At 70.6% G+C, this 55,886-nt stretch carries 53 protein-coding genes (1 of these 53 running past the window's edge); 47 read left to right on the top strand and 6 right to left on the bottom strand.

The features are described 5' to 3' along the window. The 9 genes from J3S89_RS01390 to J3S89_RS01350 form a co-directional block, all read left to right on the top strand. Positions 1 to 287, top strand: partial view of an ABC transporter substrate-binding protein gene (locus tag J3S89_RS01390; RefSeq protein WP_217925686.1) — the final stretch only. It extends 730 nt beyond the left edge of the window; the window shows 287 of its 1,017 coding nt (coding positions 731–1,017); its start codon lies beyond the left edge, outside the window; it ends in the stop codon at positions 285 to 287. Positions 288 to 399: 112 nt separating this feature from the next. Continuing rightward, a complete protein-coding gene (locus J3S89_RS01385) occupies positions 400 to 1,479 on the top strand; it encodes an ABC transporter ATP-binding protein (protein WP_217925685.1) in 1,080 nt (359 codons plus the stop codon). After that, positions 1,479 to 2,339, top strand: coding sequence for an ABC transporter permease (locus J3S89_RS01380; RefSeq protein ID WP_217925684.1), 861 nt, complete (start codon positions 1,479 to 1,481; stop codon positions 2,337 to 2,339). Before J3S89_RS01385 ends, J3S89_RS01380 begins: the two co-directional genes overlap by 1 nt. Next, positions 2,336 to 3,151: an ABC transporter permease gene (locus J3S89_RS01375; RefSeq protein WP_217925683.1), complete on the top strand. Its 816-nt coding sequence runs from the start codon at positions 2,336 to 2,338 to the stop codon at positions 3,149 to 3,151. Before J3S89_RS01380 ends, J3S89_RS01375 begins: the two co-directional genes overlap by 4 nt. A 13-nt stretch (positions 3,152 to 3,164) precedes the next feature. After that, entirely contained in the window at positions 3,165 to 3,725 is a 561-nt protein-coding gene (locus J3S89_RS01370; RefSeq protein ID WP_217925682.1) for a flavin reductase family protein, read from the top strand. 30 nt (positions 3,726 to 3,755) lie between these two features. After that, positions 3,756 to 4,100, top strand: coding sequence for a RidA family protein (locus J3S89_RS01365; RefSeq protein WP_217925681.1), 345 nt, complete (start codon positions 3,756 to 3,758; stop codon positions 4,098 to 4,100). A gap of 20 nt (positions 4,101 to 4,120) precedes the next feature. Next, positions 4,121 to 5,440 carry an NAD(P)/FAD-dependent oxidoreductase gene (locus J3S89_RS01360; protein WP_217925680.1) on the top strand — a complete coding sequence of 440 codons (1,320 nt, stop codon included), beginning with the start codon at positions 4,121 to 4,123 and terminating at the stop codon, positions 5,438 to 5,440. A 31-nt stretch (positions 5,441 to 5,471) separates the two neighbouring features. Beyond that, positions 5,472 to 6,188 (top strand): DUF1028 domain-containing protein, encoded by a 717-nt coding sequence (locus J3S89_RS01355; RefSeq protein ID WP_217925679.1) that lies wholly within the window; start codon positions 5,472 to 5,474, stop codon positions 6,186 to 6,188. 46 nt (positions 6,189 to 6,234) lie between these two features. Next, entirely contained in the window at positions 6,235 to 7,596 is a 1,362-nt protein-coding gene (locus tag J3S89_RS01350) for an amidase (RefSeq protein ID WP_217925678.1), read from the top strand. A gap of 33 nt (positions 7,597 to 7,629) precedes the next feature. Here the strand turns inward: J3S89_RS01350 and J3S89_RS01345 are convergent, their stop codons facing one another. After that, positions 7,630 to 8,526: an MBL fold metallo-hydrolase gene (locus J3S89_RS01345; RefSeq protein WP_217925677.1), complete on the bottom strand. Its 897-nt coding sequence runs from the start codon at positions 8,524 to 8,526 to the stop codon at positions 7,630 to 7,632. A 125-nt stretch (positions 8,527 to 8,651) separates the two neighbouring features. On the opposite strand from J3S89_RS01345, the gene J3S89_RS01340 reads away from it, so the two are divergent. The 9 genes from J3S89_RS01340 (at position 8,652) to J3S89_RS01300 (ending at position 16,973) form a co-directional block, all read left to right on the top strand. Next, positions 8,652 to 9,449, top strand: a complete 798-nt coding sequence (locus tag J3S89_RS01340; protein ID WP_217925676.1) for an SDR family NAD(P)-dependent oxidoreductase — start codon at positions 8,652 to 8,654, stop codon at positions 9,447 to 9,449. Then, the gene (locus J3S89_RS01335) at positions 9,449 to 10,483 is read left to right on the top strand and encodes a LacI family DNA-binding transcriptional regulator (RefSeq protein WP_217925675.1); all 1,035 of its coding nucleotides are present in this window, start codon (positions 9,449 to 9,451) and stop codon (positions 10,481 to 10,483) included. Before J3S89_RS01340 ends, J3S89_RS01335 begins: the two co-directional genes overlap by 1 nt. Beyond that, positions 10,480 to 11,352: a branched-chain amino acid ABC transporter permease gene (locus J3S89_RS01330; protein WP_217925674.1), complete on the top strand. Its 873-nt coding sequence runs from the start codon at positions 10,480 to 10,482 to the stop codon at positions 11,350 to 11,352. The genes J3S89_RS01335 and J3S89_RS01330 overlap by 4 nt, the downstream gene beginning before the upstream one ends. Position 11,353: 1 nt before the next feature. After that, complete coding sequence (locus J3S89_RS01325) at positions 11,354 to 12,286, top strand: branched-chain amino acid ABC transporter permease (RefSeq protein ID WP_217925673.1); 933 nt, start codon at positions 11,354 to 11,356, stop codon at positions 12,284 to 12,286. Continuing rightward, positions 12,283 to 13,047 carry an ABC transporter ATP-binding protein gene (locus J3S89_RS01320; RefSeq protein ID WP_217925672.1) on the top strand — a complete coding sequence of 255 codons (765 nt, stop codon included), beginning with the start codon at positions 12,283 to 12,285 and terminating at the stop codon, positions 13,045 to 13,047. The genes J3S89_RS01325 and J3S89_RS01320 overlap by 4 nt, the downstream gene beginning before the upstream one ends. Before the next feature lie 3 nt (positions 13,048 to 13,050). Then, the gene (locus J3S89_RS01315) at positions 13,051 to 13,764 is read left to right on the top strand and encodes an ABC transporter ATP-binding protein (RefSeq protein ID WP_217925671.1); all 714 of its coding nucleotides are present in this window, start codon (positions 13,051 to 13,053) and stop codon (positions 13,762 to 13,764) included. A gap of 40 nt (positions 13,765 to 13,804) precedes the next feature. Next, positions 13,805 to 14,962 (top strand): ABC transporter substrate-binding protein, encoded by a 1,158-nt coding sequence (locus J3S89_RS01310; RefSeq protein WP_217925670.1) that lies wholly within the window; start codon positions 13,805 to 13,807, stop codon positions 14,960 to 14,962. Between the two features lie 108 nt (positions 14,963 to 15,070). Next, positions 15,071 to 16,120, top strand: a complete 1,050-nt coding sequence (locus J3S89_RS01305) for a LacI family DNA-binding transcriptional regulator (protein WP_217925669.1) — start codon at positions 15,071 to 15,073, stop codon at positions 16,118 to 16,120. A gap of 94 nt (positions 16,121 to 16,214) precedes the next feature. After that, a complete protein-coding gene (locus J3S89_RS01300; RefSeq protein WP_217925668.1) occupies positions 16,215 to 16,973 on the top strand; it encodes an SDR family NAD(P)-dependent oxidoreductase in 759 nt (252 codons plus the stop codon). Between the two features lie 2 nt (positions 16,974 to 16,975). Here J3S89_RS01300 and J3S89_RS01295 read toward each other — a convergent pair whose 3' ends face one another. After that, on the bottom strand, positions 16,976 to 17,860 hold the full coding sequence (locus J3S89_RS01295; RefSeq protein ID WP_217925667.1) for a LysR family transcriptional regulator: 885 nt from the start codon (positions 17,858 to 17,860) through the stop codon (positions 16,976 to 16,978). Positions 17,861 to 18,172: 312 nt separating this feature from the next. On the opposite strand from J3S89_RS01295, the gene J3S89_RS01290 reads away from it, so the two are divergent. Together J3S89_RS01290 and J3S89_RS01285 are read left to right on the top strand one after the other, a co-directional pair. After that, positions 18,173 to 18,754: a cupin domain-containing protein gene (locus J3S89_RS01290; protein ID WP_217925666.1), complete on the top strand. Its 582-nt coding sequence runs from the start codon at positions 18,173 to 18,175 to the stop codon at positions 18,752 to 18,754. Then, positions 18,751 to 19,662, top strand: coding sequence for an alpha/beta fold hydrolase (locus J3S89_RS01285; protein ID WP_217925665.1), 912 nt, complete (start codon positions 18,751 to 18,753; stop codon positions 19,660 to 19,662). Before J3S89_RS01290 ends, J3S89_RS01285 begins: the two co-directional genes overlap by 4 nt. An 11-nt stretch (positions 19,663 to 19,673) precedes the next feature. On the opposite strand, the gene J3S89_RS01280 is transcribed toward J3S89_RS01285, so the two are convergent. Beyond that, the gene (locus J3S89_RS01280; protein ID WP_217925664.1) at positions 19,674 to 20,597 is read right to left on the bottom strand and encodes a LysR family transcriptional regulator; all 924 of its coding nucleotides are present in this window, start codon (positions 20,595 to 20,597) and stop codon (positions 19,674 to 19,676) included. A 135-nt stretch (positions 20,598 to 20,732) separates the two neighbouring features. Here J3S89_RS01280 and J3S89_RS01275 point away from each other — a divergent pair, with 135 nt between their 5' ends. From J3S89_RS01275 to kce, 7 genes are all read left to right on the top strand, one after another. Continuing rightward, on the top strand, positions 20,733 to 21,596 hold the full coding sequence (locus tag J3S89_RS01275; protein WP_217925663.1) for a fumarylacetoacetate hydrolase family protein: 864 nt from the start codon (positions 20,733 to 20,735) through the stop codon (positions 21,594 to 21,596). 99 nt (positions 21,597 to 21,695) lie between these two features. Next, on the top strand, positions 21,696 to 22,655 hold the full coding sequence (locus J3S89_RS01270; RefSeq protein WP_230489120.1) for a VOC family protein: 960 nt from the start codon (positions 21,696 to 21,698) through the stop codon (positions 22,653 to 22,655). Between the two features lie 32 nt (positions 22,656 to 22,687). After that, entirely contained in the window at positions 22,688 to 24,370 is a 1,683-nt protein-coding gene (locus J3S89_RS01265) for an FAD-dependent oxidoreductase (protein ID WP_217925661.1), read from the top strand. A 73-nt stretch (positions 24,371 to 24,443) separates the two neighbouring features. Continuing rightward, a complete protein-coding gene (locus J3S89_RS01260) occupies positions 24,444 to 25,505 on the top strand; it encodes a TRAP transporter substrate-binding protein (RefSeq protein ID WP_217925660.1) in 1,062 nt (353 codons plus the stop codon). After that, on the top strand, positions 25,502 to 26,035 hold the full coding sequence (locus J3S89_RS01255) for a TRAP transporter small permease (protein WP_217925659.1): 534 nt from the start codon (positions 25,502 to 25,504) through the stop codon (positions 26,033 to 26,035). Before J3S89_RS01260 ends, J3S89_RS01255 begins: the two co-directional genes overlap by 4 nt. Then, positions 26,032 to 27,330, top strand: a complete 1,299-nt coding sequence (locus tag J3S89_RS01250) for a TRAP transporter large permease (protein ID WP_217925658.1) — start codon at positions 26,032 to 26,034, stop codon at positions 27,328 to 27,330. The genes J3S89_RS01255 and J3S89_RS01250 overlap by 4 nt, the downstream gene beginning before the upstream one ends. A gap of 107 nt (positions 27,331 to 27,437) precedes the next feature. Beyond that, positions 27,438 to 28,394, top strand: coding sequence for a 3,5-dioxohexanoate:acetyl-CoA acetone transferase (gene kce, locus J3S89_RS01245; protein WP_217925657.1), 957 nt, complete (start codon positions 27,438 to 27,440; stop codon positions 28,392 to 28,394). Positions 28,395 to 28,488: 94 nt separating this feature from the next. On the opposite strand, the gene J3S89_RS01240 is transcribed toward kce, so the two are convergent. Then, a complete protein-coding gene (locus tag J3S89_RS01240; RefSeq protein WP_217925656.1) occupies positions 28,489 to 28,653 on the bottom strand; it encodes a hypothetical protein in 165 nt (54 codons plus the stop codon). A 743-nt stretch (positions 28,654 to 29,396) separates the two neighbouring features. Here J3S89_RS01240 and J3S89_RS01235 point away from each other — a divergent pair. From J3S89_RS01235 to J3S89_RS01210, 6 genes are all read left to right on the top strand, one after another. Next, positions 29,397 to 30,653, top strand: coding sequence for an acetate/propionate family kinase (locus tag J3S89_RS01235; RefSeq protein WP_217925655.1), 1,257 nt, complete (start codon positions 29,397 to 29,399; stop codon positions 30,651 to 30,653). Positions 30,654 to 30,680: 27 nt separating this feature from the next. Beyond that, on the top strand, positions 30,681 to 32,807 hold the full coding sequence (gene pta / locus J3S89_RS01230) for a phosphate acetyltransferase (protein ID WP_217925654.1): 2,127 nt from the start codon (positions 30,681 to 30,683) through the stop codon (positions 32,805 to 32,807). A gap of 353 nt (positions 32,808 to 33,160) precedes the next feature. Then, positions 33,161 to 34,516 (top strand): glucarate dehydratase, encoded by a 1,356-nt coding sequence (gudD, locus tag J3S89_RS01225; protein WP_420801329.1) that lies wholly within the window; start codon positions 33,161 to 33,163, stop codon positions 34,514 to 34,516. Positions 34,517 to 34,850: 334 nt separating this feature from the next. Beyond that, positions 34,851 to 36,302: an MFS transporter gene (locus J3S89_RS01220; protein ID WP_217925652.1), complete on the top strand. Its 1,452-nt coding sequence runs from the start codon at positions 34,851 to 34,853 to the stop codon at positions 36,300 to 36,302. A 78-nt stretch (positions 36,303 to 36,380) separates the two neighbouring features. Next, on the top strand, positions 36,381 to 37,457 hold the full coding sequence (locus J3S89_RS01215; protein ID WP_217925651.1) for a mannonate dehydratase: 1,077 nt from the start codon (positions 36,381 to 36,383) through the stop codon (positions 37,455 to 37,457). A gap of 185 nt (positions 37,458 to 37,642) precedes the next feature. Continuing rightward, positions 37,643 to 38,707, top strand: coding sequence for a LacI family DNA-binding transcriptional regulator (locus J3S89_RS01210; RefSeq protein ID WP_217925650.1), 1,065 nt, complete (start codon positions 37,643 to 37,645; stop codon positions 38,705 to 38,707). Between the two features lie 27 nt (positions 38,708 to 38,734). Here J3S89_RS01210 and J3S89_RS01205 read toward each other — a convergent pair whose 3' ends face one another. Further along, positions 38,735 to 39,475 (bottom strand): FadR/GntR family transcriptional regulator, encoded by a 741-nt coding sequence (locus tag J3S89_RS01205; RefSeq protein ID WP_217925649.1) that lies wholly within the window; start codon positions 39,473 to 39,475, stop codon positions 38,735 to 38,737. 361 nt (positions 39,476 to 39,836) lie between these two features. Between J3S89_RS01205 and garL the strand changes: the two genes are divergently transcribed. From garL to pyk, 6 genes are all read left to right on the top strand, one after another. Then, positions 39,837 to 40,616 (top strand): 2-dehydro-3-deoxyglucarate aldolase, encoded by a 780-nt coding sequence (garL, locus tag J3S89_RS01200; protein ID WP_217925648.1) that lies wholly within the window; start codon positions 39,837 to 39,839, stop codon positions 40,614 to 40,616. Positions 40,617 to 40,681: 65 nt separating this feature from the next. After that, positions 40,682 to 41,578, top strand: coding sequence for a 2-hydroxy-3-oxopropionate reductase (locus J3S89_RS01195; protein WP_338019798.1), 897 nt, complete (start codon positions 40,682 to 40,684; stop codon positions 41,576 to 41,578). Positions 41,579 to 41,654: 76 nt separating this feature from the next. Beyond that, positions 41,655 to 42,956, top strand: coding sequence for a glycerate kinase type-2 family protein (locus tag J3S89_RS01190; RefSeq protein ID WP_217925646.1), 1,302 nt, complete (start codon positions 41,655 to 41,657; stop codon positions 42,954 to 42,956). Further along, on the top strand, positions 42,953 to 43,786 hold the full coding sequence (locus J3S89_RS01185; protein WP_217925645.1) for an aldo/keto reductase: 834 nt from the start codon (positions 42,953 to 42,955) through the stop codon (positions 43,784 to 43,786). Before J3S89_RS01190 ends, J3S89_RS01185 begins: the two co-directional genes overlap by 4 nt. Before the next feature lie 73 nt (positions 43,787 to 43,859). Next, positions 43,860 to 45,410: a galactarate dehydratase gene (gene garD, locus J3S89_RS01180; RefSeq protein ID WP_217925644.1), complete on the top strand. Its 1,551-nt coding sequence runs from the start codon at positions 43,860 to 43,862 to the stop codon at positions 45,408 to 45,410. A 112-nt stretch (positions 45,411 to 45,522) separates the two neighbouring features. Further along, positions 45,523 to 46,935, top strand: a complete 1,413-nt coding sequence (gene pyk, locus J3S89_RS01175) for a pyruvate kinase (protein ID WP_217925643.1) — start codon at positions 45,523 to 45,525, stop codon at positions 46,933 to 46,935. A gap of 37 nt (positions 46,936 to 46,972) precedes the next feature. Here the strand turns inward: pyk and J3S89_RS01170 are convergent, their stop codons facing one another. After that, on the bottom strand, positions 46,973 to 47,518 hold the full coding sequence (locus tag J3S89_RS01170) for a DUF2478 domain-containing protein (RefSeq protein WP_217925642.1): 546 nt from the start codon (positions 47,516 to 47,518) through the stop codon (positions 46,973 to 46,975). A 120-nt stretch (positions 47,519 to 47,638) separates the two neighbouring features. Here J3S89_RS01170 and J3S89_RS01165 point away from each other — a divergent pair, with 120 nt between their 5' ends. The 8 genes from J3S89_RS01165 (at position 47,639) to J3S89_RS01130 (ending at position 55,738) form a co-directional block, all read left to right on the top strand. Beyond that, positions 47,639 to 48,433, top strand: coding sequence for a TOBE domain-containing protein (locus J3S89_RS01165; RefSeq protein WP_217925641.1), 795 nt, complete (start codon positions 47,639 to 47,641; stop codon positions 48,431 to 48,433). Between the two features lie 264 nt (positions 48,434 to 48,697). Then, positions 48,698 to 49,585, top strand: coding sequence for a xanthine dehydrogenase (locus J3S89_RS01160; RefSeq protein WP_217925640.1), 888 nt, complete (start codon positions 48,698 to 48,700; stop codon positions 49,583 to 49,585). Next, positions 49,582 to 50,562 (top strand): ABC transporter substrate-binding protein, encoded by a 981-nt coding sequence (locus tag J3S89_RS01155; protein WP_217925639.1) that lies wholly within the window; start codon positions 49,582 to 49,584, stop codon positions 50,560 to 50,562. Before J3S89_RS01160 ends, J3S89_RS01155 begins: the two co-directional genes overlap by 4 nt. Positions 50,563 to 50,565: 3 nt before the next feature. Further along, on the top strand, positions 50,566 to 51,405 hold the full coding sequence (locus tag J3S89_RS01150) for an ABC transporter permease (RefSeq protein WP_217925638.1): 840 nt from the start codon (positions 50,566 to 50,568) through the stop codon (positions 51,403 to 51,405). Beyond that, entirely contained in the window at positions 51,405 to 52,130 is a 726-nt protein-coding gene (locus J3S89_RS01145) for an ABC transporter ATP-binding protein (RefSeq protein ID WP_217925637.1), read from the top strand. The genes J3S89_RS01150 and J3S89_RS01145 overlap by 1 nt, the downstream gene beginning before the upstream one ends. Before the next feature lie 229 nt (positions 52,131 to 52,359). Then, positions 52,360 to 53,814 carry a UbiA family prenyltransferase gene (locus tag J3S89_RS01140; RefSeq protein WP_217925636.1) on the top strand — a complete coding sequence of 485 codons (1,455 nt, stop codon included), beginning with the start codon at positions 52,360 to 52,362 and terminating at the stop codon, positions 53,812 to 53,814. A 13-nt stretch (positions 53,815 to 53,827) separates the two neighbouring features. Further along, complete coding sequence (locus tag J3S89_RS01135) at positions 53,828 to 55,315, top strand: hypothetical protein (protein ID WP_217925635.1); 1,488 nt, start codon at positions 53,828 to 53,830, stop codon at positions 55,313 to 55,315. Between the two features lie 45 nt (positions 55,316 to 55,360). Then, positions 55,361 to 55,738 carry an SMR family transporter gene (locus J3S89_RS01130; protein WP_217925634.1) on the top strand — a complete coding sequence of 126 codons (378 nt, stop codon included), beginning with the start codon at positions 55,361 to 55,363 and terminating at the stop codon, positions 55,736 to 55,738. Positions 55,739 to 55,886 lie beyond the last annotated feature (148 nt).

The raw sequence follows: 55,886 nt of genomic DNA, 5'->3' as shown, positions 1-55,886 counted from the left end.
TGGTCAGCCCCAAGCCGGCCCCGATGATGTTCGACGTGATGATGATCGTGCGCAGCGGCAACGAGGCGAACGCAGCCAAATTCATCGACTTCGTGTCGACGCCGGAGATGCAGGAGATCATCTCGATCAAGACCGGCATGGCCCCGGTCAACCCCGCCGCCAAGCCCTCGCCGGAACTGGTCGATTCGCTCCCGGCCCCGGGTGACGGCATCGCCTTCGACAACGGCAAGCTGAACGCCGCCATCGGCGGCTGGACCGAGCGCTTCAACCGCGAAATCGCCAACTGACGCTCGCATCACCGGCCGGCTCCGACGGACGGCATGACGACGCTCGACATGACGGCATCCCTCGGGGCCGGCGGGTTCCGCACGCCCCCACGACACCAGCGGCGGTCTCTCGATGGACAAGATTCAAGGAAGCTCGTTGAGCCTGCGCCGGCTCGACAAGTACTACGACAGGTTCCACGTCATCCGTGACGTGTCCCTCGACGTGCCGCCGGGGTCGCTCCTGACCCTGCTCGGCCCCTCCGGCTGCGGCAAGACGACGGTGCTGCGGATGATCGCCGGCTTCGTCGCCAGCACCTCCGGCGAGATCCTCGTCGACGGACGCGACATCGCCGGTCTGCAGCCCGAGGCGCGCGACACCGGCATGGTGTTCCAGAACTACGCGCTCTTCCCCCACATGACGGCGGCCGACAACGTCGCCTTCGGCCTGAGGATGCGCCGGCTGTCGAAGGCGGAGATCGTCGAGCGGGTGCGCGACGCCCTCGACATGGTCAAGCTCGGCGCCCTGGCCGGCCGCTATCCCTCGCAGCTCTCCGGTGGTCAACAGCAGCGCGTCGCCCTCGCCCGCGCCCTGGTCGTTCGCCCCAAGCTGCTGCTGCTCGACGAGCCCCTCGGGGCTCTCGATCGCAACCTGCGCGACGAGATGCAGGCGGAACTGCGCAATCTGCAGCGTTCGCTCGGCATCACCACCGTGGTCGTCACCCACGACCAGGACGAAGCGCTCTATCTCTCGGACTGGATCGCGGTCCTGAAGGAGGGTCGCATCGAACAGTTCGGCCAGCCGTTGGACATCTACGACCGGCCCGCCTCGCAGTTCGTCTCCCGCTTCATGGGCATCGCCAATCTGCTTCCCGCCCGGGTCGTCGGCTCGGTGGGGTCGCGGGTCGAGATCGCGATGGGCGGCGTGCGGGTCGCCGGCTGGCACCCGGAGGGGCTCGCGGCGGGGCGCGACGTGCAGATCGCGGTGCGGCCGACCCATGTCGAGGTCGCCGCCGCGATCGACCCGCGCGACGGCTTCGTCGGCACCGTCTCCGCCGTCGCCGAACTCGGCGAGAAGGTCGTCTATCAGGTCGACGCCGCCGGCACCCGCTTCGAGGCGCACGCCTCGCGCATGCGCTCGGTGCGGCGTCACGAGCCCGGGGCCACCGTGAAGGTCGTCCTCGATCCCGACCACACGATCGTATTGGAGCGGTGATGGACAAGGAGAACCGACATCACCTGTGGCTGACCGTGCCGGCGCTGCTGTCGATCGGCCTGCTGTTCTCCGCCTACGGGCTCTTCGGCTGGACCAGCTTCTATCGGGCGACGCCGGGAGGGCTCGGCGTCGGCGGTGACTTCACCTTCGACAACTACCTGCGCATCTTCGGCTCGTGGCGCGAGCTGGCTGTGATCGGCGAGACGTTGTGGATCTCCTTCGCGCTGACGATGATCTCCCTGGTGATCGCGGTGCCCATGGCCCTGGTCATCGCCCGTTCGCCGTCGCGGCTGGTGCGCAGCATCCTGCTCTTCACCCTCGCCGTCACCTTCCTGTCGGGGGGCGTGACGCGCGCCTATGCCTGGATGGTGCTGCTCGGCAACAAGGGCCTGATCAATCTGGCGCTGGTGCATCTCGGGGTGATCGAGCGGCCGATCCGGTTGGTCTTCAACTGGCTCGGCGTCTCGATCTCGCTCGTCCACTTCCTGCTGCCCTTCACCGTCTTCACCCTGGTCGGGGCGGTGAAGAACCTGCCGCTGTCGGTCGAGGAGGCCGCTCGCAATCTCGGCGCGACGCGGATGACGACCTTCTTCCGCGTCACCCTGCCGTTGCTCTCCTCGGGCCTCGTGGTGGCGGCGTCGCTCACCTATTCGCTGGCGCTCTCCTCCTTCCTCTTCCCGCTGCTGCTCGGCGGCGGCCGGGTCCGGATGGTCGCCAACCACATCTACGAGCGCCTCTTCGTCGCCTACGACATTCCCTTCGCCGCCGCGACGTCGGCCGTCTTCCTGGTCCTCTCCTTCGTAGTGATCCTCGGCTTCGCCGGTCTCGAGCGGCTGGTCCGCAAGGTGGTGGTGCGATGAACCGTCGCTCTCTCGAACGCCCCTACGGCCGTCTGGTGCCGCTCACCGCGACGCTGGCCTGTCTGTTCCTGTTGCTGCCGGTCGTCTTCGTGGTGGCGTTCTCCTTCAACGACGGCGCCTATTTCCAATGGCCGCCGCGCGGGCCGACGTTGCGCTGGTACGTCAACTTCTTCGAGTCCGAGCGGTTCATGACCGCGACGGAACACTCGTTGAAGGTCGCGCTCATCGTCACCCCCGCCTGTCTGGTCGTCGGCCTGCCGACGGCGGTGGCGATCGCGCGCGGCCGCTTCGCCGGTCGCGACCTGATCGCGACGCTGCTGCTGTCCCCGCTGATCGTTCCCGGGGTGGTGACCGGCGTGGCGCTGCTCGCGCTCTTCACCGCGGTCCACGGCGATCTCGGCCTCGGGCGCCTGCTGATCGGCATGTTCGTCTTCGGCCTGCCCTTCGCGGTCCGGACCATGGTCGCCGACCTGCTCGGCCTCGATCCCCGGCTCGAGGAGGCGGCGCGCAACCTCGGAGCGACGCGGTTGAGGACCTTCTTCCTGGTCACCCTGCCGCAGCTGAAGTCGAGCATGCTGGCCGGGGCGGTCTTCGTCTTCGTCGAGGCGATCGACAACTTCTCGATCAGCGTCTTCCTCACCGACGAGCGCAGCGCGGTTCTGCCGGTCGTCGCCTACCAGTACATCCGCGACTTCGACGATCCGACCGTGGCCGCCATGGCGACGCTGCTGATCGCGCTGTCCTGCGCCCTGGTCTTCGCCATCGAACGGCTCATCGGCTTCGAGCGGATGATGCACATCAACCGGAAATGAGAGGGTCATCGTCATGACTGCTGCGGCCTGCTCCGAGATCGAGCGTGCCGGCGGGCCGGCGACCGGCGGGGATCCCGCCGATCCGGTCTTCGATCCGCGCCTCCTGCGCCACGCCTTCGGCCGTTTCGCCACCGGCGTGACGGTGATCACCACCCGCGCCCCCGACGGCCGTTCGGTCGGGATGACCGCGAGTTCCTTCAACACGGTCTCGCTCGACCCGCCGCTGATCCTGTGGAGCATCCGCCTGACGACGCCGAGCCTCGCGGCGTTCCGCGCCAATTCCCATTTCGCGGTCAACGTGCTCGCCGCCCATCAGGAAGACGTGTGCGCCCGCTTCGCCCGTCCGGCGGAGGACAAGTTCGAGGGGCTCGCCCACCGTCCCGGCCTCGGCGGCGCGCCGATCCTGGACGGGGCGATCACCCGCCTGCAATGCCGCGTCTGGGCCCGCTATCCCGGCGGCGACCACGAGATCTTCGTCGGCCGCGTGCTCGACGTCGAGACCATCGAGGGCGATCCGCTGGTCTTCCACGGCGGCGCCCTGCATCACCTCGCCCCCACCGCCGCCTTGGCCTGAACCCTCCGATCCCGAGGAGACGCGATCCCCATGACCATCCGCCGTCTGGAACTCCTGAAGCGCACCAGCATGGTCTCCATCCACCGCGACACCGTCTATGTCGCCGGCCAGTGCGGCAGCGTCGGCGACGACATCCGCACCCAGACGCGCACCGCCCTCGCCAAGGTCGAGCGCTGGCTGGAAGCCGCCGGCAGCGACAAGTCGAAACTGCTCCAGGCGACGATCTGGCTCGCCGACATGGCCGATTTCGACGCGATGAACGAGGTCTGGGAGGCCTGGATCGATCCGGCCAACCCGCCGTGCCGGGCGACCGGCGTCGTGCGCCCGGCGGTCGCCGGCCTCGACGTCGAGGTCATCGTCGTCGCGGCCCTGTGACCCCCGAGGACCCGGCGACGATGACGCGAGATCCCGCCCCCCTTTCCGAGGTCCCGGTTCCGGCCGAGCGGCGGCGGTCCGTCGTCGTGGTCGGCGCCGGCGTCGTCGGCCTCTCCTCGGCGCTGTGGCTGCTGCGCGCGGGTCACGGCGTGACCGTCGTCGACGAGAACCCGCCGGTCGACGGCGGCGACTACCGCCGGGCCTGCACCTTCGGCAATGCCGCCACGATCGCGGTCAGCGCCTGCCTGCCGCTCGCCACCCCCGGCATCGTCCGCCGCGTCCCGGCCATGCTGGCCGATCGGCGCGGTCCGCTCGCCATCTCCTGGCGCGATCTGCCGGGGATGGCGCCCTGGCTGCTCTCCTTCCTGAAGGCGTCGCGCCCGGCCGAGTTCGACCGCATCGTTCCCGTCCTCGGCCGGCTGCTGCGCCTCGCCGAGGACGGCCACGCGTCGCTGATGACGGAGAGCGGCGTCGCCGGGCTGAAACGGTCGATCGGCTGCATGCATCTCTTCCGCGGCGAGGCGGCGTTGCGGGCGGCCGAGGCGAGCTTCGCGCTGCGCGAGCGCGAGGGGGTGCGGATGGAGCGGCTCGACGTCGCCGCGGTCCGCGACCGCGAGCCCGGGCTCGCGCCGCTCTATCGCGGCGGCATCTTCTTCCCCGACTGCTATTCCATCGACGATCCGCACCGCTACGCCGAGGGGCTGGCGCGGGCGATCGTGGCGCGCGGCGGGCGCATTCTGCGCGGCCGCGCGGCCGGGATCGAGAGCGGTCCGGACGCCGTGTCGGTCGTGATCGAGGGTGAACGCCTGTCGGTCGAGCGGATCGTCGTCGCGGGCGGCGCGTGGTCGAGGCGGCTCGCCGCGGGCCTCGGCGACGAGATCCGTCTCGGCGTCGAGCGCGGCCATCACGTGCTCTTTCCCGGCGGCGAGAAGCTGCTCGCCACGCCCACGCTCTATCCCGAGGACGGGTTCTACATGACGCCGCTCGGCGAAGGGCTGCGCTCGGCCGGCACGATCGAGCTCGGCGGTCTCGACCGGCCGCCTCGGGCGCTGCGCACGGCCGTGATCGCCGAGAAGACGCGGGCGTTTCTCCCCGGGCTCGGGGCGCCGTCGCGGGATTGGCTCGGCTTCCGCCCGTCGATGCCGGATTCGCTGCCGGTGATCGGCCGGTCGCCGACGGAACCGCGCGTGATCTACGCCTTCGGTCACGGTCACCTCGGCCTGACGCTCGGCGGCATCACCGGGCGGATCGTCGCCGATCTCGTCGGCGACCTCCCGCCGCCGATCGATCTCGCGCCGCTCCGGCCCGACCGCTTTCCCCGCAATCCGTTCCGACCGTGATCGCGGCGCGAGCCGCGCGGAGACCCGACCCATGACCTTCTCGATCGCCATCCGTTGCCCGCGCACCGGCATGTTCGGCGTCGCCGCGGCGACCTCGAGCCCGGCCGTCGGCAGCCGTTGCCTGTTCGTGCGCGCCGGCGTCGGCGCGGTGCTGAGCCAGCATCGCACCGACCCCCGGCTCGGACCGCGCGGGCTCGACTTCCTCGCCGCCGGCCTCGACGCCGCCGCGACGATCGAGGCGCTGGTCGCCTCGACGCCCGACGCGAAATGGCGTCAGCTCGCCGTCGTCGACCGGACCGGCGGCGTCGCCTTCTTCCACGGATCGGAGCACCGGCCGATCTTCGCGGCGGCGACCGGCGCCGGAACCGTGGCGATCGGCAACATCCTCGCCGACGCGAGCGTCTGCGCGGCCGAGATCGAGGCCGCCGAGCGCCTCTCGGGCGAGGAGATCGGCGAACGGCTCCTCGCCGCGCTCGAGGCGGGGCTCGCGGCCGGGGGCGAAGTCTTTCCCCTGCGCTCGGCCGCCCTGGCGATCGCCGATCGTCTGCCCTTCCCGCTCGCCGATCTGCGCGTCGACGACGACCCCGCGCCGATTGCGGCGCTGCGCCGACTGTGGGAGAGCTGGCGTCCGCAGATGGCGACGTTCACGTCGCGGGCCGAGGATCCCGACGCCGGCGGCCGGGCGACCGATTCGCTCGAGATCCTCGCCGCGCGCCGTTCCTCGCCGCGCGCCGACCCCGCCGGATGACCTCCGCCTTTCGCTCCGTCCCCTCCCTCGATCGAGGCCCCCGCCCATGACCGATGCCGCCCCCTCCCTCGCCGCTCTCGCCGCCGACCTCGCCTCGGGGGCGACCTCGAGCCGCGATCTGGTCGAAGGCTGCCTGGAGCGCATCGCCCGCTCGAGCGAGGGGGCGACGACCTTCCTCGCGGTCGCGGCGGAGGGCGCCCGCGCGGCGGCCGACGCCATGGACCTGCTGCGCCGGGCCGGGGCGGCGCCCTCGCCCTGGGCGGGGATCCCGATCTCGATCAAGGATCTCTTCGACATCGCCGGCGAGGTCACCACGGCGGGCTCGGTGGTGCTCGCCGACCGGCCGCCGGCTCGCCGCGACGCCCCCGCCGTCGCGCGCTTGCGGCGGGCCGGCTTCGTCGTGATCGGCCGCACCAACATGACCGAATTCGCCTATTCCGGCCTCGGGCTCAACCCGCACCACGGCACGCCGCGCAGCATCTGGGGACGCGACGAGGGGCGCGGCCGCGCGCCCGGCGGCTCGTCGTCCGGGGCGGCGGTCTCCGTCGCCGAGGCCATGGCGCATGCCGCCCTCGGCACCGACACCGGCGGCTCGTGCCGCATCCCCGCCGCCTTCAATCGTCTCGTCGGCTTCAAGCCGACCGCCCGCCGCGTGCCGCGCGAGGGGGCGATCCCGCTCTCGACGACGCTCGATTCGATCGGCCCGATCGCCCGCACGACCGACTGCTGCGCCGTTCTCGACGCGATCCTGGCGGGGGAGGAGCCGGTCGCCCTCGACCTCCGGCCGGTCGCCGGCCTCCGGCTGGCGGTGCCGACCACCCATGTGCTCGACGGGCTCGATCCGGCGGTCGCCGAGGCCTTCGGCGCGGCGCTGAAGCGGCTCGGCGATGCCGGCGCCGCGATCACCGAGATCGAGGCGCCGGAGTTCGCCGAGATCCCCGGCCTCGGTGCCGGGGGCGGCTTCACCGCCGCCGAGGCCTATGCCTGGCACGAGGAGACCCTGACCGCGCGGGGCGAGGCCTATGACCGGAGGGTGGCGGCGCGGCTCCGTGTCGGCGCCACCCGGTCGGCGGTCGAGTACCTGCGCCTCGAGGCGGCGCGGCGGCGGCTGATCGACGCCGTCGCCGCCCGGTTCGCCGGCTTCGACGCGGTGGTGATGCCGACGGTGGCGGTGGTGCCGCCGCGCATCGCCGATCTCGACGACGACGAGGCCTATGTCCGTACCAATCTCCAGGTGCTGCGCAACACGTCGCTGATCAACATGATCGACGGTTGCGCCGTCTCGCTGCCGATCGGCGGCGACGCGCCGGTCGGGCTGATGGTCGCCGGCACCGCCGGCAGCGATCGAACCGTGCTGACCGTCGCCCGCGCGATCGAGCAGGCGCTCGGCCGGCCGGTCCGGTCCTGATCGGCCGCGTCGGATGCCCCGGCGGCCGGCGCGTCACTCGAGATGTTCGATGTCGAACAGATCCCCGTCGCGGCGGATGTAGCCGGCGGTCGGACCGACGAAGTGGCAGGTGAGCATCAGCCGATGCTCGTCGCAGCAGCGATTGAGCAACGACAGCCGCGTGGCGCGCGCCTTCTCCGGCTCGAAGTCACCGACGTTGACGAGCTGGTGCTCGCGCAATTGGATCTGGTGATGGATCGCGTCGCCGGTGATCAGCGCCTTGTCCCGGCGGCCCTCGATGCTGACGCAGACGTGGCCGGGCGTGTGGCCGTGCGACGGCTCGAGCCGGACGTTCTCCTCGAGATCGTGGAAGAGCGCGTGGTCGTCGGCGACGAAGTCGACGAGCCCGGCCTCGACGACCGGCAGGACGCTGTCGCGGAACGAGCCGTGCCCGATCGGAACGTCGGGGGTCTCCTTCTGCCGCGCGACGTGATGCTCGTATTCGCGGCGGGAGAAGACGTGGCGCGCGTTCTTGAAGGTAGGAACCCAGCGGCCGTCCTCGAGACGAGTGTTCCAGCCGACATGGTCGGTGTGGAGATGGGTGCACATCACCACGTCGATGTCGTCGGCCGTCAGCCCGTGCGCGGCAAGGGCGCGCATGTAGGTGTCGAGCTTCAGCCGATGCTGCCAATGCATCGTCGGCCGTTCCTTGTGGTTGCCGTTGCAGGTGTCCACCAGGATGTTGAGGCCGCCCGCGCGCACCAGCCAGCTGTGGAAGCTGATCGCGAACATCCGAGCGGAGGGGTCGTAGAGCCGGGGTCCGAGCCACGCGACGTTCCGGTCGAGAGCCGCCTGATCGATGTTCTTGTAGAACCAGAAGGCGTCCACCCAGAGCGGGTCGATCTCGACGATCCGATCCACCCGCACCCCGCCCAGATCCAGCGTCCTCATGTCCATCTCCGATGAAACGTTTGCGTTCGATATGCCGAAGCCAAACATAAACACCCATTGACTGCAAGGGGTTCCGACAATATCAATCGTGAAACGTTTTATTGAAGAGACGTGTGGAGGGGGAAATGCGAGGGGATCGGCTCGACGGGCGCGTCGCGCTCGTGATCGGCGGCGGCTCGTCCGCCGCCGTCGGCGGACCGTCGAACGGCCAGGCCGCGGCGCTGACCTATGCCCGCCACGGCGCCACCGTCGTCGTCGTGGATCGGCACGCCGCCGCCGCCGAGGCGACCGCCCGCGACATCGTCGCGGAGGGCGGCCGCGCCGTCGCCGCGGTCGCCGACGTCCGCGACGGGGCGAGCATCGCCGCGCTCGTCGACACCGTCGCGCGCGATCACGGCCGCATCGACGTCCTCCACAACAACGTCGGCATCGAGGCGCCCGGCGACGTGGTCGAGACCACCGAGGAGGATTGGGATCTCGTCCACGACGTCAATCTCAAGGGTGTCTTCCTGACCTGCAAGGCGGCGGTGCCGGTGATGCGGGCCGGCGGTGGCGGCGCCATCGTCAACATCTCCTCGACCGCCTCGCTGCGCTGGTCGCCGGCGCGTTTCCTCGCCTACAACAGCTCCAAGGCGGCGCTGAACCACATGTCGCGGATCATGGCGCGCCAGCTCGCGCCGGATCGCATCCGTGTCAACGTCGTCGTGCCCGGCATGATGGACACGCCGCACATCCGCACTCTCTACCGTGACATGACGCCCGAAGAACTCGCCGCCAAGCTCGCCGAACGCGACGCGGCCTGTCCGATGGGCCGGCAGGGCACCTGCTGGGACGTGGCGGCCGCCTCCCTGTTCCTGGCGAGCGACGCGGCCTCCTACGTCACCGGCGTCCTTCTCCCCGTCGACGGAGGCTTGTCGATCTGATGGCCAAGAAACCGACCATCGTCGACGTCGCGCGTCTGGCGGAGGTGACGCCGGCCACGGTGTCGCGCGCCCTCAACGGTCAGGCCGGCGTCAGCGCGGCGGTGCGGGCGCGGATCGAGCGCGCCGTGCGCGACATCGGCTACAGCACCAGCGCCGCCGCCCGCACCATGCGCGCGGGATCGACGCACATCGTCTCCTGCCACGTCTCCGATCTCTCGAACCCGTTGCTCACGGCGATCTATCTCGGCATCGAGCGCCGCCTTCTGCGCTCGGGCCATACGCTGCTCGTGCACGGCACCGAATACGACGAGGCGCTGGAGCGCGCCGCGCTCGAGCGCGACATCGCCCGCTCGATCGACGCGATCATCACCATCGGCGGCCCGACCGACCACGTCGTCTACGAGGACGCGCTCGCCCATGCGGGGATCCCGGTGGTCTGCGTCGACCGGGTCGGCGAGGTCCACGACACGATCTACGTCGACCACGAGACCGGCGGACGGGCGGCGGTCCGTCATCTCCTCGGCCTCGGCCATCGCCGCATCGGCCTCGTCGTGCCGCCGACCAATCTCTGCGCGCCCGCCGCCCGCCTGCGCGGCTACCGCGCCGAACTCGCCGCCGCCGGCCTGCCGTTCGATCCGGCGCTGGTGCACGACGAGGCGACCGGCGCCTTCACCGCCGAGGCGCTGGGGGGGCTCCTCGACCGGGACGATCCGCCGACCGCCCTGATCGTCCTCGCCAATCGGATGCTCGCCATGGTCCTGACCCACCTGCGCGAGACCGGACGGAAGGTCGGCCGCGACCTGTCGCTGATCTCGGTCGGCCGCTCGCGCCTCGCCGAACTCTACGATCCCGGGATCACGATGATCGATTGGGACGCCGCCGCGCTCGGCGAGGTGGCGGCGGAGACCGCGCTGTCGCGGCTGACGCCGGCGGGGGCGGAACGTCCGCGCCGCGTCCGCCACTTCCCGACCCGGCTGGTGATCGGCCAATCCTGCGCGGCGCCGGCCTCCCGGCGGGAAGGAGCGCCGGCATGACCCTTCTCTCGCTCGTCGTCTCCGGCCTCGCGCTCGGCTCGATCTACGCCCTGATCGGCGTCTCCCTGGTGATCATCTCCAAGGCGACCGACGTGGTGAACTTCGGTCAGGGCGAGATGGCGATGTTCGGCGCCTTCCTGACGCTGACCCTCTTGCGCCAGACCGACATGCCGCTGTGGCTCGCGGTGCTCGCGACGCTGCCGATCGGCTTTCTCCTCGGCGCCCTGGTCCAGCTGATCGTCGTCCGGCCGATCGAGAACGCGCCCGCGCTCAACGTCCTGATCTCGACGCTCGGCCTCTTCTTCGTCTTCAACAGCGCCGCCGGCATCGTCTGGGGCTTCGATCCCCATCCCTTCCCCTCGCTCTTCGAGCTCGCGCCGATCACGGTCGGCGGGGTCGCGGTGACGCCGGCGAGCCTCGGCATCATCGCCGTCGCGCTCTCGGTGATGTTCGCCCTCTACCTCTTCTTCGAGAAGACCCGGTGGGGCACCGCGATGCGCGCGGCGAGCATGAACCGCACGGCGGCGCGCATGATGGGGATCCGCGTCGAGCACGTCGCCGTCGCCGCCTGGGGGCTCGCCGGCGGACTGTCGGTGATCTCGGCGGTGCTGATCGCGCCGCTCACCTTCCTCGATCAGCAGATGATGGTGTCGATCATCCTCAAGGGCTTCGCCGGGGCGATCCTCGGCGGCTTCTCGAGCCTGCCGGGTTCGGTGATCGGCTGCCTGATCCTCGGCGTCGCCGAGACGCTGTTCGGGGCCTACGTGTCCACCTCGATGAAGGACAGCTTCGCCTTCGTCCTCATCATTCTCGTCCTTCTCCTGCGTCCATCGGGCGTGTTCGTCACCAATCGAGCCAAGAAGGTCTGACATGGACAAGCGGATCCTCGACATCGCGGCGATCGCGGCGGCTCTCGTCGCCCCCGTGTTCTTCGGTCCCTACGGCCACTACATCATGTGCATGGCGACGATCTACGCCATGGTGTCCCTGAGCCTGAACGTCCTGGTGAGCGAGGCGGGACTGATCTCGATCGGCCATGCCGGTTTCTGGGCGGTCGGCGCCTATGGTTCGGCGGTGCTGGTCGAGCGCGTCGGGGTGCCGTTCGAGGTCTCGGTCGTCGCCGCGGCGGGGCTCGCCGGCCTGGTCGGCGTCGTCGTCGGCCTGCCGGCGCTCCGGGTGCGCGGCCATTATCTGGCGATCGCCACCCTCGGCTTCTCGCTGGTTCTCGTCCACGTCCTCTACGAATGGGACGGCCTGACCGGCGGCCGGCAGGGCATGTTCGTGCAGCGCCCCTCCCTCTTCGGCTGGAGCCTCGCCGAGGATCGGCAGGCCTATTACCTGTGTCTGGCGATCTTCGGCCTCCTGGTGCTGCTGGTCCGGAATTTCCGGCGTTCGCTCGGCGGCCTGTCGATCAACGCGCTGCGCCAGTCGGAACTCGCGGCGCAGTGCTGCGGCATCGACCTCGCCGCGTCGCGGCTCTTCGCCTTCGCCTTTTCCGCCGCGCTGACCGGGGCCTCCGGTGCGCTCTACGGCGCCGTGCTCGGCCAGCTCTCCACCGACAGTTTCACCCTGGTGGTGTCGCTGAGCTTCCTCACCATGGCGGTGGTCGGCGGCATGAGCAGCGTCTGGGGTGCGGTGCTCGGCGGCCTCTTCCTGGCGGGGGCGCCGGAGGGGCTGCGGGCCTTCGAGAAATGGCAGATGCTCATCTACGGCGTGCTGCTCATCGTCTTCATCCGGGTGCTGCCCAAGGGCCTCGCCTCGCTGCCGGAACGGTTGGCGCCGCTGATCGGAGGCCGCCGATGAGCCCGGCTCTGCGCGTCCGCGATCTCTCGGTCTATTTCGGCGGCCTCAAGGCGGTCGACGGGGTCGGCTTCTCGGTCGAGCCGGGCGTGGTGTGCGGCCTGATCGGTCCGAACGGCGCCGGCAAGACGACGCTGCTCAACTGCCTGACCCGCATCACCCGGCCGACCTCCGGTTCGATCGAGGCCTTCGGCCGCGACGTGTTGAGGCTGCCGATCCACGCGATCACCCGCATCGGCATGATGCGGACCTTCCAGAACCTCGAGCTGTTCGGCGATCTGACCACGCTCGACAACATCGCGATGGGTTGCGCCCACAGGTTCCGCACCGGGCTCCTTTCCGAGCTTCTCGCCCTGCCCTCGGCGCGCCGGGCGCGCGAGGCGGCCTATGGCGAGGCGGAGGCGATGCTCGTCGAGCTCGGCCTCGCCGAACATCGCGACCGGCGGGTCTCGGACCTCTCCTTCGGCACGCGCAAGAACGTCGAGCTGGCGCGGGCGCTGTGCTCGCGGCCGAAGCTGATGCTGATGGACGAGCCGGCCGCCGGCCTCAACGGAGCGGAATCGGCCGAGCTCGGGCGGCGCATCCGCCGCTTCGCCACCGAGCGGGGCATCACGGTTCTGCTGGTCGAACACGACATGCCGCTGGTGATGAGCGCCTGCGACAAGATCGTCGTGGTGGTGCAGGGCAGGAAGATCGCCGAGGGGAAGCCGGAGGAGATCCGGCGCAATCCCGAGGTGATCGACGCCTATCTGGGCGAGGGCTGAACCATGTTGCTCGAAGTCGAGGATCTCACCGTCGACTACGGCGGCATCCGCGCGGTCGACGGCGTCTCCTTCGCCCTCGACCAGGGCGCCGTTCTCGCCGTGCTCGGGGCGAACGGGGCCGGCAAGTCGTCGCTGCTCCATGCCCTGTTGGGGGTGAGCGAGGGCACCGTCGGCGGCCGCATCCGCTTCAAGGGCGAGGACATCCGTGGTCGCCGCCCGGACGAGATCGTCACGCGCGGCATCGCCATGTCGCCGGAGGGGCGCCGCCTCTTCGCCGATCTGACGGTCGCGGAGAACCTCGCGATCGGCGGCTTCCGCCGCCGCGACCGCGCCGCGATGCGCCGCGACCGCGAGGAGATCCTCGATCTCTTCCCGCGTCTGCGCGAACGGCTGAACCAGTCCGCCGGCACGCTCTCCGGCGGCGAGCAACAGATGGTCGCCGTCGGCCGCGCCCTGATGGCGGCGCCGGACCTGCTTCTCCTGGACGAGCCGACGCTCGGCCTCGCGCCCCTCTTCATCGAGGAGATCATGGCCCTGATCGCCGAGATCCGCGGCCGAGGCATCACCATCGTCGTCGTCGAGCAGAACGCGAAGAAGGCGCTGGCCCGCGCCGACTTCGCCCACGTGATGGAGAGAGGACGGATCGTCCTCTCCGGAAGCGCGGCCGAGATGGGCGCCCGCGAGGACATCGTCTCGGCCTATCTCGGCATGCACTGAAAAGAAGAAGACGAAACCGAACGATCTGAGGAGGAAGTCCATGTTCGACCGGAGAGTGTTCACCGCCGGCCTGTTGGCCGTGGGTCTCGCCACGCCGACCTTCGCCGCCGATCCCGGCGTTTCGGCCGAGGAGATCCACATCGGCTCGTTCCTGCCGCTCCAGGGAGGTCTGTCGGCCGGCGCCAACCAGTATCGCGACGGGTTGGAGTCCTACATCAAGTGGGTCAACAAGAACGGCGGCGTGAAGGGCCGGATGATCCGCCTCACCGTCGAGAACGACAACTACAATCCCCAGCAGGCGGTGGCGGCGGCCAAGAAGCTCGTCGACCGCGACGGCGTCTTCGCCATCGTCGGCACGCTCGGCACCTCCAACAATCTCGCCGCCATCCCCTATCTCGTCTCGCGCGGCGTGCCGCTGATCGGCCCGCTCGGCAGCCATCCGAGCATCAACACGCCGACCGAACGGATCGTCTTCCCGATCTCGCCGCTCGGCTCGTCGCACGGCATCTCGCTCGCCGCCTTCGCCCACGAGGAACTCGGGGCGAAGAGGATCGCGGTGTTCTACCAGGACGACCAGTACGGCGCCGAGCTGCTCGGCGGCGTGAAGAGCTACGCGACCGAGAAGGGGCTCGAGATCGTCGCCACCGCGACCTATCTGCCGAGCGACGTCGACTTCTCCGGTCAGGTCGCCGCGCTCTCGAAGGCGCAACCGGACGCGGTGGTGATGGCGGTCGTGCCGAAGCCGGGGGCGCTGTTCCTGCGCGAGGCCAAGAAGGTCGGCTGGAAGACCAGTTTCCTCGCCCCGCAGCTGATGGCCGACAAGATCACCCGCGACCTCGGCGGCGACGCGCTCGACGGCATGTACGTCAATCTCTATTCGGCGGTCCGCACCATGGACACGCCGGTGGTGAAGACCGGCGTCGCCGCGCTCGCCGAATTCGCGCCGTCGACGCCGCCCGACTATTGGGCCTTCATCGGCATGTCGGGCGCGCATCTCTTCGTCACCGCGCTTTCGAGGATCGAGGGCGAACCGACCCGCGAGAAGCTGATGACCGCGCTCGAGAGCCTCGGCACCTACGATCCGCAGCTGATCCCGCCGGTGACCTACAAGCCCGGCGAACATCGCGGCCCCACGGTGTTCGGCTTCGCCCGCGTCGTCGGCGGTGACGTCCGGTTGATCAAGTCCTGGGCGAAGTGAGAGGGTTCGGGAGGCCCGCCGGCCTCCCGCCCCATCCTCTCCGGTCCGGCTTCCCACCGGGCATTCGACCTCCTTCCCCTCCCACCCCGAGATCGGACGACGACGCCCTTGTCCTCCCCCACCCGTCCCCGCGCCCGCGTGACCATCCGCCACGTCGCCGAAAAGGCCGGCGTCGCGGTCGGCACCGTGTCGCGTGTCCTCAAGGGCGCCGACACCGTGGCCCCGGCGATCGCCGAACGCGTGCGCGCGGCGATCGCCGAGTTGCGCTACGTGCCGAGCCTCGCGGCGCAGTCGTTGCGCGGCCAGGGCTCGCGAACCATCGGCTGCATCGTCCCCGACGTCTCCAACCGGCTCTACGCCCAGGTGGTCGACGCGGTGAAGGACGCCGTCCGAGCCCGCGGCTATTCGATCATCGTCATGAACACCGGACACGTGGTCGACCGCGAGGTCCGCTCGATCGAGACGGCGATGCGCTGGGACGTCGAGGGGCTGATCCTCGTCGGCGGGTTCGAGGACCGGCCCGAGGTCGAGGCGTTGCTCGGTCGGCTCGGCTTCCCCCTGGTCCAGATCGACCGCGCCCGCGCCGACACGACGACGGTGCGGGTCGACCACGGCAAGGGTCTGCGCGAGGCGATCGGATATCTGCTCGCCGCCGGCCATCGCCGGATCGGGCTCGTCACGCCGGACGGCTCCAGCCTGCAGTCACGCGAGCGCATGCGCGCCTTCGAGGAGATCTGCCGCGCCGAGGGCGCCGAAGACAATCTGGCGCTGGTCCGCTGCGTCGAGGTGAACGAGAATGCCGGCTACGACGCCGCCTATGATCTCCTCACCGCCGAGGCGCCGCCGACGGCGGTGGTGACGCTCGGCGGCGACGTCCTCGCCGGGGTACTGCGCTTCGTGCGCATGCGCGGGATCGAGCTTCCCCGCGACCTGTCGCTGGTGGCGATCGGCGACAACGAGCTGACGCGGTCGCTCGATCCCCCCCTGACGGCGGTCTCCTGGAACTTCCGCGCGCTCGGCGCGAGCGCCGTCGACGCGCTCTTCGCCCGCATTCTCGGCCGGGAGAGTGACGAGGGCCGGATCACCACCATCGATTGCCGTCTGATCGAGCGGGAGTCCGTGCGCCGGCTCGACCCTTCCGCCGCGGGCGACGGCTGACGCACCGGCCGCCGCCGCGCCCCGCGCTCCCTGTCTCCGCGCCGCCGCCGCCTCGCCGGCGCCGGCCTCCGTCACCCGTTTTCGAGGAAGATTCATGACGCCCCTGTTGCAAGGCAAGATCTCTATCGTCACCGGCGGGGCCCGCCGTCGCGGCATCGGCCGCGCCACCGCCCGACTCTTCCACGACCATGGCGCCAAGGTCGCGATCCTCGATCTCGAGACCGAGGAGCTCGAGAGGACCGTCGCCGAGATCGGCGGCGAGACCCTCGGCATCCCCTGCGACCTGCGCGATCGCGACGCCTCGGCGGCGGCTGTGGCGCGGGTGGTCGAGCGCTGGGGGCGGATCGATTGCCTCGTCAACAACGCCGGCCTCACCCAACGCCGCCGCCTGCTCGACGTCACCGCCGAGGACTACGACCTCGTCACCGACGTCTCGCTCGGCGCGACGCTGCGGATGTCGCAACTCGTCATCCCCCACATGCCGCACGATGCCGGCGCTTCGATCGTCTGCGTCGCCTCGCTGTCGGCGCTCCAGGGCGGCGGCGTCTTCGGCGGGCCGCACTATTGCGCCGCCAAGGCCGGCGTGCTCGGGCTGATGCGGGCGATGGCGCGCGAACTGGGCCCGGACGGCATCCGCGCCAACGCGGTCGCCCCCGGCCTGACGCTCACCGACTTCTCGCGCGGCGCCAATCCGGACGAGAACAAGCACGAGGCGGCGAAGAGCTTTCCGCTGCGCCGGGTCGGCCGGCCGGAGGACATCGCCAACGCCTGCCTCTTCCTCGCCTCCGATATGGCGGCCTGGATCACCGGCGTCACCCTCGACGTCAACGGCGGCCAGTTCATCCACGCCTGATCTCAGAGCAGGCGGACGAGCAGGCGCCGCAGCGTGTTGCGCACGAAGGAGACCGAGGGGTGCGCCCAGCGCCCCTTGGCCGAGGCGAGGACGCGCGGCAGGCGCAGGCCGACGACGCGGGCGACCTCGACGGCGCCGCGCCCGGTCGCCTTGCCGACGCCGGACGCCGGCATCACCGCCGAGCCGAGGCCTCGGGCGACGAGATCGAGCGCGACCTGCGGGCTCTCGACGCGCCAACGGACGTCGAAGACGAGACCCGATCGACGCGTCACCTCCTCGAACCACGATCGGCCGCTCGTCGCCCGGGTGGTGACGACCAGCGGACGGCCGAGGAGATCCTCGAGACGGTCGATCTCGGCGGGAAGCCCGGTTCCGCCCGGCGCGATCAGATGGACGCTCTCGTGGCCGACGAGATCGGTCACGATCCGGTCGGAGCCGACCGTCGAGCCGATCACGGCGAGGTCGAGCCGCTCGGCGTGGAGATCGTCCCAGAGTTCGTGGCCGACCCCCTCGTGCAGGGCGAGCCGCACGCGCGGATGGACGGCGGCGACCTCGGCGCAGAGATCGCCGTAGAGGCAGGGGGCGAGCGTCGGTGGAACCCCGACGGCGATGTCGGCGGCCGGCTCGCTCGCCTGTTCGCGCACCTCCGCCTCGACGACGCGGCAGAGTGCGAGAATGTCGCCGGCATGGCGCAGCAGCATCGCCCCCGCCTCGGTCACGTCGACGCCCTTGGAATGGCGGACGAGCAGCGTCACGCCGAGCGATCGCTCCAGCGCCTGCACGCTCTTGCTCAGCGCCGGCTGTGCCGTCCGCAACCTCTCGGAGGCGCGCCCGAAACTGCCGGCGGTCGCCACCTCGTGGAAATGGGCGAGTTTCCTCAAATCCATGAACGCCTCCCTGGGCGGGCGGGCCTCATCCGACGCGATCACCGTCCGGCATGAGGCGGAAGGCTCGTGACGGCGATCGTCCTCCGCGACCGTTTCGCCGTCCGCTGCGGTCCGATCGACCGTAGGCGGTCATCTCCGACGGTTTTTCACCCCGTCTCGCCTTCGGCCTCCGATCGCCGGAGAGACGGACGTCGCCCGCGTCGTCCCCTCGAAGTCATAACAGAGAGGAATGGCATCCGCGAGCATTCGGTATTGGTCGGCGGGCGCCGAAGACGGGATGCTCCCTCGAACCACGAACAGGGAGCCCGACCGATGAAGACCAACACGCCGACGCCCGAGGAGATGAGCCGGCGGATCGCCCGTTTCGGCGATCTGAAGCCCTACGGCCGCGACTATGCCGAGTCGATCGGCGTGCCCGAGGCGGCGTTCCAACGGCTCACCGCCCACCGCGTCTACACCCTCATGGTGCCGACCGACTACGAGGGGCGCAGCCGGAACGCGCCGATCGAGAGCGTGCGCGGTTGCGTCGTCAACATCGCGGAATGCCCTCCCGACAACGGCCCCGGCCTGCACGTCCACGAGCAGACCGTGGAGAACTTCTTCTGCCTGTCGAGCCGCTTCGACATCATCTGGGGCGACGAGGAGCAACATCGGGTGACGCTCGAGCCGCTCGACTTCATCTCGGTGCCGCCGGGCGTCGCCCGCCGCTTCCACAACGTCGGCGACGAGGTCGGCCGGCTCCTGGTCATCATCCAGCCGGCGAGCGAGGAGCAGAAGGATCGCGTCGCCTACGCGCCGAGTGTCGCCGAGACGATGAAGGCGAGCTTCGGCGAGGACATCGTCGACAAGCTGAAGACCGTCGGCTTCGCCTTCGACGCGGGCGTCGAGGCATGAGCGTGCGGTCGGCCGATCCCGAGCGGCACGACGTCCCGGCGGCGACCGGGTCGGCCGGCGACACGCTGCATCTGGTCCGGGTCCGAGGGGAGGGGCCGCCGCTCCTCTTCCTCCACGGCTCGACCGTGCCGGCGAGCGTCGCCTTCGCGACCCGTCTCGACGGCGCCTCGATGCTCGATCTGGCGGCGGCGGCCGGGTTCGACGCCTGGTGCCTCGATTTTCGCGGCTTCGGCCGCTCGTATCGGCCGCCGCGCGACGGCGGGCCGGTCACCTTCACCAAGGACGCGACCGAGGACGTCCGCCGGGCGATCGACCACCTGCGGCGGGTGACCGGCGCCGCACGCGTCCATCTCGTCGGGTGGTCCTGGGGCGCGACGGTGGCCGGTCGCTACGCGGTCGAGAACGCCGCCGATCTCGACCGCCTCGTCCTGGTCGCCCCGCAGTGGCTGCGCGACACGCCCTCGCCGCTGCTGCGCGATCCCTCGGTGCTGGACGAGGCCTATCGCGTGGTGCGCCCCGACGCGCTGGTGGAGCGGTGGACCGCCACCCTGCCGCCGCCGACGCGCGCGGCGCTGATCGCGGACGGATGGGTGGAGACCTTTCGCGCCGCCCTCGCCGATCCGGCCTCCGGCGCCCACGAATCCCCGAACGGGTCCCTGGTGGAAATCGCGCGGAACTGGTCGTCGGGCATCCCCGTCTGGGATCCCGCCCGCCTGACGACCCCGGTCACGGTCGTGGTCGGCGATGCCGACGTGGAGACGCCGCCCCGGACGGTGCGCGGCCTCCTCGCCGCGCTCGCGGGCCACCCCGACATGCGATACGTCGAAGTGGCGGGAGCGACGCATTTCCTGCCCGTCGAACCGGCGCGGCGCGTGCTGCTCGCCGCCGTCGTCGATCGCCTGCGCTGAGGCTCGGGGCGTCAGACCGCCCCGCCGCCCTCGACCGGGCTCACCGCCGATCGGATCGTCGCCAGACAACAATCGGCGAACCACTGCGCCGCCGGCGTCAGCGTCAGGCCGGAGCGACGCACCATGACGATGGTCGGCGCCGGCAGAACCTCGCGGATCGGAATGTGCGTCAGCATGCCCGACGTCACGGCGAAATCGGGGAACTGGATCGGCAGCATCCCGAGTGCGTCCGAGCAGGTGATCGCCATGATCATGCTGAGCGCCGAGCGCGTCTGCATGACGAGACGCGGCGGCGGCAGTCCGTGCGCGGCGAAGAGAACCCCGAGTTCCTCCGCCGCCCGGTGGGTGATCGACGTCGTCACCCATTCCGCGCCCGCGAGTTCGGCGAGCGAGGTCGCCCCCGCGAGCGGATGGCCGGTGCGCCCGACCACGGCGCGGGTGTTGTCGAAGAGCTTTTCGACGACGAGATCCTTGCCGACGCCGCGTTCCGGCATCGGTCCGACCCAGAAATCCATGCGGCCGGTCTTCAGCTCCGGCTCGTGCGCGGGAAAGAACCCCTCGACCAGACTGAGGCGCACGTCGGGATAGCGCGCGCGAAAGCGCGGCAGCGCCCGCGGCAGCAGCGCCATGTGGGCGGCGACCGACAGGCCCGCGACCACGCTGCCGCCCGTCCCGCCCCGCAACTGTTCCGCCTCCTCCCGCGCCCGATCGACGTCGGCGAGAATGGCCTGGGCGCGCCGGACGAGAGCCTCCCCCATGACCGTCGGCACGACCCCGCGCGCGTGGCGCTCGAAGAGCGCGGCGCCCAATTCGTGCTCCAGTTCGTGGACGCTGCGGGTCAACGCCGGCTGCGCCAGACCGAGATGGCGGGCGGCGGCGCGCACGCTGCCGAGTTCGGCGATGGCGGCGATGTCGCGGAGCTGGGTGAGCTTCATGGGAGGGCTCCGGTGGCGGGGCTCGAATGATACCGATTTGGTATCAATCCGATCAATCTGTCGACTGTCGATCATCGGAATGCTCGGTAAATTGCGTATGAGAACGAGACGCGATCCAAGACGAGGAAACGAACGATGCGAGTGGGAGAATTCCGGGACGCGGCCGGGCGCGGCATGGCGATCGTCGATGCGAACGGCGTTCATCGCGGACTGCGCGAGAGCGATGCCGGCTACCCCGGCGGTGTCGCGGCCCTGATCGGGCTCGACGCCGAGGCGCTGGACGCGGCCGCCGCCGCCCTTCGCGCCGGCGCGCCGATCGATCCGGCCGCGGTCGAGTGGCTGCCGCCCCTGGCGCGCCCCGGCAAGATCCTCTGCGTCGGTCTGAACTACGCCGACCACACCGCCGAGAGCGGTTTCAAGCAGCCCGATTATCCGACCCTCTTCGCGCGGTTCTCGACCTCGCTCGTCGGTCACGGCGCGCCGGTCGTCCGGCCCCGGGTCTCCGAGCAGTTCGACTACGAGGGCGAACTGGTGGCGATCATCGGCAAGGGTGGCCGCCACATTCCGCGCGAGACCGCGCTCGACCACGTCTTCGGCTGGTCGATCTTCAACGACGTCTCGGTGCGCGACTATCAGCTCAAGGCGCCGCAGTGGACGATGGGCAAGAACTTCGACGGCACCGGCGCCTTCGGGCCGCTCGTCGTCACCGCCGACGAACTGCCGGCCGGCGCGCGCGGGCTCACGATCGAGACGCGGCTCAACGGCGCGGTGGTCCAGCACGCCACCACCGACCAGTTGATCTTCGACGTCGCCGCGCTGATCGCGATCGTCAGCGAGGGCATCACGCTCGAACCGGGCGACGTCGTCGTGACGGGGACGCCCTCCGGCGTCGGCGCGGCGCGCAAGCCGCCGCTGTGGATGAAGGCCGGCGACGTCTGCGAGGTCGAGATCGAGGGCATCGGCGTGCTGGTCAACCCCGTCGTCGACGAGGGCGCCTGACGCCCACGCCCGGGCGCGGAGAGGCCCGGGACGGAATCCGACCGGCGAAGCCGGCGTGAGAGAAGCCCGCACGACGGGCCGATGATCAGGGAGGCCGATGTGACCGAGATCCGCGGACGATTCGTCGCGCCCGAGCGCCCGGGCGAATTGGGGGTGCATTCGATCGACGGGTTCCGTCTGGCGGTTCCCGACCTCGGCGTCGCCGGGCGTTTCTATTCCGCCTTCGGCCTCGACGTCCGGGCCGAGGCGGGCGGGCTCGCCCTCCACACCTTCGGCCACGATCATCGCTGGGGCGAAGTGGTCGAGGGGTCGAGGAAACGTCTCGCCCATCTCTCCTTCGGCGTCTGGGAGCACGACTTCGACGGCTTCCGCCGCCGTCTCGAGACGATCGGCGTGAAGCGGATCGATCCGCCGCCGGGCGAGACGTCGGACGGCCTGTGGTTCCGCAATCCCGACGGAATGGCGATGGAGATCCGCGTCGCCGGCAAGTCCTCGCCGGACGAGAAGTCGGCCTTCGCGGCGCCGAGCGTCACGGCCGGGCGGCAGGGCGCCGAATCGCGGCGCAACGCCCCCCGGGTCCACCCGCGCCGGCTGTCGCACATCCTGATCTTCACCTCCGACGTCCTCGGCTCGATCGCCTTCTACGAGCGGGTCCTGGGCCTGCGCCTGTCCGATCGCTCCGGCGAGGGCGTCGCCTTCATGCACGGCATCCACGGCTCCGACCATCACATGCTGGCGCTCGCCAAGTCGGCCGGACCGGGCCTGCATCACCTCAGTTGGGACGTCGGCTCGATCCACGACATCGGCCTCGGCGCCATGCACATGGCCGATCGCGGCTACCACGAGGGATGGGGCCTCGGCCGCCACGTCCTCGGGTCGAACTATTTCCACTACGTTCGCGATCCCTGGGGGAGCCTCTGCGAGTACTCCGCCGACATCGACTACATCCCGGCGAACTTCGACTGGCAGGCCGAGGACAATCCGCCCGAGGACAGTTTCTACATCTGGGGACCGGCGCCGCCGCCCTGGCTGATCGACAATTCCGAACTCGACGCCTGAACGACGACCTCTCGCCGGGAGCGCCTCCTGTGATGATCGAAGAGAAGACCGAAGTCCTCGTCGTCGGCGGCGGGCCCTGCGGCCTGATGCTGGCGAACGAGCTCGGCCGGCGCGGCGTCGCCGTGATCCTGGTGGATCGGAAGCCGACCACCGCCTTCAACCCGCAGGCCAACGCCACCCAGGCTCGCACCATGGAGCACTTCCGGCGGCTCGGCTTCGTCGAGGAGATCCGCGCCCAGGGCCTGCCCGGCGACCACCCGACCGACGTCGCCTATTTCACCCGTTTCGCGACCCATGAACTGGCGCGTCACGAGATGCCCGGCTCGACCGAGGCCGCGCGCGCCGCCCGCCGCCGCGACCGCTCCTTCAGCGCCGCCGAGCCGGCCCATCGGGTGTCGCAGAAATTCGTCGAGGCGGTGATGCGCCGCCACGCCGACGCCCTGCCGTCGGTGTCGATCCGCTACGGCCACCGCCTCGTCGGCTTCGAGGAGACCGCGACCGGCGTCGAGGCCGAGGTCGAGACGGTCGACGGCGGGACGATCCGCCGGATCTCCGCGCTCTACATGGTCGGCGCCGACGGCCCGCACAGCTTCGTGCGCCGCCGTCTCGGCTTCGCCTACGAGGGTGAGGGCGCGGCCGAACGCGACTTCATGGGCGGCAGTATGCTCGCCGTCTATGTCCGCGCGCCGAATTTCTACGAGGCCTGCCCCCACCGCCCGGCCTGGCAATATTGGGCCTTCAACAACCAGCGCCGCGCCGTGATGGGCGCCGTCGACGGCAAGGGCGAATTCGCCTTCCACACTCAGCTCCGTCCCGGCGAGACGGCGGAAGGCATGAGCGACGCGGAGGCGGTCTCGCTCTTTCACGAATGCATGGGGCGGGAGATCCCGGTCGAGATCCTCTCGCGCGACGCCTGGATCGCCGGGCGCATGCTGGTCGCCGATCGCTATCGGCAGGGCCGCGTCTTCCTCGGCGGCGACGCGGTCCATCTCTTCACCCCGACCGGCGGCATGGGCTACAACACCGCCATCGAGGACGCCGTCAATCTCGGCTGGAAACTCGCCGCGGTGGTGCGTCACGGCGCGCCGGTCGCCCTTCTCGACACCTACGAGGTCGAGCGGCGGCCGATCGGCCTGCGCAACACCGGCTTCGCGCGCCGCTTCGCCGAATCGATCGGTCTCTATCGGCCGAGCCCGGCGATCGAGGACGAGGGGCCGGCCGGCGAGGCGGCGCGCCGACGCGCCGGCGCCTATCTCCTCGGCCATGCCCGCGCCGAGTTCGACATCCCCGGCTTCACGCTCGGCGCGCGCTACGACGGCTCACCGATCGTCGCGCCGGAGACGACGCCGCTGCCACCCGATTCGCCCACCGCCTACGCCCCCTCGGGCCGGCCCGGCGGCCGTGCGCCGCACGTCTGGCTCGACGAGGAACGTTCGCTCTACGATGCGTTCGGCTTCGACTGGACGCTGTTGCGGCTCGGCCCCAACCCGCCCGGCGGCGAGGCCTTCGTGGCGGCGGCCCATCGCCTGGGTCTGCCGTTGACGGTCGTCGACTGTGCCGACCCCGAGGCGCACGATCTCTACGAGACGGATCTCGCGCTGATCCGGCCGGACCAGATCGTCGCGTGGCGGCGGCGCGAGGGGACGGGCGGCGACGCCGAGGCGATCCTGGCCCGCGCGATCGGACACGGGATACCCGCGCGGCGGGCCGCCTGACCGGCCCACCGTCGACGGACACGACGAGAAGAACGGCGAAGACCGAGAACGGCGCCGAACCGGGGAGAGGACGATGAACCATTCAGGGATGACGCGGCGAGGCTTCGCGGCGACGGCGGGCGGTGCCATGGCCGCGATGCTGACGGGCGCCGCTCCGGCGCGCGCCGAGACCATCGAGCTCAAGGTCTCGCACTATCTGCCGCCCAACCATACGATCCAGAAGGAACTCGTCCGCTGGGCCGAGGAGCTCGGCCGGAAGTCGGGCGGGCGGCTTCGGCTGACGGTCTATCCGGCCGGACAGATGGGCCCGCTGCCGCGCCAGTTCGATCTCGCCCGGACCGGCGTCGCCGACATCTCCTTCTTCCTCCACGGCGCGCTGCCGGGCCGCTTCCCCCTCACGGAAGTGGCGCAACTGCCCTATGTCTTCGATCGCGAGACCGATCAGGGCCGGCGCGCCCTGTCGGTCTCGGAGGCGTCGGGCGTGATGACCTCGCTCGCCGGCCGCCTCGCCGAGGAACACGCGGGCACGCGCATCCTCTACGTGCTGGCCTCGCCGACGGTCGGCGTCTTCCTGCACAAGCCCGCGGTGCGCGCACCCGAGGCCCTCGCCGGCCTGCGCCTGCGCCACAACGGGCCGATCACCTCCGCGATGGTCTCCGCCTGGGGCGCGAGCCCGGTGGCGATGCCGCCGTCGGAGGTCGCCGACGCCCTCGACAAGGGCACGCTCGACGGCATGATGTTCAACTTCGAGGCCGCCCAGGCCTTCCAGCTCGCGCGCAGTCTGCGCTCGGTGACGGTCCTGAACGCCACCGCCGCGACCTTCGGCCTCGTCATGAACGAGAAGAAGTACGCGTCGCTGCCGTCCGACCTCGCCGAGCTGATCGACGAGTCGACCGGCGTCGCCGCCGCCCGCCGCGTCGGCAAGGCCTATGACGACGCCGAGGCGTCCGGCCGCGCCCATGTCGCGACGGGTGGCGTGGCGATCGTCGATCCGACGGCGGCGGAGGCCGACGCCTTCCGCAAGCCCACGGCCGGGGTCGCCGAGAAGGTTCTCGCCGGCGCCGGCGGCCGCGCCGGCGAGCTGCGCGCCTTCCGCGACGAACTCGTGGCCCGCGTCGCGGCGGGCGTGCCATGAACCGTCCCTCGCGCACCGGCTACGGGGGGCTCCCCCGTGCCCTCACGCTGGTCGGCGCCCTCGCCCTTGCGATGATGATGCTCTGGACGATCGCCGACGTGGTGCTCCGCGCCGTCGCCCATCGCGCCCTCGACGGGACGGTGGCGCTGGTCGAGACGCTGCTCGTCCTCGTCGCCTTCTTCGCCCTCGCCGACTGCATGGCCCGCGACGAGATGATCCGCGTCGACATTCTCGACGACCGCGTCGGCAAGCGCAGCGTGGCCTGGCTCGCGATCTTCGGCGACTTCGCGACCGCGTGCTTTCTCGGCCTCCTGGTCGTGACCCTGGCGACCCCGCTCGCCGACGCCTGGCGCTTCGGCGACGTCAAACCGGATCTGCCGATCCCGATCTGGACGCTGGTCGCGGCGATCGAGGTGGCGCTGGTGGCGGCCACCGTCGTCGTCGCGCTGAAGGTGCTGCGCGGCCTGCGCGCGCGCCTCTTCGGCGCGTCCGGCACCCCGGCGTCGGCGGAAGGGGAGGGGCCGCGATGACGGGCTCGACCATCGGCCTCCTCGGCATGGCCTCGCTCCTCGGCCTCATCCTCGCCCGCGTGCCGGTCGGGGTGGCGCTCGGCCTCGTCGGCTTCTTCGGTTACGTGGCGCTCGAGGGGACGACCAAGGCGATGTTCGTCTTCGGCGCGGTGCCGCTCGAGCTCGCCTCGGCCTATTCCCTGTCGGTCCTGCCGCTCTTCACCCTGATGGGGGCGCTCGCCACCTTCGCCGGTCTGTCGAGCGATCTCTTTCGCGCCGCCAATGCCGTCTTCGCCTCGACGCGCGGCTCGCTCGCCATGGCGGCGATCGGCGCGTCCGCCGCCTTCGGCGCGGTCTGCGGCTCCTCGGTCGCGACCGCCGCGACGATGGGGCGGATCTCGATCCCGGAAATGCTGCGCAACGGCTATTCGCCCGGCCTCGCCGCCGGCGCGGTCGCGGCGGGCGGAACGCTCGGCATCCTCATCCCGCCGTCGCTGATCCTGATGATCTACGCGATCATCGCCCAGCTGTCGGTGATCCGCCTCTTCATGGCGGCGGTGGTGCCGGGCGTGCTCCTCACCCTCTTCTACGTGGCGATCGTCTTCGTCTGGACGCGCCTCGCCCCGAAGGCGGCGCCGGCGATCCCGGCAGGCGGTCTCAGCGAGACCGCGCGTCTCCTCGTCCGCGTCTGGGACGTGTCGATCCTCTTCGCCGTCACCTTCGGCGGCATCTGGTTCGGCTGGTTCTCGCCGACCGAGGCGGCGGCGGTCGGCGCCTTCGGCGCTCTGCTCCTCGGTCTGTGGCGGCGGACGCTGAGCACGCGCGGCATCCTCGACGGTCTCGGCGAGACGGCGCGCATCACGGCGAACATCGTCCTCATCGTGATCGGCTCGACGATCTTCTCCTATTTCGTGGTGCAGACCTCGATCGCCCAGAGCCTCGTCGGCTGGATCGGCGGCACCGGCCTCTCGCCGACGGCGGTGATGGTGCTCCTGGTGGTGGTCTACGTCCTGCTCGGCTGCTTCCTCGAGGGTATCGGCATGGTGCTGGTGACCGTGCCGGTCTTCCTGCCGCTCGTCGTCGCCAACGGATACGATCCGATCTGGTTCGGCGTCGTCCTGGTGATCGTCGTGGAGATCGGCCTGATCCATCCACCGATCGGCATGAATCTCTTCGTGATCCGCGCCCAGTCGCCGGAGATCCCGCTGCGCGACATGTATTCCGGCGTGCTGCCGTTCCTGCTCGCGCCGATCCTGCTGATCGTCCTGCTGATCCTCTTCCCCGACCTCGCGCTGTGGCTGGCTCGGGCGATCTGAGACCGAGCTCACGATGTTTCGACCCATTCGAAACGTCGTGAGCCGGTAGGAGCCCTCTGCGCGATCTTCACCCCCCGCGCCGCAACGGCCGCATCCGGAGGTCACCCATGACCAGTCCCGCGAAGAAGTCCTCCGCCCCCGGCAAGGTGATCGTCACCTGCGCCGTCACCGGCGGGATCCACACCCCGACCATGTCCGAGGCGCTGCCCTGGCGTCCCGAGGACATCGCCGCCCAGGCGATCGAGGCGGCCGAGGCCGGCGCCGCCATCCTCCACCTCCACGCCCGTGATCCCGAGACGGGCCGGCCGACGCCCGATCCGGACGTCTTCATGCGCTTCCTGCCGCAGATCAAACAGGCGAGCGACGCCGTCCTCAACATCACCACCGGCGGCAGTCTCGACATGACCGTCGAACAGCGCCTGGCCGCGCCCTTGCGCGCCGCGCCGGAGATGTGCTCGCTCAACATGGGCTCGATGAACTTCGGCATCTTCCCGCTGGCCGATCGCTACACGAAGTGGAAGTTCCCCTGGGAAGAGCCTTACTTACGCGGCACCGACGACTTCATCTTCCGCAACACGTTCCGCGACATCGAGCGCATCCTGAAGATGCTCGGCGAGGATCACGGCACCCGTTTCGAACACGAGTGCTACGACGTCGGTCACCTCTACACGCTCGCTCATTTCGTCGATCGGGGCTTGGTGAAGCCGCCGTTCTTCGTGCAGATGATCTTCGGCATTCTCGGCGGCATCGGCGCCGAGCCGGACAATCTCCTCTTCATGAAGCGCACCGCCGACCGGCTCTTCGGCGACGATTACCGTTGGTCGGTCCTCGCCGCCGGGCGCCATCAGATCCCCTTCTGCACCCAGGCGGCGATGCTCGGCGGCTCGGTCCGGGTCGGGCTCGAGGACAGTCTCCACATCGGACGCGGGCGCCTCGCCGCCTCCAACGCCGAGCAGGTGACGAAGATCCGCCGCATCGTCGAGGAACTCGGCCTGGAGATCGCCACCCCGGCCGAGGCGCGGGAGATGCTCGCTCTCAAGGGCGGCGACCGCGTCGCCTTCTGAAGGCGGCCGAAGAGGGCCGCGCCATGCGTCCGCCCACGACGAAAGAGGGGCCGCGCCGAGGCGCGCCCCCTCTTCCTTCGGTCGGATCGATCGGTCAGTGCGTCGCGCCGCTGGCGCCGTAGAAGGTCGCGGTCGCATCCGTCACCATCTGCGCGGAGCGATCCCCCACGGTGAGGGCGCCGGTGGCGGCGAGGACCATCAGGGCCAGCGCGATGCCGGTGGTCGCAAGAAGGCGAGAGGCGGGGGACGAAGGCGTCATCGGGATCTCCGGGGTCGGTCGGGGGAGGCGGAAAGGATGGCGTCATAGTCATATGATGACTTGATACGTACAACTCCCAAGGTGGTATGTCTGTACGAATAAAAACGCATATCGACCACATCGAGAAATGCGATTTCGGCATGACGGTTTGTCGGCGCGAAGGGCGCCTCGCCACCGGCACACGCGACCGTCGCGGCGGTGCTCGCGCCGCCGCTCGGCACGCACGGCCGTTCGGAACACGAACGCGCCTCGGGGTCACGCGCCTCGCGTCCCATCTCGGGTGAGGACCCCGGGGTCCGGAACAGGACGTAGGATTTCCGGCGAGCGAGCGCTTGAACTCATCATATGATAGCGCTAACATATCTCGTGAAAGGACGATCTCCCGGCACGTCGGGTCGCCGGGCAGCCCAGTGAGGGGAGATCGCTCCGCCCGGTGAGGTCGATCGGCGGCGTCTTCGCCCATGTCGTCGATCGACGTCACCGCCTCGGCCGTTCGCGGACGCCGCCGAGGGCGCGAAGGCCGGCGCGACGCGGGCCTGTCCCGGCGAAACGGCCACGGCCGGCGTTGCCGCCTCGACGGATCGACCGATCCGCCCCGAACCCCCGGTGTGGCGCGCCCGGGCGCGCCGTCCGGCTCACGATCCTTCGCCCGATCCCCGCGAGCCGGGATCGAAACCGCGCGCCGGCGGCGCGCGGACCGCCGTCGCTCGACCTCTCGCTCCCTCTTTCGAAGGCGCCGTCTCATGTCTCATTCGCCCCGTCTGGTCCTCGTGGTGAACTCCGGTTCGTCCTCCCTGAAGTTCACCGTCCTGCCGGCCGGCGGCGGCGCGGCGATCCTGTCGGGCGTCGCGGAATGTCTCGGGCTCGCCGAGGCGCGGCTGATCGTCAAGGAGAACGGCGTCAAGACGATCGTCGACCTCGTCCGTGGCGATCACGCGGAGGCGCTGGCGACGCTCTTCGCCCATCTCGACGAGGACGCCCTGCTCGACCGGGTCGCCGTGATCGGCCACCGCGTCGTCCACGGCGGCGAACGCTTCACCGAATCGGTTCTGGTGACGCCGCGCGTGATCGCCGACATCGAGGCGGTGTCGGCTCTGGCGCCCCTGCACAATCCCGCCGCGCTGATCGGCCTTTGCGCCTGCCTCGAGGCCCTGCCGGGCGTGCCCCAGGTGGCGGTCTTCGACACCGCCTTCCACCAGACCATGCCCAGGGCCGCCTGGACCTACGCGCTGCCGCAGGCGCTCTATCGCGACCACGGCATCCGCCGCTACGGCTTCCACGGAACCTCGCATCGCTGCGTCTCCGCCCGGGCGGTCGATCTGTTGGGGCTCGATCCCGACGATCACGGCATCGTCGTCGCCCACCTCGGCAACGGCGCCTCGGCGACCGCCGTCCTCGACGGCCGCAGCGTCGACACCACCATGGGCCTGACCCCGCTCGAGGGTCTGGTCATGGGCACCCGCTCCGGCGACCTCGACGTCGGCGTCGTCGCTCACCTCGCCCGGGTCGGCGGCCGCTCGCTCGCCGAGATCGAGACCCTGCTCAACAAGGAGAGCGGCCTGCTCGGCCTCTCGGGCCTCTCCAGCGACTGCCGCACGCTGGAAGCCGCCGCCGACGAGGGCCATCCCGGCGCGATCCTCGCGCTCGAGGTCTTCGTCCACCGCCTCGCCCGCCACATCGGCGGCCTCGCCACCTCGCTGCCGCGCCTCGACGCGGTGGTCTTCACCGGCGGGATCGGTGAGAACTCCTCGCGCATCCGCGCCATGACCCTCGCGCGTCTCGCCGCTTTCGGCTTCGACCTCGACGAGACCTCGAATGTCACTTGCGTCGGAGGTCGTGAGGGACGTATCTCGCGGGGCGGTCCCCCGGTCGCGGTCGTCGTTCCGACCGACGAGGAGGGCCTGATCGCCGCGGACGCGGCGCGCCTCGCCGGGATCGGCGGCGCGGAGGGCATGGTGGTCGAGGAGATCGCCGACGTCCCCGTTCGCCTCGCCGTCTGACACGGACACGGGACAAGGACTGCCGGCATGAACGTTGCCCCCACCCACCACACCTTCTTTCTCGTGCCGGTCTCGCGCGAGACCGGGCTCACCTCGATGGCGCTCGGCCTCGTCCGCGCCCTCCAGCACGCCGGCGTGAAGGTCGGTTTCGTCAAGCCGATCGTCCAGCCCGAGGCGATCCGCGACGATCGCGATCTCGCCGGCCACTTCGCCCGGACCCTGTGCGGCACCACCACCCCCGATCCCATCCCCTTCGATCACGCCGCGGATCTGGTGCGGACCGGCCGCCTCTCCGACCTCATGGAGGAGGTCGTGGCGATGATCGAGACGATCCGCGTCACCCATGACGTCGTGGTGGTCGAGGGCCTCATTCCCGACGCCGACATCCAGATCGCGACCCGCCTCAACAGCGAGCTGATTCGCTCGCTCGGCGCCGATCTCGTGCCGGTGCTCGCCGGCGGCGCGCTCGATCTCGACGCGCTCGCCGCCAAGACCTCGGGCGGCATCGAGCAATACGGCGACGACGGCCGCCGCCCCGTCGCCGGCGTGCTGATCAACCTGTGCGACCGCGACACCGCCGCCGCGCTCGCCGAGGCCGGCGTGCTCGAGGTCGAGGGTCAGCCGGTGCCCGTGCCGGTGCTGGCCGCGATCCCGACCGAGCCGCGCCTGACGGCGCCGCGCGTCATCGACGTCGCCGAGGGGCTCGATCTCGAGATCTTCCATCGCGGCGACATCGAGACGGCGCGGGTCGAGACCCTGCTCGTCGCCGCCCGTTCGCCGGAGAAGCTGCTCGGCCACCTGCGTCCGGGCACCCTGGTGGTGACCCCGGCGGACCGCGCCGACGCGATCCTCGCCACCGCCCTGGTGGCCCAGCGCGGCATGCCGCTCTCCGGCTTCGTCTTCACCTGCGGCGGCCGGCCGGCGCCCGAGATCGAGGCGCTCTTGACCGCGCCGCCGCTCGATCGTCTGCCGCTCCTCGGCACCACCGACGACACCTTCACGACGGCGACCCGCCTCGCCAATCTCTCCCGCCACGTCGGCGGCGACGACGTCGAGCGGATGGAGAGCGTCGTCGCCTTCGTCGCCGACAAGATGGACGTCTCGCCGCTGCTGTCGCGGCTGAACGTGCCGCTCGAGCCGCTGATGCCGCCGCCGGTGTTCCGCCACCGTCTGGTCGAGGCGGCGCGCGCCGCCGACCGCCGGATCGTGCTGCCGGAGGGCGACGAACCCCGCACCATTCGCGCCGCCGCGATCTGCGCCGAGAAGGGGATCGCCCGCTGCGTCCTGCTCGGCCGACCGGAGACGATCCGCGCCGTCGCCGGCGCCCACGGCATCGATCTGCCCGACACCGTCGAGATCCTCGATCCGGAGACGACCCGGGCGGCCTATGTCGGCCCGATGGTCGAGCGCCGCAAGGCCAAGGGTCTGACCACCGTCCAGGCCGAGAAGGGCCTCGAGGACACGGTCGTCCTCGGCACGATGATGCTGGCGGAGGGCGACGTCGACGGTCTGGTCTCCGGCGCCGTCCACACCACCGCCAACACGGTGCGGCCCGCGCTGCAGCTGATTAAGACGGCGCCCGGCTCGTCGATCGTGTCGAGCGTGTTCTTCATGCTGATGCCCGATCAGGTGCTGGTCTACGGCGACTGCGCCATCAACCCCGATCCGACCGCCGAGGAGCTGGCCGAGATCGCCGTTCAGTCGGCCGATTCGGCCGCCGCCTTCGGCATCGAGCCGCGCGTCGCGATGATCTCCTATTCGACCGGCGCCTCCGGCACCGGCGCCGACGTCGACAAGGTGCGCCGGGCGACCGAACTGGTCCGCGCTCGCCGTCCCGACCTCGCCGTCGACGGCCCGATCCAATACGACGCCGCCTCCGTCGAGAGCGTCGGCCGCCAGAAGGCCCCCGACAGTCTCGTCGCCGGCCACGCCAACGTCTTCGTGTTTCCGGACCTCAATACCGGAAACACCACCTACAAGGCGGTCCAACGCTCGGCCAACGTCGTCTCGGTCGGCCCGATGCTCCAGGGCCTGCGCAAGCCCGTCAACGATCTCTCGCGCGGCGCCCTCGTCGACGACATCGTCTATACGATCGCCCTGACCGCCATCCAGGCGCAGGCCGGCGCCGAAGAGACCCGCCGCGCCGCCGAGTGAGGATCACCTCCCTTCGATGCAACCCCGACCGCCGCGTCCTCGCCGAGGGCGCGGCGGTCTCGTCTCGTCGCGACCTTCGCATGGGCCTCGGGCGCTCCCTCGGGCCGGGGGGCTTCCGCTCCGGCGACCGTCGCCCGCGATCCGTAGTGGTACGAGATCGGCGATTTCCTCTGGGCAAACCCGGCGTTCGGCGCTATTTATCATCATTGATAGCGCTAACATAGAAATGCGCCGACGACGACCCCGGCCCCGCCCGGCGCCGTCGTCCCCAGGAGGTCGCGAACCCGTCCCCATCCGGTTCGACGCCTCACGACGAGACCGGGCGACGCGGAAGAACGTCGCCGGAGGAGACGATGATGAATCACGTATCGCAGACGAGCCTCGCGATCACGCCGACCGTTCGCGACATGCGCGTCGTGCCCGTCGCCGGGCAGGATTCGATGCTGCTCAATCTCTCGGGCGCCCACGCGCCCTATTTCACCCGCAACCTCGTCATCCTGACCGACACCGCCGGCAACGTCGGCGTCGGCGAGGTCCCCGGCGGCGAGAAGATCCGCAAGGCGCTCGAGGATTCCGTGCCGCTGGTCGTCGGCGCCTCGCTCGGCCGCTGGAACGACACGCTGAACGCCATGCGCCGGACGCTCGCCGACCGCGACAGCGGCGGCCGGGGTCTCCAGACCTTCGATCTGCGCGTGACCATCCACGCGCTGACCGCGATCGAGGCGGCGATGCTCGACCTGCTCGGCCAATATCTCGGCGTGCCCGTCGCCGCCCTGCTCGGCGACGGCGTCCAGCGCGAGGAGGTTCCGGTCCTCGGTTATCTCTTCTACGTCGGCGATCGGACCAGGACGGACCTCGGCTACCGCGCCGAACCGGACGGCGCCCACGACTGGTTCCGCCTGCGCGACGAGGTGGCGCTGACGCCCGAGGCGATCGTCCGTCTCGCCGAGGCGACCCATGATCTCTACGGCTTCCAGGACTTCAAGCTGAAGGGCGGCGTGCTCTCCGGCGACGAGGAGATGGAGGCGATCGTCGCCCTCCACGAGCGCTTCCCCGAGGCGCGCATCACCCTCGATCCGAACGGTGCCTGGTCGTTGCGGGAGGCGGTGCGCCTGTGTCGCGACAAGCACGGCATCCTCGCCTATGCCGAGGATCCCTGCGGCGCCGAGAACGGCTTCTCCGGCCGCGAGGTGATGGCCGAGTTCCGCCGCGCCACCGGCCTGCCGACCGCCACCAACATGATCGCCACCGACTGGCGCCAGATGGCCCATTCGATCCTGCTCCAGTCCGTCTCGATCCCGCTCGCCGATCCGCATTTCTGGACCATGGCCGGATCGGTGCGCGTCGGCCAGCTCTGCCACGCCTTCGGCCTGACCTGGGGCTCGCATTCCAACAACCACTTCGACGTTTCGCTCGCCATGTTCACCCACGTCGCCGCCGCCGTTCCCGGCGACATGACGGCGATCGACACCCATTGGATCTGGCAGGACGGCACGCGCCTGACCAAGGAGCCGCTGAAGATCCGCGGCGGGAAACTCGCTCTGCCGCGCAAGGGCGGTCTCGGCATCGAGATCGATCCGGACGAGGTGGCCCGCGCCAACGAACTCTACGTGAAGCACTGCCTCGGCGCCCGCGACGACGCGATGGCCATGCAATATCTCATCCCCGGATGGACCTTCGACAACAAGCGACCCTGTCTGGTGCGCTGACCCCGCATCCGGCCGAGGCCGGCTCCGCGCGCGGGGCCGGAACCAAGAGCGCCCGGCGTCGTCGACGTCGGGCGTTCGTGCGTTCGGTGGGCGCCGTCGACGGCTTCGCCCGCCCTCCGGCGGCGCCCGGACGCGGATCCGAGTGGTTCCGAGCGGATCCGTGTCGCGCCGGACGTGCCGACCCAACGCGAGAGTGCGTTGCAGTATTTCGTCTTCGCATATGCGGAACGACTTCGCTCGTGCGAGAGAAAGATTGCATAGGGACTCGTGCTTACTCGAATTTTTGAGACGCCGACTTGTCTCGGGCAATAGTTAGCGCTAACAGAAAGGGGCGATGGGAGCGCTACCAAAAATAGACGCGCGCCGTTTTCTCCAGAGGGGGCAGACGGCAGACGCCTCTTCCCTCATCATGCCTGGAGGAGCCCGCATGACCAGTCTATCCCTCGACCAGACGGCCTCGGCGGCCGTCGGTGCGATCAAGAGAACCAATTTCCGTTGGTGGATCGTCGTGATGCTGTTCGTCGTCACGTCGGTCAACTATGCCGACCGTGCCGTTCTCGCCATCACCGGCCCGGTGTTGTCGAAGGAACTCGGCATCAATGCCGCCCAGATGGGCTTCATCTTCTCCGCCTTCGGTTGGTCCTACGTCCTCGGTCAGTTGCCGGGCGGCTGGCTGCTCGACCGTTTCGGCACCCGCGTCGTCTATGCGCTGTCGATCTTCGTCTGGTCGCTCGTCACCATCCTCCAGGGCTTCGTCGGCTTCTTCGCCGGTGCCACCGCCGTCGCCGTGCTGTTCGCGCTGCGCTTCGCCGTGGGCTTCGCCGAGGCGCCGTCCTTCCCCGGCAACAGCCGCACCGTCGCCGCCTGGTTCCCGCGTCAGGAACGCGCCACCGCCGCCGCGATCTTCAACTCGGCCCAGTATTTCGCGACCGTGATCTTCGCCCCCATCATGGGCTGGATCACCCAGTCGGCCGGCTGGCCCTGGGCCTTCGGCTTCATGGGTGGTCTCGGCATCGTCGTCTCCGCGATCTGGCTCAAGGTCGTCCGCGCCCCCGCGATCCATCCCTTGGTCAACGACGCCGAGCGCGAGTACATCGCCGAAGGCGGCGGTCTGGTGAACATGGACAGCCCCGCGCCGGCCGCCGCGTCCGCCAAGGACGGCGCCAAGTGGGACTACATCCGGCAGATGTTCGCCAACCGCATGATGGTCGGCATCTTCATCGGCCAGTTCTGCATCAACGCCCTGACCTACTTCTTCATCACCTGGTTCCCGGTCTATCTCGTCAAGGAACGCGGACTGTCGATCCTCAAGGCGGGCTTCATCGCCTCGGTCCCCGCCATCTGCGGCTTCGCCGGCGGCATTCTCGGCGGCCTCATCTCCGACTGGCTGTTGAAGCGCGGCTATTCCCTGTCGGTCGCCCGCAAGACCCCGATCGTCATGGGCATGCTGCTGTCGATGTCGATGGTCGCCTGCAACTACACCGATCAGGTTCCGGTCGTGGTGTTCTTCATGGCGCTCGCCTTCTTCGGCAAGGGCATCGGCGCGCTCGGTTGGGCGGTCATGTCGGACTGCGCGCCGAAGGAGATCACCGGCCTCGCCGGCGGCGTCTTCAACATGTGCGGCAACATCTCCTCGATCACGACCCCGATCATCATCGGCTACATCGTCCAGACCACCGGCTCCTTCAACGGCGCGCTGGTCTTCGTGGCGGCGAACGGCCTGATCGCGGCGATCAGCTACCTGCTGGTGGTCGGCGAGATCAAGCGCATGGAACTCAGGAAATGACCCCCGCGGCGGCGGGGTCCCCGGCCCCGCCGCGCCCTTCGGTCCGCCCCCGGACCCATCCCATCCGAGAGGATCGCCATGTACATCGGCGAACAATTGATCGATCCGAGCGACGATCGCCTCCGCCTGTCCGCCCAGCTCGGCGCGCGCGGCATCGTCATCGACACCCGTCCCAATCGCGACGTGTGCAACCCCGACGGCACCTGGGACGTCGAGCGTCTGAAGGCGCAGAAGGCCCGCATCGAGAGCTTCGGCATGAAACTCGAGGGTCTCGCCCTCGACGTCGGCTCGATCCTGCTCGACAGCCTGCGCGACCGGCCCGAGGCGGAAGCGACCGCCGAACGCCTGCGCCAGAACATCCGCGCCGCCGGCGCGGCCGGCATCCCCATGGTGAAATACACCGTCGCCATGGTCGGCATCACCCGCACCGGCGTCACCGACGGCCGTGGCGGCATGAAGTGCTCGACCTTCAAGGCCGAGGCCTATCGTCCGGAGGCGGACGCCGCCTTCTCCTATTGGGGCACCGTGCTGCCTGAGGACGGCCACGGCGGCGCCCACACGCCGAAGGCCCTCATGAAGACCGCCGAGGCCGGTGGTCAAGTGCTCGCCTCGGAAGCCGGCGGCATCTCCGAGGCGGAAGGCTGGGAGGCGATTCGCTTCCTGGTCGAGGCGATCCTGCCGGCCGCCACCGAGGCGAAGGTCCGCCTCGCCTGCCACCCCCATGATCCCGCCTATCCTGTCGGGGGCCTGAACGGCGTCCACCACGTCCTCGGCTCGCTGGACGGCCTGCGCCGCTTCCTCGACCTCGCTCCGGAGAACCCGTATCACGGCTTCAACTTCTGCCAGGGGACGATCGCCGAGATGTCGACCGACCCGAACGCGGTGGTGCTCGAGGCGATCCGGGAATTCGGACCGCGGAAGAAGATCTTCATGGTCCATTTCCGCAACATCGTCGGCGGCTTCTGCGACTTCCGCGAGGCCATGCCCGACGAGGGCACGGTCGACATGGCGGCGGCGATCCGCGCCTATCGCGAGGTCGGTTACGACGGGGTGCTCTGCCCCGACCACGTGCCGCTCTCCGACGTCGATCCGGGACGGGAGCGCTTCTTCTCCTTCTGCCTCGGCTACACGCGCGGTCTGCTCCAGGCCGCCTGAACGCCCGGCACGCGTGCCCTCACGGCGGCGCGGCCCGAGGCCGTCGCCGCCGTCGCCGTCTTCCCCGGGGCGCGAGGGGGCCGGCGAAAGTCGTTGTGTCCCTCGCCCGGGGGATGCATCTAGTGTCGCAACACCGTCTCGGGCCGACCTGCGTCGGAGCTTCCGAGCCCGGTTCGAGGCCGACCTTGCACGATCAGATGCCGCCCGACGAAGACGATCCCTCCGCCGCCCCGCGGCCGCGCCGCAGTGCGCGGGCGGGCAGCGGTCGCGTCACGCTCTCGGACGTGGCGCGCCGCGTCGGCGTCTCGGCGATGACCGTGAGCCGGGTGATGAACCAGCCCGACACCGTCTCGCCGGAGGTCCGCGAGAAGGTCCGCGCCGCCGTCGACGAGCTCGGCTATGTCCCCGACATGCTGGCCGGCGGTCTCGCCTCCTCGCGGACGCGGCTGGTCGCGGCGATCGTCCCGACCCTCGCCCACATGATGTTCGCCTCCACGGTGCAGATCGTCGCCGACCGGCTCGCGGTCGAGGGCTATCAGGTCCTGCTCGGCCTCTCCGGCTATCCCGAGACCGTGCGCGAGGAGGAACTGATCCGCGCGGTGCTCTCCCGCCGCCCCGACGCGCTCTATCTGACCGGCACCCTCCACTCCGCCGCGACCCGCCGCCAGCTCCGCGCCGCGCGGATCCCGGTCGTCGAGACCTGGGATCTCTCGCGCCGGCCGATCGACATGGCGGTCGGCTTCTCGCATCGCGCGGTCGGCGAGGCGGTGGCGCGCCGGCTTCTCCCCAAGGGCTTCCCGGCCCACGCCGTCGTCACCGCCGGCGACGAGCGCGCCCTGCTGCGCGCCGAAGGTTTCATCGACACCGTCGTGAAGGCGGGCGAGGCGGCCCCGATCCGGCGGGTGACGCCGGCGCCCACCAATGTCCAGATGGGACGCGAGACCATCGCCGAGCTGCTCGATGCCGGCTTCCGCGGCGCCGTCTCCTGCTCCTCCGACGCGCTCGCCCTCGGCATCGTCACCGAGGTCACCGCCCGAGGGCTGAAGGTGCCCGACGACGTGGCGGTGATCGGCTTCGGCGATTTCGACTATGCCGCCCACACCGCGCCGCGCCTCTCGTCGGTCCGGGTCGACCGGCAGCTCGTCGCCGACACCGCCGCCGCCATGCTGCTCGCCCGCCTCGCCGGCCGCGATGTCGCCGAGCCGATCGTCGACGTCGGGTTCGAGATCATCGAGCGCGAGACGACCTGACGCGCCGGGCGACCGCCCCGGCGCGGCTCACACCGGCCCGACGGCGGTCGCCGCGACCGCGTCGCCGATCCGCCGCAGCCGTTCCCGGCTCTGGGTGAGATGCATCCGCATCGCCGCCCGCGCGCCCTCCGCGTCGCCGCGCTCGATCGCCTCGAGGATCGCCTCGTGCTCGCGATTGACGCGCGAGAGATAGTCGGCGCCCATCTCGGTCGCGTAGTTGGAGAGATCGAGCCGGGTGCGCGGCAGCGTCGAGGTGCCGAGATCGTGGAACACGGTCTCGAACCAGCGATTGCGGGTCGCCTTGGCGATCTCCATGTGGAAGCGGAAGTCGGCCTCCACCCCGTTGCGCCCCTCGGTGATCTCGCGGTTGAAGTCGGCGAGGGCCCGCGTCATCCGCTCGAGATCGGCGCCGTCGCGACGCTGCGAGGCGAGGGCGGCCGCCTCCGTCTCGAGGCTGATCCGCAGTTCGAGCATCGCGATCACGTCGCGGATCGTCAGGACCACGCCGGTGTCGAGACCGCCGCGCGGCGGCGGATCGAGGACGAAGGTGCCGATGCCGTGCCGCGTCTCGACGAGCCCGGCCGCCTGCAGCCGCGAGATCGCCTCGCGCACCACCGTGCGGCTGACCCCGAATTCGGCCGTCATCTCCGGCTCGGTCGGCAGACGGCTGCCCGGCGGAAGCGCCCCGGATCGGATCCGCGCCGTCACGCTTTCCACGAGCCCCTCGGTGAGGGAACGGCGGCGGGTCGGTGCGGAGGCGGTCGTCATGGACGGAGATCCGATGGAACGGGGGCGGCGAGAGGCGCGGGCGGCACAGCCTAGCATCGAAACGCCGGGGCGATCGACACCACCCGTCGTGAACTAAGACATCATATCATATGAAGGCAAGAGCGTTCCCGTCGTACGTGGCGATGCAGCATCAGGAAAAGTGCGGAAAATCAAAGTGATGATGCGGATTCACACGGATCGCTTCTTGCGCGCTGCAGCGACGAATTCGGCTTGCGCCGGGGTCGAACTCGACTATAGTCCCCTCAAGTCATCATATGACTTGGTTCGAGCGAACCGTCGCCGGACGGCTCGCGAACCCTGCGACAGGCGCCTCGGGGCGCTTCCACCGAAGGCTCGACCGATGTCCGATTCGCGTCCCTATTCCGCTTTCCCCAACACGTTCCGCGCCGCGCTCCGGAAGCGCGCGCGTCTGATCGGCGTGTGGTGTTCCCTCGGCAACCCGATCTCGACCGAGGTGCTCGGCCTCGCCGGGTTCGACTGGATCCTGCTCGACGGCGAACACGCGCCCAACGACGTTCTCTCGCTGATCCCGCAGCTGATGGCGCTGAAGGACAGCGCCTCGGCCCCGGTGGTGCGTCCCGCCTGGAACGACACCGTGCTGATCAAGCGCCTGCTCGACGCCGGCTTCCACAATTTCCTGATCCCCTTCGTGCAGTCCGCCGCCGAGGCGAAGGCCGCCGTCGCCGCCACCCGCTATCCGCCGCAGGGCGTGCGCGGCGTCTCGGTCGCTCAGCGCTCCAACCGCTACGGCACCGTCCCCGGCTATTTCGAGACCGTGAACGACGAGATCGCCGTGGTCGTCCAGATCGAGAATCAGGCCGGCGTCGAGGCGGCGGCCGAGATCGCGGCGGTCGACGGCGTCGACGGCCTCTTCATCGGCCCCTCCGATCTCGCCGCCTCGCTCGGTCATCTCGGCCGGCCCTCTCATCCGGAGGTCCAGGCGGCGATGGCGCGGGTGTTCGAGGCGGCCGCGAAGGCCGGCAAGTCCTCCGGCATCCTCGCGCCCGTCGAGGCCGACGCCCGCCGGTACCTGGACGCCGGAGTGACCATGGTCGCGGTCGGCTCCGATCTCGGCGCCTTCCGCGCCGCCACCCAGGGCCTGCGCGACAAGTATCGCTGAGCAGGCCGTCCCTGGTTCCCGTTTTTCGAAAGACGACGACGGTCGCCCGCGCGCCTCCGTCGCGCATGAGGAGTTCATCCATGAGCAAGTTGGGTTTCGTCGGTCTCGGCATCATGGGCACGCCGATGGCCGGCCATCTCCTGGCCGCCGGCCACACGGTCGTCGCCTACGATCAGAAGCCGCTTCCCGCCGAACTGGTCGCGAAGGGCCTGATCGCCAAGGGATCCTCGAAGGAGGTCGCCGCCGAGGTCGACGTCTTCTTCGTGATGGTGCCGGACACCCCGCACGTCGGCGCGGTCCTCTTCGGTGAGAACGGCGCCGCCGAGGGCCTGAGGAAGGGCACGATCGTCGTCGACATGTCGTCGATCTCGCCGATCGAGACCAAGGACTACGCCGCGAGGATCGAGGCGCTCGGTTGCGATTATCTCGACGCGCCGGTCTCCGGCGGCCAGGTCGGCGCCGTGAACGCCACGCTCTCGATCATGGTCGGCGGCAAGGACGAGGTCTTCGCCAAGATCGAGCCGCTGTTCCGGTTGATGGGCAAGAACATCACGCTCGTCGGCGGCGTCGGCGCCGGTCAGACCGCCAAGGTGGCGAACCAGATGATCGTCGCGATGAACATCGAGGCGGTCGCCGAGGCGCTCCTCTTCGCCTCCAAGGCCGGTGCCGATCCGGCGCGCGTGCGGCAGGCGTTGATGGGCGGCTTCGCCTCCTCCAAGATCCTCGAGATCCACGGCGACCGCATGGTGAAGCGCACCTTCGATCCGGGCTTCCGCATCGCCCTGCACCAGAAGGACCTGAACCTCGCTCTCTCCGCGGCTCGCGCGATGGGCGTCTCGCTGCCGAACACGGCCACCTGCCGCGAGCTGTTCAACGCCTGCGAGGCGCACGGCGGCTCCGGCTGGGACCACTCGGCGATGGTGAAGGCGCTCGAGCTTCTGGCCAATCACGAAGTGGCCTGAACCGGACGCCCCGTCGGTTCGACCCGTCCCGGCGACCTTCCCCGGTCGCCGGGCAACCACCCCGAAGGTGACGACGATGACTGCGACACCCGAGAGCCCCGCCCCACGCGACCTGCTCCGCGCCATGTTCGACGCGGCGGTCGCCTCCGCCCAACCGGCCGTCTGTGTGCCGCCGGCCCTGCCCGCGCCGCCGAAGGGGCGGTTGATCGTCCTCGGCGCCGGCAAGGCGTCGGCGGCGATGGCGAAGGCGGTCGAGGACGCTTGGGCGGGCCCGCTCGAGGGTCTCGTCGTCACCCGTTACGGCTATGGCGCCCCGTGCGCCCGCATCGAGATCGTCGAGGCGGCCCATCCCGTGCCCGATGCCGCCGGCCATGCCGCCGCGCGGCGCATTCTGGCGCTCGCCGAGGCCGCCGGCCCCGACGACACCGTCCTCTTCCTGATCTCCGGCGGCGGCTCCGCGCTGCTCGCCCTGCCGATCGACGGCGTCTCGCTCGCCGACAAACAGGCGGTCAATCGCGCGCTGCTCGCCTCGGGCGCGACGATCTCCGAAATGAACTGCGTTCGCCGCCATCTCTCCGCGATCAAGGGCGGGCGCCTCGCCGCCGCCGCCCATCCGGCGAAGGTCGTGACCCTGCAGATCTCCGACGTCCCCGGCGATCGGCCCCGCGACATCGCCTCCGGCCCGACCGTCCCCGACGAGACCACCTCCGCCGACGCCCTCGCCATCGTGCGCCGCTACGGCATCGATTTGCCGGCGAACGTCCGCGCCGTGCTCGAGAGCGGGCGCGGCGAGAGCGTCGGGCCGGACGATCCGCGCCTCGCCGGCATCGACACGCGCATGGTCGCGGCGCCGCAGATGGCGCTCGAGGCCGCCGCCGAGGTCGGCCGCCGCGCCGGCTGGCCGGTCCACATTCTCGGCGACGCGATCGAGGGCGAGGCCCGCGACGTCGGCACCGTCATGGCCGGCATCGCCCGGCAGGTCGCGGCGCGCGGCCAGCCCTTCGCGGCGCCGTGCATCCTGCTCTCCGGCGGCGAGACCACGGTGACCGTTCGCGGCGAGGGCCGTGGCGGCCGCAACGTCGAATTCCTGCTGTCGCTCGGCATCGCCCTCGACGGCCTCGCCGACGTCTGGGCCATCGCCTGCGACACCGACGGCGTCGACGGGCTCGAGGACATCGCCGGCGCGCTCCTCGCCCCCGACACGCTCGCCCGCGCCTGGGCGCTCGGCATCCGCCCGAAGGACGCGCTCGCCGACAACGACGGTCACGGCTTCTTCGGCGCGCTCGGCGACGCCGTGGTGACCGGCCCGACCCTGACCAACGTCAACGATTTCCGCGCCGTCCTGATCGGCGCCACGACGACGGAGGCCGCGTCATGAAGACGGTCCGCCTGCTCGATGGAACCATCGTCCCGGCGATCGGCCAGGGCACCTGGACGACCGGCGAGGACCCGAGGCTGCGCGCCGAGGAGATCGCCACCCTCCGGGAGGGGATCGATCGCGGCGCCAGCCTGATCGACACCGCCGAGATGTACGGCGAGGGCGCCTCCGAGGATCTGGTCGGCGAGGCGATCGCCGGCCGCCGCGACGAGGTCTTCCTGGTCTCCAAGGTCTATCCCTGGAACGCCTCGCGCGCCGGCACGATCGCCGCCTGCGAGCGTTCGTTGAAGCGCCTGCGCACCGATCGGATCGATCTCTATCTCCTCCACTGGCGCGGCGAGCACCCGCTCGCCGAGACCGTCGCCGCCTTCGAGGCGTTGAAGAAGGCCGGCAAGATCCGCCGCTGGGGCGTCTCCAATTTCGATCACGGCGACATGGACGAACTGATGGACGGCAAGGTCGGCGGCGCCTGCGCCACCGATCAGGTGCTCTACAATCTCTCCCGGCGCGGCATCGAATGGGATCTGTTGCCCTGGGCGCGCTCGATCAATCTGCCGATCATGGCCTATTCGCCGCTCGAGCAGGCGCGGCTCCTGTTCGATCGCGAGTTGAAGACGATCGCCGAGGGGCGCGGCGTCACCGCCGCCCAGCTGGCGCTCGCCTGGGTGGTCGATCGCGGCGGGGTGATCGCGATCCCCAAGGCGTCGAGCCGCCGCCGCCTCGCCGAGAACCTCGGCGCCCTCGACGTGGAGATCACGCCCGAGGTGCGCGCCGCGCTCGACCTCGCCTTCCCGCCGCCGCATCGCGCGACGCCCCTGGAAATGCTCTGACCCCGACGGCGCGCCCACAGACCACGGTGCGCCCGTGAACCGAGGCGCGCGAAACGCGCCGGAGGACCGAGACATGGATGCGTTTGTTCTCCCCGCCGACCGCCCGCGCCGTATCGTTCTCGACGCCCGCGACACCGTCGCCATCGTCGTCAATTCCGGAGGCCTGAAGGCCGGCACCGTCTTCGACGACGGACTGACGCTGGTCGACGACGTGCCGCAGGGTCACAAGGTCGCCCTCGTCGACATGCGGCAGGGCGACGCGGTGGTGCGTTACGGCGAGGTGCTCGGTCATGCGGTCCGCGATCTGCCGAAGGGCTCCTGGGTCGACGAATTCTCGGTCGAACTACCCGAGCCCCCGGCGCTCGACGCCTTGCCGCTCGCCACCCGCAAGGCGCCGCCGGCCGAACCGCTCGAGGGCTTCACCTTCCAGGGCTATCGCAACGCCGACGGCTCCGTCGGCACCCGCAACGTCCTGGCGATCTCCGAGAGCGTCCAGTGCGTCGCCGGCGTCGTCGATCACGTCGTGCGGATCGCCAAGGAACGCCTGCTGCCGAATTATCCCGACGTCGACGACGTGGTCGCGCTCTCGCACGCCTACGGCTGCGGCGTCGCCATCAACGCCCCGGCGGCGATCGTGCCGATCCGCACCCTGCAGAACATCGCGCTCAACCCGAATTTCGGCGGCGAGGTGCTGGTCGTCGGCCTCGGCTGCGAGAAGCTGCGCCCCGAACGGCTGATGCCCGCGCGTGCCGAGGCGGAGGCGAGCGCCGACATGCTGTCGCTCCAGGACGAGCGTTTCGTCGGTTTCGAGGCGATGGTCGCCGGCATCCTGGAGATGGTCGAGGAACGGTTGAAGCGGCTGAACGCCCGCCGTCGCGAGACCTGCCCGGTCTCCGATCTGGTGGTCGGCGTGCAGTGCGGCGGCTCCGACGCCTTCTCCGGCGTCACCGCCAACCCGGCGGTCGGCGTCGCCGCCGACATGATCGTGCGCGCCGGCGGCACCGTGATGTTCTCGGAGGTGACCGAGGTCCGCGACGCGGTGCATCTCCTCACCCCGCGCTGCGCCGACGAGACCGTCGGCCGCGCCCTGTTGCGCGAGATGGCCTGGTACGATCGCTACCTCGCCGCCGGCGAGACCGATCGCGCCGCCAATCCCTCCCCCGGCAACAAGAAGGGCGGCCTCGCCAACGTCGTCGAGAAGGCGCTCGGCTCGATCGCCAAATCCGGCTCCTCGACCATCGCCGCCGTGCTGGCACCGGGCGAGAAGGCCACCACCAAGGGGCTGATCTACGCCGCCACGCCCGCCTCCGACTTCGTCTGCGGCACCCTCCAGCTCGCCTCCGGCATGACCCTCCAGGTCTTCACCACCGGCCGCGGCACCCCCTACGGCCTCGCCGCCGCCCCGGTGATCAAGGTCGCCACCCGCTCCGATCTGGCGCGCCGTTGGCACGACCTGATGGACATCGACGCCGGCACCATCGCCACCGGCGAGGAGACGGTGGAAGAGGTGGGCCGGCGGATCTTCCACGACATCCTGGCGGTGGCGAGCGGCAAGAAGCCGTGGTCGGACCGCTGGGGCCTGCACAACGCGCTGACCCTCTTCAATCCGGCTCCGGTGACCTGAGCCACAGGATCATCATACTTTCGTTGTAGAGAGGGGGGACCATCTTCTCGGCGTCCTCACGCGTATGAGGCTCGTCGCCGATTTCCCAAGCACCACGAAGGACGCCCCCACCATGCGCCGCCATCGACGCGCCAAGATCGTCGCCACCATCGGCCCGGCCAGTTCCTCGCCGGAGATGCTGAAGCAGCTTCACCTAGCCGGTGTCGACACCTTCCGCCTCAACTTCTCCCACGGCACCCACGAGGATCATGCGAAGGTCTTCGCCGCGATCCGCGCCCTCGAGACCGAGGTCGGCATGCCGATCGGCGTCCTTCAGGACCTCCAGGGGCCGAAGATCCGCGTCGGCAAGATCGCCGGCGGCAAGTTCCTCGCCGAGAAGGGGCAGCGGCTGCGCTTCGTCCTCTCCCGCGACGAGGGCGGCCCCGAGGCGATCCCGCTGCCGCATCCCGAGATCTTCGCCGCCGTCGCGCCCGGTCACGACCTGCTGATCGACGACGGCCGCGTCCGCGTCCGCATCGTCGCGATCGAGAGGGAGGCCCTGGTCGCCGAGGTGATCGTCGCCGGCCCGATCTCCGACCGCAAGGGCGTCAACCTGCCCGGCACCACCCTCGCCCTGTCGCCGCTGACCGAGAAGGACCGCGCCGACCTCGCCTTCGGTCTCGATCTCGGGGTCGACTGGGTCGCGCTCTCCTTCGTCCAGAAGCCGGCCGACGTGATCGAGGCCAAGGCCCTGATCGGCGGCCGCGCCGGCCTCGTCTCCAAGATCGAGAAGCCGCAGGCGCTCGAGCACATCGACGACATCATCCGCCTCTCCGACGCGATCATGGTGGCGCGCGGCGACCTCGGCGTCGAAATCCCGCACGAGGACGTCCCCGGCCGTCAGAAGGAACTGGTGCGGGCCTGTCGCCGCGCCGTCACCCCGGTGATCGTCGCCACCCAGATGCTCGACAGCATGGTCTCCTCGCCGACTCCGACCCGCGCCGAGGCCTCCGACGTCGCCACCGCGATCTACGACGGCGCCGACGCGGTCATGCTCTCGGCCGAATCGGCGACCGGCGCCTATCCGGTCGAGACCGTGGAGATGATGGATCGGATCATCGGCTCGACCGAGAGCCACAAGCTCTATCGCTCGATCGTCCAGGCGACCCAGCCGGCCGAGGAAGAGACCCCGCCGCACGCCGTCGCCGCCGCCGGCGCCGATCTCGCCGAGGCGATCCGCGCCCCGGCGATCGTCGTCTACACCTCCTCCGGCGCCACCTGCGGCCGCATCGCCCGCAAGCGGCCGGCCCTGCCGATCCTCGCGCTGACCCCGTCGCTGGCGGTGTCGCGCCGGCTGCGCCTGATGTGGGGCGTCCATTCGGTCCTGTCGCATGCGGTCGGCAGTTTCGAGGCGATGGTCGCCCAAGCGGCCGAAGTTGCCCGCAGCGAGGGCTTCGCCGCCGCCCGCGACCACATCGTCGTGGTCTCCGGCGCCCCGGCCGGCCCCTCCGGCTCGACCGACAACCTGCGCGTCGTCGAGATCTGAGCCGACGCCGCCGCCGGCTCGCTCCGGCGGCGGCGCCTCACTTCCAGGCGGCGCAGGCGCTCTCGCGGCGCGGCGGCGCGGCCGGACCGCATCCGAGCGATCGCCACCAGCGCTCCAGCGCCTCGCCGCGCGGTGGAACCCGCACGGCGAGGCCGCGCGACGAGGCGAGCCACGTCGGAAACAACGCCTCCGGCACCGCGATCACCACCGGCAACTCCTCCTCGACGGCGCGATGCAGCAGCTCGAAGAGCCCGACGCCGCGGGCCTCGCAGCGACCGAAACGGTTGAGCACCAGCGCATCCGGCCGGCGATCGATCACCCGCGCGAGCCGGTCGCCCAGCGCCGCCAGGATCTCCCCCTCGGGATGCGGCGCCGGCAGGGTCGCGGCGCCGGGATCGGCCTCCCCGGCGAGCCGTAGCCGGCAGGCGCGGCGCGGACCGTCGAGCGCCGGGAGCCGCTCCTGCAGTAGGCCGACCACGTCCCACCCCTCGCCGAGTCGCCGCTCGAAGAAGCCGCGCAACACCGGATCGGGGTCGATTTCGGGCCCATAGACCAGGGCGGCGACGTCGCAGTCGGCATGCATCGGCAGCCGGACGTCGTCCCCGTACCGATCGGGGCCGATCGACCCATCCGCGCGGAACCTCTTTGCCGGCGCGACGGGAGCGCGTACCTTCCCCCCGTTCGAGCCCTTGGATTGCCCCTCATGACCGATGGAAAGATCGACGCCTTCCTGGCCCTGCGGTCGAGCGAGGGGCGCCTCCTGGTCGGTCGCGACCGGGTGCGCCTGCTCGAGGCCGTGGCCGAGCACGGCTCGATCACCGCCGCCGCCCGCGCCACCGGCATCTCCTACAAGACCGTGTGGGAGGCCGTCGACGCGGTCAACAATCTCCTGCCGAACCCCGCCTTCGTCACCCGGGCCGGCGGCCGCGTCGGCGGCAGCGCCGAGATAACCGACGAGGGGCGCCGCCTGATCGCCGCCTTCGAGCGGCTCGAGGAACGCCTCGCGCGCATCTCCACGGCGATCGTCGAGGACGGCAGCGAGGGGCTCGAGGCGGCCCTCTCCTGGACGGCCGGCCGCAAGATCTCCGCCCGCAACGTCTTCCATACCGAGGTCGTGGCGGTCCGCCGCTGGCCCGTCGACGTCGAGGTGACGCTGCGCCTCTCCGAACAGTCGATGATCCATGCGATCGTCACCAACGCCTCGGTCGAGGATCTCGGCCTCGTCCCCGGCCGGCGCGTGCTGGCGCTGGTCAAGGCCTCCTTCGTCCGCCTCGTCGATGCCGCGGCCGGCGCGCGCATCCGCCGCAATCGCTTCGTCGGGCGGGTGCGCTCGCGCACCGACGCCGAACTCAACAGCGAGGTGTCGATCGACGTCGGCGAGGGCAAGACCCTCGTCGCCGTGCAGTCGCGCCGCGAGATCGAGGACCTCGGCATCGTCGAGGGCGGCGAGGCGATCGCCACCTTCGAGGCCGATCACGTCATCCTCGCCGTCGACTGAGCCGCCGCGCCACCGCGCGAGATCGCTGTCGGTCATCTGCGTCTCCCGATCGTCGTTTCGATTACCTACATGACGATGTCGGATTCCCGACAGTCGCCATCGCCGGCCGGCCCTCGGTCCGGATCGATCGAAATTCGGCAGTTTTCCGCGATATCATCGATCGGATGATGGACGCCTCCGGCCGCCATGATGCTCCGACTCGGTTGGTATGGCCATTGCTTTTCGACTCGTCGTGTAATTCAATTACATGAAACGAGGCCGGTCATGCAGCTGTCTCACTCCAGGGCTTCCGTCGCCTTCCGGCCGCGCCTCGCCGTCGTCCTCGGGACGAACGAGATCGCCTCGGCGGTGGCGGTCCATCTCCGGCGCGCCGGCCGGGGCGTCGTCCTCGCCCACGACCCGCTGCCGCCGGTGTTGCGGCGCGGCATGGCCTTCCACGATGCGCTCTGGGGCGACGAGACGGTGCTCGAGGGGATCGGCGCCGCCGCCGCCGAGGGGCTTCTCGCCGTGCTCGAGGCGAGCGCCGCGCCGGAGCGCGTGGCCGTCACCCGCCTCGGCCTGATCGATCTGATGCCGCTCGGCCGGTTCGATCTCCTGGTCGACGCGCGTCTCCAGAAATACGCGGTCACCCCCGATCTCCGCCCCTTCGCGATCGCCTCGATCGGCCTCGGCCCCGGTTTCACCGCCGACCTCGATTGCGACGTGGCGATCGAGACCCGGCCCGACCGCGCCGGTCTCCTCGTGACGCGTGGGTCGACCGAGGCGCCGGACGGTTCGCCGCCGCCGCTCGGCGGTCACGGCGAGGACCGTTTCGTCCGCGCCGGCGACGCCGGCGTCTGGCGCACCGCCTTTCCCGTCGGCGCCCGGGTCTTCCGGGGGCAGCCGATCGGCCGGCTCGATCGAACCACGGTCGCCGCCCCGCTGGACGGGATCCTGCGCGGCCTCGTCCGCGACGGCACCGAGGTGCCGGCCGGGGCGAAACTGATCGAGATCGATCCGCGCGGCCGCTGGCGCGTCGCCTGGACCGGCATCGACGAGCGCGGCCGCGCCATCGCCGAGGCGGTCGTCCGCGCCGCCGACCGGCTCGCTCGATCGGCCCGCGATCACGCCCTTTCCCTCACCACGCCCTTCCCGAACAGGAGCCCGCGATGACCCCGTTTCTCGATCGCCGATCCTTCCTCGCCGCCGCCGCCGCCGTGGCCCTGCCGAAACCCGCCTTCGCCGCGCCGGCCACCGGCCTCGAGGTGCTGCTCGCGCCCAACGGATCCTCGGTGGTGCTGGTCGATCTGATCGAGAACGGCGGCCTCTCGGCGGTCGCGCCCGGGGTGACCCACCGGCTGTGGCGGACCACCGACGATCTGCGCGCCGGCATCGTCTCCGGCCGGGTGAAGCTCTTCACCACCCCGAGCCACGTCCCCGCCAATCTCGTCGCGCGCGGCATGCCCTTGAAGCTGCTCTGTCTGGTCGGCATGGGCCATCTCTCGGTGGTCACGGCGGACGAGACGATCCGCTCCTTCACCGATCTCGCCGGCAAGCCGATTCTCGGCTTCTTCAGACACGACATGCCCGATCTCACCTTCCGCGCCATCGCGAAGATGGAGGGCATGGATCCGGACAAGGATCTCGTCCTCTCCTACGTCCAGACGCCGATGGAGGCGGCGCAGATGCTCGCCGCCGGAAAGGCCGAGACGGCGATCCTCTCCGAGCCGCCTGCGACCGCCGCGATCCTGATGGCGGGAAGCCAGGGCCGGGCGCTCCGCCGCGCCTTCGATCTCAACGAGGTCTGGGGCCGGCACCAAGGCCATGCCCGCATCCCCATGGCCGGCATCGCCCTCCATCAGAGCCTGATCGACGAGAGCCCCGAGCTTCTCGCCGCGCTCCGCGCCGGTCTGGTGCCGGCCAAGGACCGCGTCCTCGCCGATCCGCCCGCCGCCGCCAAGCTCGCCGAACGCACCATGCAGATGCGGGCGCCGATCTTCGAGAAGGCCTTTCCGCATCTGAAGATCGACGTGGTCTCGGCGCGCGCGGCGAAGGAGGAGCTGATCGCCTTCTATTCCGCCCTGCTCGATCTCGAACCCGAGGCGGTCGGCGGCAAGCTGCCGCCCGACGACTACTATCTGGATCTGTGAGCCATGGCGGGACGTCGTCGCTCCCTCCTCGACGCGGTCTGGCCGGCCCTCGGCCTCGGCCTCCTCGCCGCCGGTTGGGCGTTGGTCCACGCCCGCTCCGGCCCCTTCGTGCTGCCCTCGCTCGCCGACACAGGAGCGGCGGTCCTGCGCGTCGTCGCCGACGGCTCGGCCGCCGGTGCCCTCGGCGTGACGCTGGTCCATGCCCTCGGCGGGGCCGGTCTCGGCGCGACGCTCGGCTTCGCCCTCGGGCTCGCCGGGGGCGCGGCGCGGCCGGTCGGCGGCCTCCTGGCGGCGCCGGTCACGGCGGTTCTCGGGGTGCCGCCGGTCGCCTGGATCGTGCTCGCCTTCCTCTGGTTCGGCACCGGCCTCCTGGCGCCGCTCTTCACCGTGACGATCACCGCCTTCCCGATCGTCTTCGCCGCGACGCTCCAGGGCATGCGCGCCCGCGATCCCGGCTTGAGGGACATGGCGGCGGTGTTCCGGCTGCCGCCGCACGCCCGTTTCTTCCGGCTGCTGCTGCCGGAACTCGCGGTCCACGTCGCCCCCGCCCTCTCCACCGCCTTCGCCATCTCCTGGAAGGTGGCGCTGACGGCGGAGGTCCTCGGCGACGGCAGCGGCATCGGCGGCGCCTTCGCCACCGCCCGCGCCCATCTCGACCTCGCCGAGGCGATGGCCTGGATCGTCCTCGTCGTCGTCTTCCTGCTGGTCTCCGACGGCCTCCTCCTCGGCCCCTTGCGGCGCTGGATCGCCGGCCATCGCGAGACGGTCTCGGCCTCGGCCTCGGCGAGGCCCGCTCCCGCCCCGACCTGCGTCGGCATCGGCGCGATCCGAGAGGAGATCTGATGCTCGCCTTCGTGGACGTCTCCTACGCGGTCGATGCCGGACCGATCCTGACCCGCGTCGATCTCACCATCGGCCGCGGCGAACTCGTCGTCCTGCTCGGCCCCTCCGGCGCCGGCAAGACGACCATGCTGCGGCTCGCCGCCGGTCTGGCGCAGCCGACCCGGGGCCGGGTCACCAATGCCGGTTGGCGCACCGCCATGGTGTTCCAGGAACCGCGTCTCCTGCCCTGGGAGAGCGCCGTCGACAATGCCGCCCTGCCGCTCGAGGCCGATGGTCGCTCCCGCGCCGAGGCCCGAGACGTGGCGCGCCGATGGCTTGGCCGCCTCGGCTTTCGCCGCGAGGATCTCGACAAGCGCCCGGCGCAACTCTCCGGCGGCATGCAGGCGCGGGTGGCGATCGCCCGAGCCTTCGTGACCGCGCCTGATCTCGTCCTGCTCGACGAGCCCTTCGCCGCGCTCGACCCGGCCCGTCGGCGTGCCTTGCAGGGCCTCCTGCGCGATCTCGTCGAGGAATCCGGCGTTTCCGCGCTCTTCGTCACGCACGATCCCTCGGAAGCCGTCCGTCTCGCCGACCGCATCGCGGTTCTCTCCGGCTCACCCGCCCGGATCGTCGCGCGGATCCCCTCGACGCCGATCGCCGATCCCGCCGGAATCTGGGCGAAGGTCGCCGATCTGGCGGCCCTGCCAGCCCTGACCGGGCTCTGGAGCGAGACGGCGCCACTCTGAGGCGCGGCCGGCCTTGGCCGGCCTCTGGAACGAGACGGCGCCGCTCTGAAGCGCGCCGGCCGCCGTCTCCGGCCGTTCGGGCGGCGCTATAGGAAATCGTCACCATGCCGGCGATTTCCGCCGGCCGGCAACGAAATGTCAGCATCCATCCCTGATTGTATCTCCCGTCTCGATGGCCGTCCGCAGCAGACGCTTCGGAGGGACCGGGTGCAGTCGGAGTGAAGGACAGATGACCATCGATCCTCCCGCAGCTTCCTTCGCCGACGCGGGGATTCCCCTCGTCGTCGATCTGGATGGTACGCTGGTACGTTCCGATCTCCTGGTGGAATCGGCCTTCGCCTGGGTGGGCGCGAAACCTCTGCGCCTCTTCGCCCTGCCGGGGCTGCTCGCGCGCGGCAAGGCGGCGCTCAAGGCCGGGATCGCCGCCGAGACGCCGCTCGACGAGACCCGCCAACCCTATGACGAGGACGTGCTGGCGATCGTCGAGGAGGCCCGCCGGCAGGGGCGCCCGATCCACGTCGCCTCCGCCAGCAACCAACGCTACGTCGCGGCGATCGCCGCCCATATCGGCGCCGACGGCTGGTTCGCCTCCGACGACACGGTGAACCTCTCCGGAGAGGCCAAGGCGCGCCGTCTCGTCGAGGCCTTCGGCGAGAAGGGCTTCGACTATGTCGGGAACGACCGGCCCGATCTGCCGGTCTGGGCGGTGAGCCGTCGCGGCATCGCCGTGAGCCCGCCCGCCTCGGTGCGCCGGCGCCTACCCTCGCTCGGCGTCGAGATGCGCGTCCTCGAGCCCCGGACCGACCGGCTCGCCGCCTGGATCAAACTCCTGCGCCCGCATCAATGGGCCAAGAACACCCTCGTCTTCGTGGCGATGATGGTCTCGCACACCTTCGATCTCGCCGCCCTCGGGGCGAGCCTCGTCGCCTTCGTCGCCTTCTCGCTCGCCGCCTCGGCGATCTACGTCGTCAACGACCTCGTCGACATCGAGGCCGACCGCAAACACCCGACCAAGCGCAAGCGCCCCCTGGCGGCGGGGACGGTGCCGATCATCGCCTCGATCCCGGTCGCCGGCGGCCTGATGGCGGCGGCGCTGGCGCTCGCCCTCTGGCTGTCGCCCTGGTTCGCCGCGACGCTGGTCACCTATCTCGCCCTGACGACCGCCTATACCTTCGACCTGAAGCGCAAGATGCTGGTGGACGTCGTCGCCCTCGCCGCGCTCTACACCCTGCGGGTGGTCGGCGGCGCGGCGGCGATCGGCGCGCCCGTCTCGGAGTGGCTGCTCGGCTTCTCCATGTTCATCTTCACCTCGCTCGCGCTCATCAAGCGATACGTGGAACTGGCCGCGCGCATCGACGGCGATCTCCCCGATCCGACCAATCGCAACTATCGCAAGTCGGATCTCGGCGTGGTCGCCGCGCTCGCCGCCGCCTCCGGCTTCAACGCCGTCACGGTCTTCGCCCTCTACATCGCCTCCGACGCCGTCGGACGGCTCTACGTGCATCCGAAGCTGCTCTGGCTCGCCTGTCCGATCCTGATGTACTGGATTGGACGGATGATCATCATGGCGCAACGCCGCTACGTCGACGACGACCCGGTTCTCTTCGCCGTTCGCGACAGGAACAGCCTGCTCGCCTTCGGTCTCGTCACCCTGATCCTCGGCTTGGCCTCCATCCCCTGGTGATCCCGGAACCGACATGAACCCGACCCCTCGTACCTTCGCCGGGCTGCCGTTCGGACTGGCGGGCCTCGGCGCCCTGATCGTCGTGATCCTGCGCGGGGCGGTCCCGTTCGCCCTGGTCAGCGACCACGCCTATTTCCTGCCCGCGAGTTGGTGGTTCGCCGAGGGGGGGCGTCTCGCCAATCCCTGGATGCAGCCGGGGTTCGATCGGGTGCTCGATTGGCACGGCTTCGTCCAACCCTGGCTGATCGGGGAGGGGGGGCGCCTGCTCGGCGGGGGCTGGACCGGGGTCCGTCTCGCGCTCGATCTCGCGGCGGCGGCGACCATCCTCACGGTTCCCTTCGTCGCCCGCGCGCTCGGCGTGGCGCCGTGGCGCGCCGCCGTGGCGGTCGTCGTCACCGTCGCCCTGATGCTCGACGCCCGCTCGCGTCCGGAGGTGCTCGCCACGCTCGAGACGGTGCTGCTGGTCCTCCTGACCCGCGATTTCGTCACCACCTATCCGGCCGCCTGGGGGCGGGCCGCCGCCATCGGCATCGTCTGTGGCCTCCTCGCCCTGACCCACCCGGTCGCCGCCGTCTTCGCCTGCCTCGCCGTCGCCGGCACGCTCGTCGTCCTGTCGTTCGAGCGCCGGCCGCAGGCGGTGTCTCTCCTCGGCCTGCCGGCGGTGATGGGCGTGACCTTCGCCGCGACGCTCTTGGGTCTCTTCGTCTTCGTCTTCGACGATCGCATCTCGGTCTGGCTCGACGGCATGGCGCGTGCCGGCGCGATCACCTTCTCCCGCACCGACACGACCGGCTTCGCGCGCTATTATCTGGCGAACCGCTTCCTGCCCGGCTTCGCCGTGGTCCTGGTGCCGGCGCTCCTGGCGCTGTGGGCGCTCCGGACCCCGCCGGCGCCGTCGTGCGCGGTCTGGCCGCGCCGGGTTGTGCTGGTCGTGATCGGCCTCGCCGCCGCTTGGCTGGTGCAGCGCTTCGCCCTGCGCATCCCCGCGACCTATTACAACGTGACGGCGATCCTCGTGGCGGTCGTCCTGATCGCCGCCGTCGCGCCGCTCTCCGGTCTCGCGCGCCGCGTCGCCGACCTCGGCCTCGCCGCCGCCGCCGCGGGCGCCCTCGTCGGAACCCTGGTGTGGGCCGCTCAGGCGCTGGAGGATCTCCCCGCGATGGCGCGGTCGCGGGCCGAGCTCGCCGCCGCCGTTCTCGCCGATCACGCCGCGGGCCGGCGCCTCTGCGCCGACGCGGCCGCGCTCTCGGCGATCGACGCGCCCGAGGTGGCGCGCGCGATCACCGTGTCGATCCCGCTCGCGGACGGGCCGAAGGCCCCGAGCCCCGAGCGCTGCGACGTCTATTATGCCCTGCAGATGCAGGACGGGCAGACGGTCGCGCCCCCGGTCGCGGGCTTCACCGCCGACCGCTCGACCCGCCGGGGCGGCCTCCTCGGGCGGATCGGGCTGCGGCCCTCGCATTTCGGTTTCACCCGCTGGACGGCCGACCGCGCCGGCTGACGATCACCCTCGCCGCCACCGACGCGGGAGAGAAGGACGAGCCCGATGAGATCGATCGACATCCTGTTCGTGCTGTTGAGCGTGGCCATGTCCTCGCTCTCGCAGATCGCCCTGAAGTCCGGTATGACCGGCCCGGCGGTCCAGGCGGCGCTCCAGACCGGCCGGCCTCTGGCCATCGCCGTCGCGGTCGCCAAGGCGCCGCTGGTGGTCGGCGGCCTCACATGCTTCGGGCTCAGCGCCGTCGTCTGGCTCTTCGTCCTCTCGCGCATTCCCCTGTCGCAGGCCTACCCCTTCGTCGCGCTCGGCATCCTCGTCACGGTCACCGCCGGCGCCGGCCTCTTCGGCGAGACGATCTCCTGGCAGGCCATGGTCGGCGTCGGCCTGATCGTCGTCGGCGTGACCCTGGTCGGGATGAAGGCGTGAGCGCGAGGAAAGCGATGTCCCGAATGCGAAAACGGCGGCCCGAGGGCCGCCGTTCGCAGGTTCGTCGTCGCGGATCGCGCCGCGCGATCAGCCCTTGAGGATCGAGGTGCCGGCGTAGCGGGCGGTCTCGCCGAGGCTCTCCTCGATG

The sequence above is a fragment of the Pinisolibacter aquiterrae genome (assembly GCF_019160155.1).
GTDB classification, from domain to species: domain Bacteria; phylum Pseudomonadota; class Alphaproteobacteria; order Rhizobiales; family Ancalomicrobiaceae; genus Pinisolibacter; species Pinisolibacter aquiterrae.
Note: the sequence above shows the minus strand (reverse complement) of the source record. Positions and strands in the feature narration are given on the sequence as shown.

Excerpts from the sequence above, each read along its gene's own strand:
- J3S89_RS01385 (WP_217925685.1), top strand. The coding sequence starts at position 400 with ATGGACAAGATTCAAGGAAGCTCGTTGAGCCTGCGCCGGCTCGACAAG.
- J3S89_RS01380 (WP_217925684.1), top strand. The coding sequence starts at position 1,479 with ATGGACAAGGAGAACCGACATCACCTGTGGCTGACCGTGCCGGCGCTG.
- J3S89_RS01375 (WP_217925683.1), top strand. The coding sequence starts at position 2,336 with ATGAACCGTCGCTCTCTCGAACGCCCCTACGGCCGTCTGGTGCCGCTC.
- J3S89_RS01370 (WP_217925682.1), top strand. The coding sequence starts at position 3,165 with ATGACTGCTGCGGCCTGCTCCGAGATCGAGCGTGCCGGCGGGCCGGCG.
- J3S89_RS01365 (WP_217925681.1), top strand. The coding sequence starts at position 3,756 with ATGACCATCCGCCGTCTGGAACTCCTGAAGCGCACCAGCATGGTCTCC.
- J3S89_RS01360 (WP_217925680.1), top strand. The coding sequence starts at position 4,121 with ATGACGCGAGATCCCGCCCCCCTTTCCGAGGTCCCGGTTCCGGCCGAG.
- J3S89_RS01355 (WP_217925679.1), top strand. The coding sequence starts at position 5,472 with ATGACCTTCTCGATCGCCATCCGTTGCCCGCGCACCGGCATGTTCGGC.
- J3S89_RS01350 (WP_217925678.1), top strand. The coding sequence starts at position 6,235 with ATGACCGATGCCGCCCCCTCCCTCGCCGCTCTCGCCGCCGACCTCGCC.
- J3S89_RS01345 (WP_217925677.1), bottom strand. The coding sequence starts at position 8,526 with ATGAGGACGCTGGATCTGGGCGGGGTGCGGGTGGATCGGATCGTCGAG.
- J3S89_RS01340 (WP_217925676.1), top strand. The coding sequence starts at position 8,652 with ATGCGAGGGGATCGGCTCGACGGGCGCGTCGCGCTCGTGATCGGCGGC.
- J3S89_RS01335 (WP_217925675.1), top strand. The coding sequence starts at position 9,449 with ATGGCCAAGAAACCGACCATCGTCGACGTCGCGCGTCTGGCGGAGGTG.
- J3S89_RS01330 (WP_217925674.1), top strand. The coding sequence starts at position 10,480 with ATGACCCTTCTCTCGCTCGTCGTCTCCGGCCTCGCGCTCGGCTCGATC.
- J3S89_RS01325 (WP_217925673.1), top strand. The coding sequence starts at position 11,354 with ATGGACAAGCGGATCCTCGACATCGCGGCGATCGCGGCGGCTCTCGTC.
- J3S89_RS01320 (WP_217925672.1), top strand. The coding sequence starts at position 12,283 with ATGAGCCCGGCTCTGCGCGTCCGCGATCTCTCGGTCTATTTCGGCGGC.
- J3S89_RS01315 (WP_217925671.1), top strand. The coding sequence starts at position 13,051 with ATGTTGCTCGAAGTCGAGGATCTCACCGTCGACTACGGCGGCATCCGC.
- J3S89_RS01310 (WP_217925670.1), top strand. The coding sequence starts at position 13,805 with ATGTTCGACCGGAGAGTGTTCACCGCCGGCCTGTTGGCCGTGGGTCTC.
- J3S89_RS01300 (WP_217925668.1), top strand. The coding sequence starts at position 16,215 with ATGACGCCCCTGTTGCAAGGCAAGATCTCTATCGTCACCGGCGGGGCC.
- J3S89_RS01295 (WP_217925667.1), bottom strand. The coding sequence starts at position 17,860 with ATGGATTTGAGGAAACTCGCCCATTTCCACGAGGTGGCGACCGCCGGC.
- J3S89_RS01290 (WP_217925666.1), top strand. The coding sequence starts at position 18,173 with ATGAAGACCAACACGCCGACGCCCGAGGAGATGAGCCGGCGGATCGCC.
- J3S89_RS01285 (WP_217925665.1), top strand. The coding sequence starts at position 18,751 with ATGAGCGTGCGGTCGGCCGATCCCGAGCGGCACGACGTCCCGGCGGCG.
- J3S89_RS01280 (WP_217925664.1), bottom strand. The coding sequence starts at position 20,597 with ATGAAGCTCACCCAGCTCCGCGACATCGCCGCCATCGCCGAACTCGGC.
- J3S89_RS01275 (WP_217925663.1), top strand. The coding sequence starts at position 20,733 with ATGCGAGTGGGAGAATTCCGGGACGCGGCCGGGCGCGGCATGGCGATC.
- J3S89_RS01265 (WP_217925661.1), top strand. The coding sequence starts at position 22,688 with ATGATCGAAGAGAAGACCGAAGTCCTCGTCGTCGGCGGCGGGCCCTGC.
- J3S89_RS01260 (WP_217925660.1), top strand. The coding sequence starts at position 24,444 with ATGAACCATTCAGGGATGACGCGGCGAGGCTTCGCGGCGACGGCGGGC.
- J3S89_RS01255 (WP_217925659.1), top strand. The coding sequence starts at position 25,502 with ATGAACCGTCCCTCGCGCACCGGCTACGGGGGGCTCCCCCGTGCCCTC.
- J3S89_RS01250 (WP_217925658.1), top strand. The coding sequence starts at position 26,032 with ATGACGGGCTCGACCATCGGCCTCCTCGGCATGGCCTCGCTCCTCGGC.
- kce (WP_217925657.1), top strand. The coding sequence starts at position 27,438 with ATGACCAGTCCCGCGAAGAAGTCCTCCGCCCCCGGCAAGGTGATCGTC.
- J3S89_RS01240 (WP_217925656.1), bottom strand. The coding sequence starts at position 28,653 with ATGACGCCTTCGTCCCCCGCCTCTCGCCTTCTTGCGACCACCGGCATC.
- J3S89_RS01235 (WP_217925655.1), top strand. The coding sequence starts at position 29,397 with ATGTCTCATTCGCCCCGTCTGGTCCTCGTGGTGAACTCCGGTTCGTCC.
- pta (WP_217925654.1), top strand. The coding sequence starts at position 30,681 with ATGAACGTTGCCCCCACCCACCACACCTTCTTTCTCGTGCCGGTCTCG.
- gudD (WP_420801329.1), top strand. The coding sequence starts at position 33,161 with ATGATGAATCACGTATCGCAGACGAGCCTCGCGATCACGCCGACCGTT.
- J3S89_RS01220 (WP_217925652.1), top strand. The coding sequence starts at position 34,851 with ATGGGAGCGCTACCAAAAATAGACGCGCGCCGTTTTCTCCAGAGGGGG.
- J3S89_RS01215 (WP_217925651.1), top strand. The coding sequence starts at position 36,381 with ATGTACATCGGCGAACAATTGATCGATCCGAGCGACGATCGCCTCCGC.
- J3S89_RS01205 (WP_217925649.1), bottom strand. The coding sequence starts at position 39,475 with ATGACGACCGCCTCCGCACCGACCCGCCGCCGTTCCCTCACCGAGGGG.
- garL (WP_217925648.1), top strand. The coding sequence starts at position 39,837 with ATGTCCGATTCGCGTCCCTATTCCGCTTTCCCCAACACGTTCCGCGCC.
- J3S89_RS01195 (WP_338019798.1), top strand. The coding sequence starts at position 40,682 with ATGAGGAGTTCATCCATGAGCAAGTTGGGTTTCGTCGGTCTCGGCATC.
- J3S89_RS01190 (WP_217925646.1), top strand. The coding sequence starts at position 41,655 with ATGACTGCGACACCCGAGAGCCCCGCCCCACGCGACCTGCTCCGCGCC.
- J3S89_RS01185 (WP_217925645.1), top strand. The coding sequence starts at position 42,953 with ATGAAGACGGTCCGCCTGCTCGATGGAACCATCGTCCCGGCGATCGGC.
- garD (WP_217925644.1), top strand. The coding sequence starts at position 43,860 with ATGGATGCGTTTGTTCTCCCCGCCGACCGCCCGCGCCGTATCGTTCTC.
- pyk (WP_217925643.1), top strand. The coding sequence starts at position 45,523 with ATGCGCCGCCATCGACGCGCCAAGATCGTCGCCACCATCGGCCCGGCC.
- J3S89_RS01170 (WP_217925642.1), bottom strand. The coding sequence starts at position 47,518 with ATGCATGCCGACTGCGACGTCGCCGCCCTGGTCTATGGGCCCGAAATC.
- J3S89_RS01165 (WP_217925641.1), top strand. The coding sequence starts at position 47,639 with ATGACCGATGGAAAGATCGACGCCTTCCTGGCCCTGCGGTCGAGCGAG.
- J3S89_RS01160 (WP_217925640.1), top strand. The coding sequence starts at position 48,698 with ATGCAGCTGTCTCACTCCAGGGCTTCCGTCGCCTTCCGGCCGCGCCTC.
- J3S89_RS01155 (WP_217925639.1), top strand. The coding sequence starts at position 49,582 with ATGACCCCGTTTCTCGATCGCCGATCCTTCCTCGCCGCCGCCGCCGCC.
- J3S89_RS01150 (WP_217925638.1), top strand. The coding sequence starts at position 50,566 with ATGGCGGGACGTCGTCGCTCCCTCCTCGACGCGGTCTGGCCGGCCCTC.
- J3S89_RS01145 (WP_217925637.1), top strand. The coding sequence starts at position 51,405 with ATGCTCGCCTTCGTGGACGTCTCCTACGCGGTCGATGCCGGACCGATC.
- J3S89_RS01140 (WP_217925636.1), top strand. The coding sequence starts at position 52,360 with ATGACCATCGATCCTCCCGCAGCTTCCTTCGCCGACGCGGGGATTCCC.
- J3S89_RS01135 (WP_217925635.1), top strand. The coding sequence starts at position 53,828 with ATGAACCCGACCCCTCGTACCTTCGCCGGGCTGCCGTTCGGACTGGCG.
- J3S89_RS01130 (WP_217925634.1), top strand. The coding sequence starts at position 55,361 with ATGAGATCGATCGACATCCTGTTCGTGCTGTTGAGCGTGGCCATGTCC.